The organism is Serratia ficaria (genome assembly GCF_900187015.1).
Lineage (GTDB): Bacteria > Pseudomonadota > Gammaproteobacteria > Enterobacterales > Enterobacteriaceae > Serratia > Serratia ficaria.
This window is the reverse complement of record NZ_LT906479.1, coordinates 1988965-2044085: the sequence shown is the minus strand read 5'-3', so window position 1 is coordinate 2044085 and position 55121 is coordinate 1988965. Positions and strand designations below refer to the sequence as shown.

General features: G+C 59.6%; 58 protein-coding genes, 4 tRNA genes and 1 pseudogene (2 of these 63 only partly in view). 28 read left to right on the top strand and 35 right to left on the bottom strand.

Annotation, left to right across the window (positions count from 1 at the left end; genetic code table 11):
• From CKW09_RS09635 to CKW09_RS09625, 3 genes are all read left to right on the top strand, one after another.
• Positions 1-182 carry the 3' portion of a response regulator transcription factor gene (locus tag CKW09_RS09635; protein ID WP_095096963.1) on the top strand. 445 nt of this gene lie to the left of the window's left edge, so only the last 182 of its 627 coding nucleotides appear in the window; its start codon lies off the left edge, out of view; the stop codon is at positions 180-182.
• A 122-nt stretch (positions 183-304) separates the two neighbouring features.
• Positions 305-421: a DUF2770 family protein gene (locus CKW09_RS09630; protein ID WP_073970319.1), complete on the top strand. Its 117-nt coding sequence runs from the start codon at positions 305-307 to the stop codon at positions 419-421.
• A gap of 2 nt (positions 422-423) precedes the next feature.
• A complete protein-coding gene (locus CKW09_RS09625) occupies positions 424-1425 on the top strand; it encodes a zinc-dependent alcohol dehydrogenase family protein (protein ID WP_095096961.1) in 1002 nt (333 codons plus the stop codon).
• Here CKW09_RS09625 and CKW09_RS09620 read toward each other — a convergent pair.
• Positions 1376-1498: pseudogene (locus CKW09_RS09620) on the bottom strand (pheromone autoinducer 2 transporter); the annotation flags it as partial. The gene CKW09_RS09625 and the pseudogene CKW09_RS09620 sit on opposite strands and share 50 nt — an antisense overlap.
• A gap of 453 nt (positions 1499-1951) precedes the next feature.
• Here CKW09_RS09620 and CKW09_RS09615 point away from each other — a divergent pair.
• Positions 1952-2506, top strand: coding sequence for a cytochrome b (locus CKW09_RS09615; RefSeq protein ID WP_061798319.1), 555 nt, complete (start codon positions 1952-1954; stop codon positions 2504-2506).
• 23 nt (positions 2507-2529) lie between these two features.
• A complete protein-coding gene (locus tag CKW09_RS09610) occupies positions 2530-3108 on the top strand; it encodes a YceI family protein (RefSeq protein WP_060426369.1) in 579 nt (192 codons plus the stop codon).
• 38 nt (positions 3109-3146) lie between these two features.
• Here the strand turns inward: CKW09_RS09610 and trhO are convergent, their stop codons facing one another.
• Positions 3147-4214 (bottom strand): oxygen-dependent tRNA uridine(34) hydroxylase TrhO, encoded by a 1068-nt coding sequence (gene trhO, locus CKW09_RS09605; RefSeq protein WP_061798317.1) that lies wholly within the window; start codon positions 4212-4214, stop codon positions 3147-3149.
• 211 nt (positions 4215-4425) lie between these two features.
• On the opposite strand from trhO, the gene CKW09_RS09600 reads away from it, so the two are divergent.
• Positions 4426-5523: an NADH:flavin oxidoreductase/NADH oxidase gene (locus tag CKW09_RS09600; RefSeq protein WP_061798316.1), complete on the top strand. Its 1098-nt coding sequence runs from the start codon at positions 4426-4428 to the stop codon at positions 5521-5523.
• 19 nt (positions 5524-5542) lie between these two features.
• On the opposite strand, the gene CKW09_RS09595 is transcribed toward CKW09_RS09600, so the two are convergent.
• On the bottom strand, positions 5543-5704 hold the full coding sequence (locus CKW09_RS09595) for a hypothetical protein (RefSeq protein ID WP_061798314.1): 162 nt from the start codon (positions 5702-5704) through the stop codon (positions 5543-5545).
• A 278-nt stretch (positions 5705-5982) separates the two neighbouring features.
• On the opposite strand from CKW09_RS09595, the gene CKW09_RS09590 reads away from it, so the two are divergent.
• The 5 genes from CKW09_RS09590 to CKW09_RS09570 all read left to right on the top strand — a co-directional run bounded on the left by CKW09_RS09590 (position 5983) and on the right by CKW09_RS09570 (position 11792).
• Positions 5983-6903, top strand: a complete 921-nt coding sequence (locus CKW09_RS09590; RefSeq protein ID WP_061798313.1) for a Kdo(2)-lipid IV(A) acyltransferase — start codon at positions 5983-5985, stop codon at positions 6901-6903.
• A gap of 101 nt (positions 6904-7004) precedes the next feature.
• On the top strand, positions 7005-7289 hold the full coding sequence (locus CKW09_RS09585) for a YciI family protein (protein WP_095096958.1): 285 nt from the start codon (positions 7005-7007) through the stop codon (positions 7287-7289).
• A 199-nt stretch (positions 7290-7488) separates the two neighbouring features.
• Positions 7489-8727 (top strand): multidrug efflux MFS transporter MdtG, encoded by a 1239-nt coding sequence (gene mdtG, locus CKW09_RS09580; RefSeq protein WP_061798311.1) that lies wholly within the window; start codon positions 7489-7491, stop codon positions 8725-8727.
• Between the two features lie 474 nt (positions 8728-9201).
• Positions 9202-10755, top strand: coding sequence for a peptide MFS transporter (locus tag CKW09_RS09575; RefSeq protein WP_095096956.1), 1554 nt, complete (start codon positions 9202-9204; stop codon positions 10753-10755).
• Positions 10756-11003: 248 nt separating this feature from the next.
• Complete coding sequence (locus CKW09_RS09570) at positions 11004-11792, top strand: AraC family transcriptional regulator (RefSeq protein ID WP_061798309.1); 789 nt, start codon at positions 11004-11006, stop codon at positions 11790-11792.
• On the opposite strand, the gene leuA is transcribed toward CKW09_RS09570, so the two are convergent.
• The gene (gene leuA, locus CKW09_RS09565) at positions 11755-13431 is read right to left on the bottom strand and encodes a 2-isopropylmalate synthase (protein ID WP_095096953.1); all 1677 of its coding nucleotides are present in this window, start codon (positions 13429-13431) and stop codon (positions 11755-11757) included. The genes CKW09_RS09570 and leuA overlap by 38 nt on opposite strands.
• A 196-nt stretch (positions 13432-13627) precedes the next feature.
• On the opposite strand from leuA, the gene CKW09_RS09560 reads away from it, so the two are divergent.
• Positions 13628-14005, top strand: a complete 378-nt coding sequence (locus tag CKW09_RS09560; protein WP_061798306.1) for a MysB family protein — start codon at positions 13628-13630, stop codon at positions 14003-14005.
• 186 nt (positions 14006-14191) lie between these two features.
• Here the strand turns inward: CKW09_RS09560 and CKW09_RS09550 are convergent, their stop codons facing one another.
• The 3 genes from CKW09_RS09550 to CKW09_RS09540 form a co-directional block, all read right to left on the bottom strand.
• Positions 14192-14389 (bottom strand): YceK/YidQ family lipoprotein, encoded by a 198-nt coding sequence (locus CKW09_RS09550; protein ID WP_061798381.1) that lies wholly within the window; start codon positions 14387-14389, stop codon positions 14192-14194.
• A 209-nt stretch (positions 14390-14598) separates the two neighbouring features.
• Positions 14599-17160 carry a glucans biosynthesis glucosyltransferase MdoH gene (gene mdoH / locus CKW09_RS09545; protein WP_061798303.1) on the bottom strand — a complete coding sequence of 854 codons (2562 nt, stop codon included), beginning with the start codon at positions 17158-17160 and terminating at the stop codon, positions 14599-14601.
• The gene (locus CKW09_RS09540; protein ID WP_174524363.1) at positions 17153-18721 is read right to left on the bottom strand and encodes a glucan biosynthesis protein G; all 1569 of its coding nucleotides are present in this window, start codon (positions 18719-18721) and stop codon (positions 17153-17155) included. Before CKW09_RS09540 ends, mdoH begins: the two co-directional genes overlap by 8 nt.
• A gap of 259 nt (positions 18722-18980) precedes the next feature.
• Between CKW09_RS09540 and mdoC the strand changes: the two genes are divergently transcribed.
• Both mdoC and CKW09_RS09530 read left to right on the top strand, forming a co-directional pair.
• Positions 18981-20111 carry a glucans biosynthesis protein MdoC gene (mdoC, locus tag CKW09_RS09535; protein WP_061798299.1) on the top strand — a complete coding sequence of 377 codons (1131 nt, stop codon included), beginning with the start codon at positions 18981-18983 and terminating at the stop codon, positions 20109-20111.
• A 299-nt stretch (positions 20112-20410) separates the two neighbouring features.
• Positions 20411-20635, top strand: a complete 225-nt coding sequence (locus CKW09_RS09530) for a hypothetical protein (protein ID WP_061798298.1) — start codon at positions 20411-20413, stop codon at positions 20633-20635.
• A gap of 21 nt (positions 20636-20656) precedes the next feature.
• Here CKW09_RS09530 and CKW09_RS09525 read toward each other — a convergent pair whose 3' ends face one another.
• The gene (locus CKW09_RS09525; RefSeq protein WP_145957249.1) at positions 20657-20884 is read right to left on the bottom strand and encodes a hypothetical protein; all 228 of its coding nucleotides are present in this window, start codon (positions 20882-20884) and stop codon (positions 20657-20659) included.
• 46 nt (positions 20885-20930) lie between these two features.
• On the opposite strand from CKW09_RS09525, the gene CKW09_RS09520 reads away from it, so the two are divergent.
• Positions 20931-22652 (top strand): potassium/proton antiporter, encoded by a 1722-nt coding sequence (locus CKW09_RS09520; RefSeq protein ID WP_061798296.1) that lies wholly within the window; start codon positions 20931-20933, stop codon positions 22650-22652.
• A gap of 291 nt (positions 22653-22943) precedes the next feature.
• On the top strand, positions 22944-23072 hold the full coding sequence (locus tag CKW09_RS24940; protein ID WP_255211567.1) for a hypothetical protein: 129 nt from the start codon (positions 22944-22946) through the stop codon (positions 23070-23072).
• A 220-nt stretch (positions 23073-23292) separates the two neighbouring features.
• Here the strand turns inward: CKW09_RS24940 and CKW09_RS24935 are convergent, their stop codons facing one another.
• The 5 genes from CKW09_RS24935 to cho form a co-directional block, all read right to left on the bottom strand.
• Positions 23293-23424 (bottom strand): hypothetical protein, encoded by a 132-nt coding sequence (locus CKW09_RS24935; RefSeq protein ID WP_255211566.1) that lies wholly within the window; start codon positions 23422-23424, stop codon positions 23293-23295.
• A 67-nt stretch (positions 23425-23491) separates the two neighbouring features.
• A complete protein-coding gene (locus CKW09_RS09515) occupies positions 23492-23995 on the bottom strand; it encodes a YlaC family protein (protein ID WP_061798294.1) in 504 nt (167 codons plus the stop codon).
• A 124-nt stretch (positions 23996-24119) separates the two neighbouring features.
• Entirely contained in the window at positions 24120-24419 is a 300-nt protein-coding gene (locus CKW09_RS09510; RefSeq protein WP_061798293.1) for a sigma-S stabilization anti-adapter protein IraP, read from the bottom strand.
• Between the two features lie 176 nt (positions 24420-24595).
• Positions 24596-24691, bottom strand: a tRNA-OTHER gene (locus tag CKW09_RS09505).
• Between the two features lie 109 nt (positions 24692-24800).
• Complete coding sequence (gene cho, locus CKW09_RS09500; protein WP_061798292.1) at positions 24801-25652, bottom strand: excinuclease Cho; 852 nt, start codon at positions 25650-25652, stop codon at positions 24801-24803.
• 243 nt (positions 25653-25895) lie between these two features.
• Between cho and etsA the strand changes: the two genes are divergently transcribed.
• The 4 genes from etsA (at position 25896) to proP (ending at position 32301) form a co-directional block, all read left to right on the top strand.
• Positions 25896-27077 (top strand): macrolide efflux RND transporter periplasmic adaptor subunit EtsA, encoded by a 1182-nt coding sequence (gene etsA, locus CKW09_RS09495; RefSeq protein WP_061798291.1) that lies wholly within the window; start codon positions 25896-25898, stop codon positions 27075-27077.
• Positions 27074-29011, top strand: a complete 1938-nt coding sequence (locus tag CKW09_RS09490) for a MacB family efflux pump subunit (protein WP_061798290.1) — start codon at positions 27074-27076, stop codon at positions 29009-29011. Before etsA ends, CKW09_RS09490 begins: the two co-directional genes overlap by 4 nt.
• A gap of 3 nt (positions 29012-29014) precedes the next feature.
• The gene (gene etsC, locus CKW09_RS09485) at positions 29015-30379 is read left to right on the top strand and encodes a macrolide efflux RND transporter outer membrane subunit EtsC (RefSeq protein WP_095096944.1); all 1365 of its coding nucleotides are present in this window, start codon (positions 29015-29017) and stop codon (positions 30377-30379) included.
• Between the two features lie 419 nt (positions 30380-30798).
• On the top strand, positions 30799-32301 hold the full coding sequence (proP, locus tag CKW09_RS09480) for a glycine betaine/L-proline transporter ProP (RefSeq protein ID WP_061798287.1): 1503 nt from the start codon (positions 30799-30801) through the stop codon (positions 32299-32301).
• A gap of 60 nt (positions 32302-32361) precedes the next feature.
• On the opposite strand, the gene CKW09_RS09475 is transcribed toward proP, so the two are convergent.
• Positions 32362-32769 carry a winged helix-turn-helix transcriptional regulator gene (locus CKW09_RS09475; protein ID WP_061798286.1) on the bottom strand — a complete coding sequence of 136 codons (408 nt, stop codon included), beginning with the start codon at positions 32767-32769 and terminating at the stop codon, positions 32362-32364.
• Between the two features lie 96 nt (positions 32770-32865).
• Between CKW09_RS09475 and CKW09_RS09470 the strand changes: the two genes are divergently transcribed.
• Complete coding sequence (locus CKW09_RS09470; RefSeq protein ID WP_061798378.1) at positions 32866-33474, top strand: FMN-dependent NADH-azoreductase; 609 nt, start codon at positions 32866-32868, stop codon at positions 33472-33474.
• A gap of 82 nt (positions 33475-33556) precedes the next feature.
• Positions 33557-34465 (top strand): pirin family protein, encoded by a 909-nt coding sequence (locus tag CKW09_RS09465; RefSeq protein ID WP_061798284.1) that lies wholly within the window; start codon positions 33557-33559, stop codon positions 34463-34465.
• 113 nt (positions 34466-34578) lie between these two features.
• Here CKW09_RS09465 and eptB read toward each other — a convergent pair whose 3' ends face one another.
• From eptB to CKW09_RS09440, 5 genes are all read right to left on the bottom strand, one after another.
• Entirely contained in the window at positions 34579-36231 is a 1653-nt protein-coding gene (eptB, locus tag CKW09_RS09460) for a kdo(2)-lipid A phosphoethanolamine 7''-transferase (RefSeq protein ID WP_061798283.1), read from the bottom strand.
• A gap of 219 nt (positions 36232-36450) precedes the next feature.
• Positions 36451-37812: a PTS cellobiose transporter subunit IIC gene (gene celB / locus CKW09_RS09455; protein ID WP_061798376.1), complete on the bottom strand. Its 1362-nt coding sequence runs from the start codon at positions 37810-37812 to the stop codon at positions 36451-36453.
• Positions 37813-37874: 62 nt separating this feature from the next.
• Complete coding sequence (locus CKW09_RS09450; RefSeq protein ID WP_095096941.1) at positions 37875-39176, bottom strand: 6-phospho-beta-glucosidase; 1302 nt, start codon at positions 39174-39176, stop codon at positions 37875-37877.
• Positions 39169-39492, bottom strand: coding sequence for a PTS lactose/cellobiose transporter subunit IIA (locus tag CKW09_RS09445; RefSeq protein ID WP_061798280.1), 324 nt, complete (start codon positions 39490-39492; stop codon positions 39169-39171). The genes CKW09_RS09450 and CKW09_RS09445 overlap by 8 nt, the downstream gene beginning before the upstream one ends.
• A gap of 115 nt (positions 39493-39607) precedes the next feature.
• Complete coding sequence (locus CKW09_RS09440) at positions 39608-39913, bottom strand: PTS sugar transporter subunit IIB (RefSeq protein WP_061798279.1); 306 nt, start codon at positions 39911-39913, stop codon at positions 39608-39610.
• 400 nt (positions 39914-40313) lie between these two features.
• Here CKW09_RS09440 and CKW09_RS09435 point away from each other — a divergent pair, with 400 nt between their 5' ends.
• Both CKW09_RS09435 and CKW09_RS09430 read left to right on the top strand, forming a co-directional pair.
• Positions 40314-41462 carry a MurR/RpiR family transcriptional regulator gene (locus CKW09_RS09435; protein WP_095096938.1) on the top strand — a complete coding sequence of 383 codons (1149 nt, stop codon included), beginning with the start codon at positions 40314-40316 and terminating at the stop codon, positions 41460-41462.
• Between the two features lie 81 nt (positions 41463-41543).
• On the top strand, positions 41544-41813 hold the full coding sequence (locus CKW09_RS09430; protein ID WP_061798277.1) for a hypothetical protein: 270 nt from the start codon (positions 41544-41546) through the stop codon (positions 41811-41813).
• Positions 41814-41885: 72 nt separating this feature from the next.
• Here the strand turns inward: CKW09_RS09430 and CKW09_RS09425 are convergent, their stop codons facing one another.
• From CKW09_RS09425 to uvrY, 8 genes are all read right to left on the bottom strand, one after another.
• Complete coding sequence (locus tag CKW09_RS09425) at positions 41886-42440, bottom strand: hypothetical protein (RefSeq protein ID WP_061798276.1); 555 nt, start codon at positions 42438-42440, stop codon at positions 41886-41888.
• Between the two features lie 42 nt (positions 42441-42482).
• Entirely contained in the window at positions 42483-42692 is a 210-nt protein-coding gene (locus CKW09_RS09420; protein ID WP_061798274.1) for a DUF2767 family protein, read from the bottom strand.
• Positions 42693-42927: 235 nt separating this feature from the next.
• Positions 42928-43013: transfer RNA gene (locus CKW09_RS09415), tRNA-Leu, on the bottom strand.
• A gap of 10 nt (positions 43014-43023) precedes the next feature.
• Positions 43024-43097: transfer RNA gene (locus CKW09_RS09410), tRNA-Cys, on the bottom strand.
• A 55-nt stretch (positions 43098-43152) separates the two neighbouring features.
• Positions 43153-43228, bottom strand: a tRNA-Gly gene (locus CKW09_RS09405).
• Positions 43229-43373: 145 nt separating this feature from the next.
• A complete protein-coding gene (gene pgsA / locus CKW09_RS09400) occupies positions 43374-43922 on the bottom strand; it encodes a CDP-diacylglycerol--glycerol-3-phosphate 3-phosphatidyltransferase (RefSeq protein ID WP_061798273.1) in 549 nt (182 codons plus the stop codon).
• 58 nt (positions 43923-43980) lie between these two features.
• Positions 43981-45813, bottom strand: coding sequence for an excinuclease ABC subunit UvrC (gene uvrC, locus CKW09_RS09395; RefSeq protein WP_095096935.1), 1833 nt, complete (start codon positions 45811-45813; stop codon positions 43981-43983).
• Positions 45806-46462, bottom strand: a complete 657-nt coding sequence (gene uvrY, locus CKW09_RS09390) for a UvrY/SirA/GacA family response regulator transcription factor (protein ID WP_061798271.1) — start codon at positions 46460-46462, stop codon at positions 45806-45808. The genes uvrC and uvrY overlap by 8 nt, the downstream gene beginning before the upstream one ends.
• A gap of 700 nt (positions 46463-47162) precedes the next feature.
• Between uvrY and CKW09_RS09385 the strand changes: the two genes are divergently transcribed.
• Entirely contained in the window at positions 47163-47387 is a 225-nt protein-coding gene (locus CKW09_RS09385) for a DUF2594 family protein (RefSeq protein WP_061798269.1), read from the top strand.
• 118 nt (positions 47388-47505) lie between these two features.
• Entirely contained in the window at positions 47506-47847 is a 342-nt protein-coding gene (locus CKW09_RS09380; protein WP_095096932.1) for a GlpM family protein, read from the top strand.
• 19 nt (positions 47848-47866) lie between these two features.
• Here the strand turns inward: CKW09_RS09380 and CKW09_RS09375 are convergent, their stop codons facing one another.
• The 3 genes from CKW09_RS09375 to CKW09_RS09365 form a co-directional block, all read right to left on the bottom strand.
• Positions 47867-48298, bottom strand: a complete 432-nt coding sequence (locus CKW09_RS09375; protein WP_061798267.1) for a hypothetical protein — start codon at positions 48296-48298, stop codon at positions 47867-47869.
• A gap of 180 nt (positions 48299-48478) precedes the next feature.
• Positions 48479-48793, bottom strand: coding sequence for a hypothetical protein (locus CKW09_RS09370; protein ID WP_083950374.1), 315 nt, complete (start codon positions 48791-48793; stop codon positions 48479-48481).
• 244 nt (positions 48794-49037) lie between these two features.
• The gene (locus CKW09_RS09365) at positions 49038-49736 is read right to left on the bottom strand and encodes an extensin-like domain-containing protein (RefSeq protein ID WP_061798265.1); all 699 of its coding nucleotides are present in this window, start codon (positions 49734-49736) and stop codon (positions 49038-49040) included.
• A gap of 175 nt (positions 49737-49911) precedes the next feature.
• Here CKW09_RS09365 and CKW09_RS09360 point away from each other — a divergent pair, with 175 nt between their 5' ends.
• Positions 49912-50271: a hypothetical protein gene (locus tag CKW09_RS09360; protein WP_061798263.1), complete on the top strand. Its 360-nt coding sequence runs from the start codon at positions 49912-49914 to the stop codon at positions 50269-50271.
• Positions 50272-50324: 53 nt separating this feature from the next.
• Here the strand turns inward: CKW09_RS09360 and CKW09_RS24705 are convergent, their stop codons facing one another.
• From CKW09_RS24705 to CKW09_RS09340, 5 genes are read right to left on the bottom strand one after another with little or no spacing between them, the layout of a single operon-like run.
• Positions 50325-50480, bottom strand: a complete 156-nt coding sequence (locus CKW09_RS24705) for a hypothetical protein (protein WP_165283108.1) — start codon at positions 50478-50480, stop codon at positions 50325-50327.
• A 45-nt stretch (positions 50481-50525) separates the two neighbouring features.
• Positions 50526-51791 carry an NAD(P)/FAD-dependent oxidoreductase gene (locus CKW09_RS09355; RefSeq protein ID WP_095096930.1) on the bottom strand — a complete coding sequence of 422 codons (1266 nt, stop codon included), beginning with the start codon at positions 51789-51791 and terminating at the stop codon, positions 50526-50528.
• Entirely contained in the window at positions 51784-52044 is a 261-nt protein-coding gene (locus CKW09_RS09350; protein ID WP_095096927.1) for a (2Fe-2S)-binding protein, read from the bottom strand. The genes CKW09_RS09355 and CKW09_RS09350 overlap by 8 nt, the downstream gene beginning before the upstream one ends.
• Complete coding sequence (locus CKW09_RS09345) at positions 52041-53165, bottom strand: NAD(P)/FAD-dependent oxidoreductase (RefSeq protein WP_061798260.1); 1125 nt, start codon at positions 53163-53165, stop codon at positions 52041-52043. Before CKW09_RS09345 ends, CKW09_RS09350 begins: the two co-directional genes overlap by 4 nt.
• Positions 53165-54112, bottom strand: coding sequence for a 4-hydroxyproline epimerase (locus CKW09_RS09340; protein ID WP_095096924.1), 948 nt, complete (start codon positions 54110-54112; stop codon positions 53165-53167). Before CKW09_RS09340 ends, CKW09_RS09345 begins: the two co-directional genes overlap by 1 nt.
• A 391-nt stretch (positions 54113-54503) precedes the next feature.
• Here CKW09_RS09340 and CKW09_RS09335 point away from each other — a divergent pair, with 391 nt between their 5' ends.
• Positions 54504-55121 carry the 5' portion of an AraC family transcriptional regulator gene (locus CKW09_RS09335; protein ID WP_061798257.1) on the top strand. 228 nt of this gene lie beyond the right edge of the window, so the window shows 618 of its 846 coding nt (coding positions 1-618); its start codon is at positions 54504-54506; its stop codon lies off the right edge, out of view.

The window sequence follows — 55121 nt, the reverse complement described above, 5'->3', positions numbered from 1 at the left end:
ACCGCATTGCGAAAAAGCTGCAAATCAGCTCGCATACGGTTTACGTGCATAAACGGCATATCACGGAAAAGATTAACGCCCGCAACCGCCTGGAGTTTTACTCGCTGTATAACGTACTGCGCTATTTCTACCCGCCCGCCACGCCGGCCAACTCGACGCCGCTGAGCCTGCTGGCGGTATAATATCGGGCCTGCCGCAGAGCAGGCTTTTTTCTGCCCGCTAGCCAGCCCCACGGCCTGCCAAGGTATTAAAGCCGGCGGCAAAAGGACTATAATCTGGGGACTTTATCCTCAGGCGGTTGGAAATGTTAAACAGAATACTGGCGGCTGTCGTCAACAACGTGCGCGAACATCTGGTGCTGTACCTTTGCCTGTGGCTGGTGCTGCTGGCGCTGGACCTCTATTTCTTCCTTATGCTGTAACCATGCCACCGCCCTATCCCCGCCTGAGCTTTCACCGCTTCGGTGAACCGGCGCAGGTGCTGGAACTTGAACATCGGGCCCTGCCCGGGCCGCGGCCCGATCGCGCCTTGCTGCAGATGCGCTATGCGCCGATCAACCCCTCCGATCTGATCCCGATCCACGGCCAATATGCGCATCGGATCGCCCTGCCGCAGGTGCCGGGTTACGAGGGCGTGGGCGAAACGCTCGACCCGTTGACCGGCCGGCCAAGCGGCAGACGCGCGCTGGCGATCATGGGCGATGGCAGTTGGCAAACCTTCGTTAGTCTGGATCGCCACAGAATAGTCTGGGTGCCGGACGATATCGACGACGCCAGCGCGGCGCAGATCTACATCAACCCGCTGACCTGCTGGGTGTTGTTGACCCAGTGGCTGCCGCTAAGCCCCGGCGAAGTGCTGCTGGTCAACGGCGGCGGCTCGGCCGTCAGCCTGCTGCTGGCGCAGCTGGCCGCACAGCGCGGCGTTCGGCTGGCGGTGGTGGCGCGTAATCCCGCTCACCGGCGAACGCTGCTGAATGCCGGCGCCTGGCGGGTGATAGAGGCTCCGCAGCTGCGCGGTATGGCCGGTTTTGGCGCCCGGGCCGCCATTGACTGCGTAGGTGGAGAGCAAGGCCTGCAGCTGGCGCGGGCGGTTCGCACCGGCGGCGACTTTGTCGCTCTCGGCCTGCTCGGCGGTAACCAGTTGGAGTGGCGGCGCATCGTGGATGAGCTGAAGCTGCGCGCCTCGCTGTTTCATCTGCGCAAATGGAATGCGCAAGCCGACGCCGTACAATGGCAAACGGCGTTTCATCAATTGTTCCAGCTATTGCGCCACGGCAGGCTGAGGCTGCGCCCGCCGGCCGCGATTTACCCGCTGCATCAATATGCCTCGGCGCTGCAACACGCCGCGCAGCCCGGCGTAAACGGCAAGATCTTTTTCACTCCGGCGGCAGCGCCGCCTTGTCCGGGCGGCCGTCACCCAGAATAACCGCCAGCCGGTGCCCGCTCTCGGCGGTCTCCAGCGCGATGCGGGCGATAATCGTCAGCGGCATGCCGACCGGTCACTTGCGTTTTGCCCATGACTTTTCCTTGGCATTCCATGGAGATATCCGCTCCGATGGCGCCGCAAGATACAGCCATGTTAGCAAACTCCCGCCAGGGTCCACTGGCAAATTAGCGTCGCTGGTCGGATAAACGTCGATTTTATTCTTCCGCCGCTGGAAATAATCGGCAAGCTTTGCTAGCGGCTTATCGCCGCTGCCGCCGCGACTATTTACGTAACATGACAAAAGCTGACAGTAATAAATAATAAGCCGATATTTCAACAACTAATGAAAATAGCTTTTTAGAAAAATAATATGCACTCCAACGATTTAATTGATTAACTCTTACCTTCTTCAGCAAAACCATTGATTAATATTTCAAAGTAGTAACATAGTTAAATTTATTATTGATTTTATGTTTCCTAAAGTTTAATCATTGCACTCGGAAATTGAGGAAAGTAAGGAAACGGCATGCTCTGGAAAAATACCCCCGACCGCTTCGGTCACATTTCCGTGTTGATCCACTGGCTGGTGGCGCTGACGGTGTACGGCATGTTCGCCCTCGGCCTGTGGATGGTGACGCTGGGTTATTACGACGTCTGGTATCACCAGGCGCCCGAGATCCATAAAAGCATCGGCGTCCTGCTGTTTATCGTCATGGTGGTGCGGGTGATTTGGCGCTTCGTGTCGCCGCCGCCCAAGCCGCTGGCGAGCTATGGCCGTTTTACCCGCGTCAGCGCTATTCTGGCCCATCTGGCGCTGTACGTAGTGCTGTTCAGCATTCTGATCAGCGGCTATCTGATTTCCACCGCCGACGGCCAGCCGATCGGCGTGTTCGGCTGGTTCGACATCCCCGCCACCGTCACCGGCATGGCGGAGCAGGCCGATACCGCCGGCGCCATTCACCTTTATCTGGCCTGGGCCGTGGTAGTGCTCTCGGTACTGCACGGGCTGGCCGCGCTTAAGCATCACTTCGTTGATCGTGATGTCACTTTGAAACGGATGCTGGGTAGCAGCGCCGATTAACCTTTGGATTTATGGAGATTGCTATGTTGAAAAAGACCGTACTGGGCCTGACCGCAGGCGCCCTGCTGCTGAGCGCCGGTTCCGCATTGGCCGCGAACTACAAAATCGACAAACAGGGGCAACACGCCTTTATCGAATTCCGCATCCAGCACCTGGGTTACAGCTGGCTGTACGGCAGCTTCAAAGATTTTGACGGCGGCTTCACCTTCGACGAAAAAGATCCGTCCAAGGACAAGGTCAACGTCACCATCAACACCGCCAGCGTCGACACCAACCACGCCGAGCGCGACAAGCACCTGCGCAGCGCGGAATTCCTCAACGTCGAGAAAAACAAGCAGGCCAAGTTTGAATCTACCGAAGTGAAGAAGAGCGGCGACGGCTATGCGGTGGTCGGCAACCTGACGCTGAACGGCGTTACCAAGCCGGTCACGCTCGACGCCAAGCTGATTGGCCAGGGCAATGACCCTTGGGGCGGCTACCGCGCCGGCTTTGAAGCCAACGGTAAAATCAAGCTGAAAGACTTCGGCATCACCACCGATCTGGGCCCGGCGTCGCAGGACGTGGAACTGATTATTTCCGTGGAAGGCGTGCGCGAGAAGTAATAAAAAAAGCGCGGCGATCGCCGCGCTTTTCATCAGGCTCAGCGAGCTGGGCCGTCTTCTTCCGGTGCCGGAATGTGCATCGTGGTCTGCAGCAGCCCTTTCGACTTATTGAAGATTTTAATGCCGTTTTCGCGGCCGGCGCGGCGGGCGCGCTGCTCTTCGCGCGGCAGCTTCAGCTCCTCGCGGCAGATCTCGCTGCAGCAGCCTTCAAACCTGGCGGCGCAGCTCGGGCACTGAATAAACAACAGGTGGCAACCGTCGTTCTTGCAGTTGGTGTGGGTATCGCAAGGCGCGCCGCACTGATGGCAATTGGCGATCACGTCCTCGGAGATCCGCTCGCCCATGCGCTCGTCGAACACAAAGTTTTTGCCGACGAACTTCAACGGCAGCCCCTGCTCTTTCGCCTTGCGCGCGTACTCGATAATCCCGCCTTCTACGTGATACACGTTTTTGAAGCCGTTATGCAGCATATAGGCGCTGGCTTTTTCACAACGAATGCCGCCGGTGCAGTACATGACGATATTCTTGTCTTTATTGTCCTGCAGCATTTCCACCGCCATCGGCAGCTGATCGCGGAAGGTGTCTGAAGGCACCTCAATGGCGTTCTCGAAATGGCCGACTTCATATTCGTAGTGGTTGCGCATATCGACAAACAGCGTGTTCGGATCGTCAATCATCTGATTGACGCGATCGGCCTGCAGATACTCGCCCACGTTCGCCGGGTTGAAGCTTTCATCATCGATGCCGTCGGCCACGATGCGGTCGCGCACTTTCAGACGCAGCACCCAGAAGGATTTGCCGTCGTCTTCCAGCGCGATATTCAGGCGCACCTGATCCAATGCCGGATGCGAAGCGAACAGCGCAGCCTTGAAGGCGTCGAAATTGTTTTGCGGCACGCTGATCTGCGCGTTGATGCCTTCTTTCGCCACGTAAATGCGGCCGAATACCTTCAGCTGGTCGAACTGAATATAGAGGCTGTCGCGAAACGCTTTCGGGTCGTCGATGGTGAAGTATTTATAAAAAGAAACTGTGGTGCGCGGCTCGGTTTCGGCCAGCATGCGCGCCTTCAGTTCCTCATTAGAAATTCGGTTATGTAACACTGGCATGGTGTACTTTCCTGTCTCTCGGGAGGTGACTGAGTTACCGCGCGCAGGCGCTTGGCCCGCGCGCGGCGCACATGATACCCGAAAATCCGACGCCGCGCAGCATTAGCCAGGCGTGCCCCCGCGTCGGCTGAAACTTGACGACGCTCACAAATCCCGATAAGCCTAATGATAGCTCGCTATCGATTTATTTATCACGGATCAGGAGAATGTCATGAGTCAGCTGTTTAGCCCGATCGCCCTGGGGCCGCTCACCTTGCCCAATCGCATCGCCATCGCGCCAATGTGCCAATATTCCGCCGATAACGGCCGGGCCACCGAGTGGCATACCATCCACCTCGGCCATCTGGCGCTGTCCGGCGCCGGCCTGCTGATTGTCGAGGCCAGCGCCGTTTCGCCTGAAGGGCGCATCACCCCCCAGGATCTCGGCCTGTGGGATGACGCGACCGAACAGGCGCTGGGCAAGGTGGTGCAGGCGGTGAAAAAGCACGCCACCCTGCCGCTGGGCATTCAGCTGGCCCACGCCGGGCGCAAAGCGTCCTGCGCCGTGCCCTGGGAAGGCGGCGCGCAAATTGGCGCGGCCAGCGGCGGCTGGCAAACGCTGTCCGCCTCTGCGCTGCCGTTCGCCGCGCATGACGAAACCCCGCAGGCGATGAGCCTGGAGCAAATCGCCGGGCTGAAGGCACAGTTTGTCGCGGCGGCCAGGCGCGCCGACCGTTTGGGGTTTGAGCTGATCGAACTGCACGGCGCGCACGGCTACCTGTTGCACCAATTCCTGTCGCCGCTGGCCAACCAGCGCAGCGACCAGTACGGCGGTTCCTTGCAGAACCGCATGCGTTTGCCGTTGGAGATTTTCAGCGAGGTGCGGGCGGCATTTTCACCCGGCAAGGCGGTTGGCGTGCGCATTTCCGCCAGCGATTGGGTCGAGGGCGGCTGGGATCTGGCGCAGTCTGTCGCGTTGAGCAAAGCGCTGAAAGAACTGGGCTGCGACTATATCCACGTCTCCAGCGGCGGGCTGTCGCCCCGGCAAAAAATTCCGGTCGGCCCCAATTACCAGGTGCCGTTCGCCGAAGCGATCAAACGGGAAACCGGCCTGCCGACCATCGCCGTCGGTTTGATTACCGAAGCGGAACAGGCGGAGGCGATAGTCGCCACCGGCCAGGCCGACATGGTGGCATTGGCGCGCGGTATTCTCTACGACCCGCGCTGGCCATGGCATGCCGCGGCCAAGTTAGGCGACAAGGTCAATGCCCCGCCGCAGTACTGGCGTTCCGAGCCCCACGTGCTGAAAGGGTTGTTCAACAACGTCTGAATCGGGTAACGGTGGGCGTTCAGCGCCCACTCTCGCACTCGGTAAAACCGGATGTCACCATCCCCGCCAGCAACATTACGCCGGCCACCGCCAGCAGCGGGTTGCATTGCAGATGCGCGCCAAGGCTGCCCAGCAATGCTCCCAGGACCAACAGGCCCGCACTTAACCATGACGCCGACATGACTCTCTCCAAAATAATTACTCTGCTATCATATTGATGTCGCAGAGTTCTGTCTTATTCTTTTTGTGGATTTACGCAACGGCGGCAATACCCAGGTGCAAAACCATCACTAAAAATTATGTTTTAATGCGCTGAATTTTCCCGTTGCGCGAGAAAAATGCCACAATAGCGGACAATAAACGGCAGAAAAAGACCTGCGCGGCTGGGCTCCTCCGATTTCCAGGCCGGGGTATGTCTCTGTTATTATCGTAAAATGACTGCTTTCAAGCTGAGAACACATGACTCAAGTTCCCTCTTTCAATCGCTCTTTGCTGCATCCGCGTTACTGGCTTACCTGGTTCGGTATCGGTTTTCTTTACCTGTTGGTGTTGCTGCCTTATCCGGTGATCTATCGGCTCGGCACCTCGCTCGGACGATTTTCGATGCGCTTTCTCAAGCGCCGGGTCGCCATCGCCCAACGTAACCTGGCGTTGTGTTTCCCGGAAATGCCGCAGGCCGAACGCGATGCGCTGGTGGTGAAAAACTTTGAGTCGGTCGGCATGGGGCTGTTCGAAACCGGCATGGCCTGGTTCTGGCCAAACTGGCGTATCGAGCGCTGGTTCCAGGTCAGCGGGCTGGAGCATATTCAAAAAGCGCGGGACAACCGCCAGGGCGTGCTGCTGATTGGCCTGCACTTTCTGACGCTGGAACTGGGCGCGCGCATCTTCGGCATCCATAACCCGGGCATCGGCGTTTACCGGCCGCACGACAACAAACTGATGGACTGGCTGCAAACCTGGGGCCGCATGCGCTCCAATAAATCGATGCTGGACCGCAAGGACGTGAAAGGCATGATCCGCGCCCTGAAACAGGGCGACATTATCTGGTATGCGCCTGACCATGATTACGGTCCGCGCAGCAGCGTGTTCGCCCCGCTGTTCGCGGTAGAAAAGGCGGCCACCACCACCGGCAGCTACGTGCTGGTGCGGATGGGCAAGCCGGCGATCATTCCTTTCACCCCGCGCCGCCTGCCGGAAGGCAAGGGTTATGAGCTGATTATGCAGCCGGCGGTAGAAAACTTCCCGTTGGATAATGAACTCGAGGCCGCCGCCTTTATGAACAAGGTGGTGGAGAAAGAGATCCTGATGGCGCCGGATCAGTACATGTGGCTGCACCGCCGCTTCAAGACCCGCCCGGAAGGCGAACCTTCGCTCTACTGACCCCAAACCCGCCGACCGGCGGGTTTTTTTGATCGGCGGGGCTTGAGAATCGGCGACAAGGGTGGGATGTTAAAACCCTCAGCGCTAACCCGGGAGCCGTTATGTACATTGTAAACCTGACCTATCACCGCCCTATCGGCGAAGTCGACAGCCATCTCGACGGGCACATCGCCTGGCTGAAGAAATACTTCCAGGACGGCACCTTCGTCGCCTCCGGCCGCAAGAACCCGCGCACCGGCGGCGTGATCCTGGCCAAAGGCATTGAGCGTGCGCGGCTGGACGCCATTCTGGCCGAGGATCCGTTTAACGCCGTCGCGCATTACGACGTGACGGACTTCAGCGCCACCACCACCGCCGCCGGGTTCGAAGCCCTGGCCGGATTATAAAAACCCATAAATTCCGCGCGTTAAGCGCGGAATACCGCTAATAACTTATTATTAAAACTTTATTTCATTTTCCTGCGAAATGCCGCCCTGCAATTGCCGTCCCCGCCGTTAAGGCGCATACTTATCAGGCTAACTTTCACGCTTTGCCCTCCTCTTCGCCCGCGAGCAAAGCGCGCCACCTTCTCAGCAGCGGTAATTTATGGCTCCGGCGTCAGAACCTGTTAACTGGAAACGTAACCTTTTCGTCACCTGGCTGGGGTGTTTCCTCACCGGTGCGGCCTTCAGCCTGATCATGCCGTTCCTGCCGCTGTACGTAGAGGCGCTGGGCGTTACCGGCCATCAGGCGCTGAACATGTGGTCCGGGCTGGTATTCAGCATCACCTTCCTGTTCTCGGCGATCGCCTCGCCCTTCTGGGGCGGCCTGGCGGATCGGCGCGGGCGCAAACTGATGCTGCTGCGTTCGGCGCTGGGCATGGCCATCGTGATGGCGCTGATGGGCATGGCGCAGAATATCTGGCAGTTTCTCGCCCTGCGCGCCGTATTGGGGCTGCTCGGCGGTTTTATCCCCAACGCCAACGCGCTGATCGCCACCCAGGTGCCGCGCAATCGCAGCGGTTGGGCGCTGGGTACCCTGTCCACCGGCGGCGTCAGCGGCGCGCTGATTGGCCCGCTGATCGGCGGGCTGTTGGCCGACCAGTACGGCCTGCGGCCGGTGTTCTATATCACCGCCGCCGTGTTGTTCGCCTGCTTTGTGCTGACGCTGCTGTGCGTTAAAGAGCAATTCACCCCGGTACAGAAAAAAGACATGCTGCACGCGCGGCAGGTCTTCGCGTCGCTGAAAAGCCCAAAGCTGATCCTCAGCCTGTTCGTCACCACCATGATTATCCAGGTCGCCACCGGTTCGATCGCGCCAATCCTGACGCTGTATGTGCGTGACCTGGCCGGCGACACCCACAATCTGGCGTTTATCAGCGGCCTGATCGCGTCGGTGCCCGGCGTCGCGGCGCTGATGAGCGCCCCCCGGTTGGGCAAATTGGGCGACCGCATCGGGCCCGAGCGGATCCTGGTGTTCATGCTGATCGTATCGGTGCTGCTGCTGATCCCGATGGCCTTTGTCCAGACCCCATGGCAGCTGGGCGTGCTGCGTTTCCTGCTGGGCGCCGCCGATGGCGCGTTGCTGCCGGCGGTGCAGACGCTGCTGATTTACAACTGCACCAATCAGGTGGCCGGGCGCATCTTCAGCTATAACCAGTCGTTCCGCGACGTGGGCAACGTCAGCGGCCCGTTGCTCGGCGCGGCGGTCTCCGCCAGCTACGGCTTCCGTGCGGTATTTTGCGTCACCGCGCTGGTGGTGTTGTTCAACGCCGTTTATTCGTGGTGGTGCCTGCAGCGCCGGCCGGCGCGGATGCGTGAAGACACCCTGCAGGAAGAGCGATAGGCCAATTTATCACCAGCTTCTTGCCTTGAACGGGCCAATGGCCCGTTTACCCTACTTTTAACAATGCCTCCCTCCGGACGGCGACTTTTCCTTCCATTAAGAAAAATCCCATCCCAACGTTTTGTTTATAAAAGGTTAATTGTCTTTCTGCGCATAAAACCCGCTGTCAATCATATTCCTGTCGCAACCAACGTAAAAACCAAGAAAGTAGATGTTTGTCGACTTTTCATCTAAAAAATGGGATACAGGGACTAGACAAAACCATCATCCAGTTATCAAATGGTTAAATAATATCACGCCAGATGTAAAACATCGGCTAAGTGAAAAAATGGCCGGCGCGCTTTCCACGGTTTACAGGCGCTGCGGCTGAGGTTTTGTCGGGTAATCCGCATTGGGCGGATCGCCTTGCTTAAATACACATACATACCACAGTATCCGCTGCCGCAATGCGGCGCACTTTATTGGGAAGACGTTATGCAATCCTCTGTTAACAAACAAGAAAGCCGGACCTTCTTCGGCCACCCCTATCCGCTTGGCTCGCTGTTTTTCACCGAAATGTGGGAGCGATTCTCGTTTTACGGCATTCGGCCGTTACTGATCCTGTTTATGGCGGCCACCGTCTATGACGGCGGCATGGGGCTGGCGCGCGAAAACGCCTCGGCGATCGTCGGCATCTTCGCCGGCAGCATGTACCTGGCCGCGCTGCCGGGCGGCTGGCTGGCGGATAACTGGCTCGGCCAGCGCAAGGCGGTGTGGTACGGTTCGATTCTGATCGCCCTCGGCCACCTGTCCATCGCCCTCTCCGCCGTGATGGGCAACAACCTGTTCTTTATCGGCCTGATGTTCATCGTGCTCGGCTCCGGCCTGTTCAAGACCTGCATCTCGGTGATGGTCGGCACCCTGTACAAAAAAGGCGATGCGCGCCGTGACGGCGGCTTCTCGCTGTTCTACATGGGCATCAACATGGGCTCGTTCATTGCGCCGTTGATTTCCGGCTGGCTGATTAAATCGCACGGCTGGCACTGGGGCTTCGGCATCGGCGGCATCGGAATGCTGGTGGCGCTGGTGATCTTCCGCGTATTCGCGGTGCCGGCGATGAAACGCTACGATCGCGAAGTGGGCCTGGACTCCACCTGGAACAGCCCGGTCGCCAAGAAAAACGGCGTTGGCGCCTGGCTGCTGGCGCTGGCGCTGGGCGTGGCGGTGATAATCACCCTGATCGCACAGGGCGTGATCGTCATCAACCCGGTCGAGGTCGCCAGCGCGCTGGTGTACGTGATCGCGGCGTCGGTCACCCTGTACTTCATCTACCTGTTCGTGTTCGCCGGCCTGAGCCGCAAGGAGCGCGCGCGTTTGCTGGTGTGCTTCATCCTGCTGGTTTCCGCCGCCTTCTTCTGGTCGGCGTTTGAGCAGAAACCGACCTCGTTCAACCTGTTTGCCAACGACTATACCAACCGCATGATCGGTGGCTTCGAGATCCCGGCGGTCTGGTTCCAGTCGATCAACGCCCTGTTCATCATCCTGCTGGCGCCGGTATTCAGCTGGGCATGGCCGGCGCTGGCGCGCAACAAGGTGCGCCTGAGTAGCATCACCAAATTCGTGATCGGCATTCTGTTCGCCGCCGCCGGCTTCGGCCTGATGATGCTGGCCGCGCAGAACGTGCTGAGCAACGGCGGCGCCGGCGTATCGCCGCTGTGGCTGGTCGGCAGCATTCTGATGCTGACGCTGGGTGAGCTCTGCCTGAGCCCGATAGGCCTGGCCACCATGACCCTGCTGGCGCCGGAAAGAATGCGCGGCCAGATGATGGGCCTGTGGTTCTGCGCCAGCGCGCTGGGCAACCTGGCGGCCGGCCTGATCGGCGGGCACGTCAAGGCCGACCAGTTGGACATGCTGCCGGACCTGTTCGCCCGCTGCTCAATTGCGCTGTTAATCTGCGCCGCCGTGCTGATCGTCCTGATCGTGCCGGTGCGCCGCATGCTGGCCAATACCCAGACCAAGAGCGAGCAGAAACCGCTCACCAGCGCCTGACGGAAGCCAGGCTGGTCCCCTGCAGCCGGCGCTTGATGCGCCGGCTTTTTTACTGCGGCCAGTCCTGGCGCTGCAACACCACGCGATAGCCGTCGACATCTTCGAAAGTGCGCCAACATATACCCTGTCCCCCTGCGGAAGCTGACTACCTGACAAGAAATGCGGCGCGCCTGCGCCACAGGCTGGTGCGGGGGCATGGCGCATGGCATGCTGTCGTTATTACCCCAGCCTGCGGAGGCCGCCCGACGATGTTGCTGTTTCACGATTTCCTGCCGGCCGACGAAACGATCAGGCCGCTGGCCAAGGACTACCTGCACGGTGATTTCGAACCCGACCACTATCACAACTGCGCGCAGCTGATCCACAGCCTCAGCGGCGTGGTGCAGGTCGATACCCGGCTGGGCAGCTGGGTGGTCCCGCCCGGGCGCGGCGTCTGGCTGCCGGCCCAAATGGTGCACAGCCTGCGCATCACCGGCAAGGTGGCGGCCAGAACGCTGTTTATCGATCCGCTGGCGCGCGCCGATCTGCCCGCGCAGTGTCAGGTGGTGCAAATCTCACCGCTGCTGCGCGAGCTGATTATCAGTGCGATGGACATTGCGCCGGGCTATCCGCCGGGCGGCCGCGATGAGCGGGTGATGGAACTGATCCTGGATGAGCTGCGGGTGTTGCCCATTCTGCCGCTGCATTTGCCGGAGCCGCGCGATGCGCCCCTGCTGGCGCTGTGCCGCCATATGCAGCAAACGCTGGCGCAGCCCTGGGAGCTGGAACAGGCGGCCGCTCATCTCAACGTTAGCGGTCGCACCCTGTCGCGCCGCTTTCAGCGCGAAACCGGCCTGCGTTTTGGCGACTGGGTGCGCCGCGCCCGCCTGCTGGCGGCGCTGAACGCGCTGGCGGCCGGGCATTCGGTGCTGGAAGTGGCGCTGGATCTCGGCTACGACAGCCCCAGCGCTTTCAGCGCCATGTTTCGCCGCATGCTGGGCGTAGCGCCCAGCGAATATTTCAGCAAGATGCCCCAAGATAGCGACCGGCGACGTTGAACAGCGCCTGCAGCGAGGCGCTGGCGGAGTCGACGTCGATGCCGACGCCATAGGCCGCCTCGCCGTGCGCCAGGGTGCAGCGAATATAGGCCACCGCACGGCTGCTGCTCTGATGCCCCAGCGTATGTTCATGATAGTCTTCTATCGCCAGGCTCAGGCCAAACCGCTGGCGCAGCGCATCCACCGCGCTGGAAAGCAGCCCGTTGCCGGCGCCCAACAGCCGCAATTGTTCCCCCTGCCACAACACCCGGGCGCTGAAGCTGTAAGCCTCGACGCCGTGGCTTTCCGTTTGATAGCTCAGCAGCTGCAGCCGCGGCAGGTCCACCAGGCCATAGCTGTCGCGAAACAGTCGCCATGCTTGCGCGGAGGTCATCTCTTTGCCGCTGCCGTCGGTGGCCTGTTGCACCCGCTTGCTGAAATCGATTTGCAGCCCGCGCGGCAACGACAACCCATGATTCTGCTCCAGCAACCAGGCGGCGCCGCTTTTGCCGGACTGGCTGTTGACCCGGATCACCGCCTCATAGCTGCAGCCGACGTCGGCGGGATCGAGCGGCAGATAAGGCACCTGCCACAGCCCGTCCTGCCGCTGTTGCTGCGCGATGAAGCCTTTCTTGATCGCATCCTGGTGAGAACCGGAGAACGCGGTGAATACCAGCTCACCGGCATAGGGATGCCGTGGATGCACCGGCAGCTGATTGCATTGCTCCACCACCTCCACCACCTGTTTTAAGCGGCTGAAATCCAGCCCCGGCGCCACGCCCTGGGTATACAGATTGAGCGCCAAGGTCACCAAATCGACGTTGCCGGTGCGCTCGCCGTTGCCGAACAGACAGCCTTCCACCCGGTCGGCGCCCGCCAGCAGCGCCAGCTCGGCGCAGGCCACCCCGGTGCCGCGGTCGTTATGCGGATGCACACTGATTGTCACCTGCGCGCGCTGGCTGAAATGACGGCAAAACCATTCAATCTGATCGGCGTAAACGTTGGGCGTGCTGACCTCCACCGTCGCCGGCAGGTTGATGATCATCGGCCGCTGCGGGCCGGGCTGCCAGACGTCGGCCACCGCTTCGCAAATTTCCAGCGCGAACTCCAGTTCGGTAAAACAGAAGGTTTCCGGCGAATATTCAAAGGTCCAGGCCGTTTCCGGCTGCTGTTCGCACAGGCGGCGAATGCGCCGCGCGCCGTTTACCGCCAGCGCCACGGTGGCGGCCTTGTCCTGGCGAAACACGATGTCGCGAAACATCGGGGCGGTGGCGTTATACAAATGCACGATGGCGCGCGGAACGCCCTGCAGCGCCTCAAAGGTGCGGTCGATCAGATCGTCCCGCGACTGGGTCAGCACCTGAATGCTGACGTCGTGCGGGATCAGCTGTTCGTCGATCAGCCCGCGCACAAAATCGAAATCCGTCTGCGACGCCGAGGGAAAAGCCACTTCAATCTCTTTAAAACCGCACTGCAGCAGCAGCCGATAAAACTGGCGTTTGCGGGCGTTATCCATCGGCTCCGCCAGCGCCTGATTGCCGTCGCGCAGATCGCTGGAACACCAGCGCGGCGCCTGCTGCAGGGTGCGCCCCGGCCATTGCCGATCGGCCAACGCCACCGGCGGGAAGGGACGATATTTGCCTGAAGGGTCGATTAACATAAAATTCTCCTGGGACTGGGCTGAACGTTAGGGCCATTATTTCCCGCCGCGCCTTTCCCTGCGCCCGCCTAACGGACAACCGTCGTCGCAAAACGGACAACAAAAAAATTTGCATCCTGCGCCAGTGAAGCAACAATTAATTCTGACGTTTGTCATGACGCTGGCCCCTACCCCCTCATCGTCAACGGAGGCGAACATGAGCCTGTATGCAACCCTGGAAGAAGCCATCGAAGCAGCGCGCGAAGACTTTATCGATACCGCCGAAGGCGGCAATGGCGACGAGCCGCCGGTGCCGCAACAGTTCAACCTGCAGAAATACGTGATGCTGGATGGCGACATCATGTGGCAGGCGGAATTCTTCGAAGAGGAAGGCGAGGCGGTCGAGTGCCTGACGCTGCGCAGCGGCGCGGCCGCTCAGGCGATTTTTGACGGCGATTACGACGAGGTGGAAATCACCGCCGAATGGATCGATGAAAACACCCTGTACGAATGGGAAGAAGGCGATTTCCTGCTCGAACCGCCGCCGGACACCGAAGAGGGTCAGGCGGCCGCCGACGAGTGGGATGAGCGCTGAGCGCCCGCTTGCCGCCGTCCTGGCGCGAACCCGCGCCGATTTTGACGTCGGGCGCTGTTTATCGACGACGATAACCCGCATTCGCCGGCGGCTCAGGTGCAGGGGCTGGGCATGACGGCGCTGGCGCCCTTCCGTTGCGGCCAGAAAGGCTATCGGCCGGCGGTATTCGCCACCCGCTGATGCGGATTATTCATACGGGCCATGCTGCGCGTCGAACGGCAGCATAAAGGTATCCACCACCATCGACAGCGGCACGTCTATCACCGTGATATAACGCCACGGCGTATCGCGCAGATCCCACTGTACGCCGGGATAATATTGATGGCCGTGCCCGGCGCCGGGCACGGTACGGCTGATGATGCTGCCGCAGCCGGACAAGGTCATCAGGCTGGCCGCCAACAGGGCCAGACGGAATAAAAAGGAGAGCTTCACCACATTGACTCTTCGCCATGGTTGTTCAGGAAGTAAACAACGCGTCGCGCAAATTCTACCATAGATTGACGCCGGCGATTTGTCAGTAATCCGTAAGCGACGGGCAAAAAAAACGGGGAACGCGCCAGGCGCATTCCCCGCAGGAACAGCGGATGCTGCGGTTAGCCTTGCCCTGCCGGATGCGCCAGCGGGTTATGCGGCAACTGCCGGTAGTGCTCGCGCCAGGCGGCGCCTTCCGGCTGCAGCCAGACGCGCTGGTGCAGACGCGACAGCGCCACCGGATCGCTCAGCAGCTCCAGGCGTTTGCCCTTCACCAGTTTTTCCGGCCCCAGTTCCAGCGCCTCGTTCACCCGCGCTTCGCGGTTGCGTTCGATCGCCGCGCGCAGATGGTGCCGCGCCGTCGCCAGCGCGGTGGACAGCGCATTGAAGGACGGGTTGACCACCGCATGCATAAAGCCGTTGGCCAAAGCGCGTTCGCGGTTGAGCTTCAGATACTCCTCCGTCGCCAGCAGTTCGCGCGGCGGCGAGTATTCTTCCGGGATCAGGAACAGCTTGGCGCGCTTGCTCTTCATGCCGAGGGTTGCACGGCTCGACAACACCGAGACGAACGGCGACAGGATCAGCGAGAACACGATCGGCGACAGCCACCACAGGAAGCGCAGGTCCAGCCAGGCCATGCCGCCGGCCCACACCAGCCCCAACAGCATCTGCGAACCGTGGCGTTTGAACGCTTCGCCCCACGGGGTGTCGTCGTCGTCACGCTGCGGTGAATTCCACACCACTTCCCAACCGAGGAAGGCGCTGACCACGAACACGGTATGGAACAGCATGCGCACCGGCGCCAGCAGCACCGAGAACAGCATTTCCATCAGCATGGAAATCAGCAGGCGGAAAGCGCCGCCGTACTCTTTCGCGCCCTTCGCCCAGATCAGCACGATGCTCAGCAGCTTCGGCAGGAACAGCAGCACCAGAGTGGTGGAGAACAGCGCTATCGCCAGCTCCGGCCGCCACTGCGGCCACACCGGGAACAGCTGGCGCGGCTGCAGGAAGTACTGCGGCTCCATCAGGGTATGCACCACCTGCAGCGCGGTGGACAGCGCCAGGAACATGAACCACAGCGGCGCGGACAGATACGACATCACGCCGGTCAGGAACACCGCACGGTGCACCGGGTGCATGCCTTTCACCAGGAACAGGCGGAAGTTCATCAGGTTGCCGTGGCACCAGCGGCGGTCGCGCTTCAGCTCGTCCAGCAGGTTAGGCGGCAGTTCTTCGTAGCTGCCCGGCAGGTCGTAGGCGATCCAGACGCCCCAACCGGCGCGGCGCATCAGCGCGGCCTCGACGAAGTCATGCGACAGAATCGAGCCGGCGAAGGAGCCCTCGCCCGGCAGCGGCGCCAGCGCACAGTGTTCGATAAACGGCTTCACGCGGATGATCGCGTTGTGGCCCCAGTAGTGCGATTCGCCCAACTGCCAGAAATGCAGGCCGGCGGTGAACAGCGGCCCATAGACCCGGGTGGCGAACTGCTGCACGCGAGCGTACAGGGTATCCATGCCGGACGCCTTCGGCGCGGACTGGATAATCCCGGCGTTCGGGTTGGCTTCCATCAGGCGCACCAGCCCGGTGAGGCACTCGCCGCTCATCACGCTGTCGGCGTCCAGGATCACCATGTAGCTGTACTCTCCGCCCCAACGACGGCAGAAGTCGTCGATGTTGCCGCTTTTGCGTTTCACGCGGCGGCGGCGGCGGCGATAGAAGATGCGGCCGTGGCCGTCAACGTCGCGGCACAGCTCCATCCAGGCCTTTTGCTCCGCCACGCAGATATCCGGATCGTAGCTGTCGCTCAGCACGTAGATATCGAAGTGTTCCAGCTGACCGGTGGCGGCGACGGACTCATAGGTCGCGCGCAGGCCGGCGAACACCCGCTCGACGTCTTCGTTGCAGATGGGCATGATCAGCGCGGTGCGGTGCGCCGGGTTGATCGGCTCATCGCCCTTGATGGTGGAGGAGATGCTGTATTTGTCCTTGCCGATCAGCAACTGCAGGAAGCCCATCAGCGCGGTCCAGAATCCGGCGGACACCCAACAGAACAGAATGGCGAACAGGATCAGGATGCCGGTCTGCAATACGTAAGGCAGCAGCTGCAGCACCGATTGCATCAGATCCTGATCCAGCATGGCGAGCGGGTCGATCAGCGCCCATCCCTGATACGGCAGGATGGTTTTCATGTACCAGGTGGCGATGCCGGTCTGCACCAGCATCAACACCAGCAGCACATAGCGGCGCATGGAGCCGACGGCGCGCCAGCGGTTCTCCGCCGCCGCTTCCTCTTTGGACGCGTGGCGATTATGCGGCGTGCGGCCCAGCAGCGAGTCCCAGAAGCGCGCCACCGGGTTGGTGCGCCAGGCTTCGGGGAACATGCTGGTGCGCTTGATCGGCGGCGTCGCCTTGAGGATCGTCCGCCCTTCCGGGTCGGTATCGAAGTCGTCGTCGCTGACCGCATCCGGCCAGGCGCTTTCAATACGCGTCTTGACCGAGGCCAGCGCCACGTCATCCGCCGGCAGGCTGTCGACGTTGGCGTCGGCGGCGCCCATCTGACGATGCAGCGCCTCCAGCGCCAGGGCGTCATCCGCCGCCGGCTGTGGTTTGAGCGCCTCTGACCGCGCGGCGGTCAGAGGCATTGCCGCAAGATAATCCTGGGCAGATTGAGTAGGCTTATTCATTGGCAGGTAGCTGATAGCTCCAGGTTTCCGACAGGGTCTTATCACCATTGACCAGCGCAGCGCGCATTTCTACCGGCTTCTTGTCGTCTTTCACTTTCAGACGCACCGTCAGACGCCAGCCTTTGGTCACTGGATTATAGCGGACATTGTTTTCCACCAACTCACCGTTGTCGCCGATGCTGACCTGAGAGGCGATCGGCGTGTTGGCGTCCAGGTCTTTCAGCACCGGGCCGACGAAGTCAACCAGGAACGCCACGCTGCCGTCAGGCTCGCGGATCAGGTTCGACTGCTTCACGTCGCCGGTGGAACGCATGGTCTGGCTGACATAGGCGATATCCTGCGAATGCAGCTTGTCTTCATCGCGGGTGAAGTGCAGGCGGTAGCTCAGCGCCAGCGGCGTTTTAGCGTCCGGCAGCACGTCCGGGGTCCAGAAAGCGACGATGTTGTCGTTGGTTTCATCCGCGGTCGGGATCTCCACCAGCTCAACCTTGCCCTTGCCCCAGTCGCCGCGCGGTTCGATCCAGGCGCTTGGGCGCAGATCGTAACGATCGTCCAGATCTTCGTAATCCTTGAAGTTGCGGCCGCGCTGCAGCAGACCGAAGCCTTTCGGATTTTCGACGGTATAGGTGCTGACGGACAGGTGCTTCGGATTATTCAGCGGACGCCAGATCCATTCCCCGTTGCCGGCGTGGATCGACAGGCCGTTGGAGTCATGCAGCGCCGGGCGGTAGTTCAGCGTCGGCGAAGGCTGGCTCGGCCCGAACAGGAACATGCTGGTCAACGGCGCCATGCCCAATTTGCCGACCTTGTCGCGCAGGAACACTTTGGACTGGACGTCCACGGTGCTGTCGCGGCCCGGATAGACCACAAAGCGATAAGCGCCGGTGGCGCGCGGAGAATCCAGCAGCGCGTAGATAACCAGGTGCTTGTCGCCCTGCTTCGGACGCTCGACCCAGAACTCGCGGAAACGCGGGAACTCTTCGCCGGACGGCAACGCGGTGTCAATCGCCAGGCCGCGGGCGGAAAGCCCGTATACCTGGCCTTTACCCACCACGCGGAAGTAGCTCGCGCCCAGCAGGCTCATAATCTCGTCGTTCTTGTCTGCGCTGTTGATCGGATACAGCACCTTGAAACCGGCGAAACCGAGGTTCTTCACCGATTCAGGATCGTGCTTCACCGAACCGAAATTGAAGTAGTCCGGGTTGTACTTGATCTCTTTGACGCTGGTGGCGGTCACTTCGTTGATCTTCACCGGCGTGTCGAAGTACATCCCCTGATGATAGAACTCAAGCTTGAAAGGGGTTTTCAGCTTGTTCCAATAGGCTTTATCGTGATTGAACTGAATCTGCTGATAGTCCGCGAATTTCATCTCGCGGAACTGAGAAGGAAGGTTGCTCTTCGGCGCCTCAAAGCCTTTTCCTGCCAGATCCTGCGCCTGCTTGGCCACATCATCGATGGAAAAAGCCCATGCCGGCGACGTAAACAGCGTGAACAATACGGTAGCACCTAACCAACGTACGCTCGCGGCGCGTGGTTGTCCGGATAATATATTAACTAGCACATCCCCCCCTATTCGTGTGCTCAAAACATTTAAATCCATATTAATGGATTATTCAGCTTTCCGACAACATGATAAATGGATGGTTCATGTTTGTGGCTCATAGTTTAAGCAGCTGACGAAACACCAGCGTAGCAAGCCGCGCTACAAGACGCTATGGAAAAATGAGAATCGGTATAGTAGGGTTCCGGATAACGATTTAACCCTTGACGACTTATTAAGCGTGTTAATGATCATCCGATTAAATCACCAGCGGTAACCTATGACTGACGGCAGCAAGCAACGCGAGTACTTTCTTGATTCGATCCGGGCTTATTTGATGCTGCTCGGCGTTCCGTTCCATCTTTCTCTGATCTATTCCGGCCACGCCTGGGCGGTGAACAGCACCACGCCGTCCTTTTCCCTGACGGTGCTGAACGATTTCATCCACGCCTTTCGCATGCAGGTGTTCTTCGTGATCTCCGGCTACTTCTCCTACATGCTGTACCAGCGCTATGAGCGCCGCCAGTGGCTGAAGGTCAGGCTGGAGCGGGTGGCGATCCCGCTGCTGAGCTCTATCCCCCTAATCACCCTGCCGCAGTTTTTTTTGCTGAAAAACTTCACCGATAAATTAAACGGCTGGGACGCGTTCTCTCTCTATCAGAAAATAAATGTAACAGTTTGGGAGCTGGTTTCTCACCTGTGGTTTTTATTAACCCTCTCGCTGCTGACCTGCGTCTGTTTTTACCTGTTCCGAAAAATTAAGGCGCAAAAGAAAGATCGCGTTCCGGCGCTAATAAATAAAATGACCGGATTAGGAAACATCTCACTGCTCTTTCTTATTTATGCTTTATTCTATTCGGCCGCGCACCGCATTATTTTAATTCTTGCGCCGCAGTTATTGTCCAACGGCCTGTTCAACTTCGTGGTGATGGAAACCCTGTTCTACCTGCCGTTCTTCATCCTCGGCGCTTACGCCTTCAAGTACGTGTGGCTTAAGGAAGTTTTCCTGCGCCGCTCCCCGCTGGCGCTGCTCGGCTCGCTGCTGTTGTTCATCGCCTACATGCTGAATCAGAAGCTGTTGGCCGACAGCAGCTACATGTTTGAGCTGGAAGTGGTGATCAAAACCCTATTGGGCATCCTGACGACGAACCTGGTGTTCTCTTTCGGGCACCACTGGCTGAACGCCCATTCGGCGCGCATCACTTACCTGGTAAACGCCTCGCTGTTTATATATCTGGTGCACCATCCGCTCACCTTAATATATGGCGCTTTCATCACGCCTTATATCAGCAGCAACCTGCTGGGATTCCTGTTGGGCCTGCTGTTTGTCTTCTCCCTGGCCTTCGCATTATATGAACTGCACAAGCGCATTCCCCTGCTGCGTTTCCTGTTCTCCGGCAAGCCACAATAACCTTTAACCCTGCAAACATTAATGATTTGCAGGGTTTCCTCTGTCATCCCCCGGAAAGTTAAAGCGCGTATCATTCATTTTGCATACGCAGCACACATTGCTCAGCCGCCGATCGGAAGTTAGTGCAAAGTTATGCTGGAGCATATTGCAGCGAGTTGTTATAACTGCAATGCATAAGTGGAAATCCACATCCCTGCCTTACGGTAGCGATTGGGCTCAATGAACCCTGAGGGAATGCGCGACAGCTTAAATGAACGCGTTTGCCGTATCTCCCTTCCGCACGACAGAGAGGATTTTTGATGACCGACAAAGACACCACGGCGCCGGAAGCCGTGCCGGAAAACGCCACGCTGCTGAAGATCCTCGGCAGACTGCTCTCCGCGCTGGACGCCTCCATCAGCGGCAAAGATCGCAGCATCCTGGTAACCGAACTTTCCAACCTCAATCTTGACGGCGTGTCAGAGGCGGAAAGGAAGCTGGCCGCCGAGCTGATCAAGCGCGCCTTGCAATCCCTCGACCATTAATCACCCCCCGTCAGCAAACCATTAAGCCTCCTGGCGGGGGCTTAATGGTTTTTCCCCACGGCGCCGCAAACCGGGATTATTGCCAAAGTAAAAATACAGTAGCCTGATAACTATAGATAAAAGCAAGAACTCCACCTGTTCCCCGCCGTTGATCATCGCTTCCTGACCAAACGAGAATAAATGCCAGATTGTTTTATCAATCAGCCTTGGCGTTTTACCCACTAAACACGTTATCATCATCGGGCTCATTGCGCTTACGCGCCGCCGCCCAGCCCAACCTCAGGAGAACGTTATTTTGGATGCCAGCACCATTAACAGTCTGTTCGTCATCGGTGCCGTGCTGGTGGGGGCAAGTATTCTGCTAAGCTCGTTTTCTTCGCGCCTCGGCATCCCGATCCTGGTGATATTCCTGGCGATCGGCATGCTGGCCGGCGTCGACGGCCCGGGCGGCATCGTTTTCAGCAATTATCCGGTCGCCTACCTGGTCAGTAACCTGGCGCTGGCGGTGATCCTGCTCGACGGCGGCATGCGCACCCGCGTCAGCTCCTTCCGCGTCGCTTTGTGGCCGGCGCTGTCCCTCGCCACCGTCGGCGTGGTGATCACCGCCGGGCTTACCGGCATGGCGGCCGCCTGGCTGTTCGATCTCGATCTGCTGCAGGGCCTGCTGATTGGCGCCATCATCGGCTCCACCGACGCCGCCGCGGTGTTTTCGCTGCTGGGCGGCAAAGGGCTGAACGAACGCGTCAGCGCCACGCTGGAAATCGAATCCGGCAGCAACGATCCGATGGCGGTCTTCCTCACCATCACCCTGATCGCGATGATCGCCGCCGGCGAAACCACCGTCAGCTGGATGTTCCCGCTGCACCTGATGCAGCAATTCGGCATGGGCATCGTATTTGGCCTCGGCGGCGGCTGGCTGCTGCTGACGCTGATCAACCACATCAAGCTGGCCGAGGGCCTGTATCCGCTGTTGGCGGTAAGCGGCGGCATACTCATCTTTGCCCTGACCACCGCGCTGGACGGCAGCGGCATTCTGGCGGTGTATCTGTGCGGCCTGCTGCTGGGCAACCGGCCAATCCGCAACCGCCACGGCATCGTACAGACCTTCGACGGGCTGGCGTGGCTGAGCCAAATCGGCATGTTCCTGGTGCTGGGTCTGCTGCTCAACCCGCACGAGCTGCTGCCGATCGCTATCCCCGCCCTGCTGCTGTCGCTGTGGATGATCCTGTTCGCCCGCCCGCTGTCGGTGTTTATCGGTCTGCTGCCGTTTCGCAGTTTTACCCTGCGCGAGCGCGGCTTTATCTCCTGGGTCGGCCTGCGCGGCGCCGTGCCGGTGATCCTGGCGGTGTTCCCGATGATGGCCGGATTGCCGAATGCGCAGCTGTTCTTCAACGTCGCCTTCTTCGTGGTGCTGGTGTCTCTGTTGCTGCAGGGCACCACGCTGTCCTTCGCCGCCAGAAAAGCCAAGGTGATCGTGCCGCCGGCGCTGACGCCGATTTCGCGCGTCGGGCTGGACGTGCATCCGGAAAACCAGTGGGAGCAATTCGTCTACCAGCTCTCGGCCGAGAACTGGTGCGTCGGCGCGGCGCTGCGCGAGCTGAAAATGCCGCCCAACACGCGCATCGCCGCCCTGTTCCGCGGTAAAGAGCTGTTGCACCCCAGCGGCAGCACCCGGCTGCGTGAAAACGATATTCTGTGCGTCATCGGTCACGAGCATGATTTGCCGATCCTCGGCAAACTGTTCAGCCAGGCGCCGACCGTCACCCTCGACGAGCGCTTCTTCGGCGACTTTATTCTGCAGTCTGACGCCCGCCTGAGCGATATCTCGCAGCTGTACGGTCTTAATTTGCAAGAGGACATGGACGATCAGCAGACCCTCGGCCAGTTCGTCATTCAGCTGATTGGCGGCGAACCGGTGATCGGCGATCAGGTGGAGTGGGACGGCCTGACCTGGACCATCGCCGAAATGGAAGGCAATCAGGTCAGCAAAATCGGCGTAAAAATAGTGACCGACTGAGGCTCAGCCCTCCCCGCTGCGCGGCCAATGCCCGCAGCGGCTTCTCTCGCCTGGGGAACTTATCGCGGCCCGCAGGCTCTTAATCTCTGTGATTATTTATAGAACCGTATTCCAGGCCGGTCATATCCCATTGATAAATTTACCATTAATGAAATATTGACCGTCAACCGCAGCGGTAATAAAGGCGGGATATGAACAACAAAACTCGATTTCTTTCGGTAATGGCGATCATGGTGCTGGCAGTGGTAGCGCTGGATTTGGGCATCGCCGATTTGGTCCATAGACTTTTAATTGGATAAGCTTAACGTGACACAGCAGGAACAAGATAAGGACATTCTGGGAAAAATACTGGTGACGGTATCGGCGCTCTGCCTGATTATCGTGGCCGGGCTGTTGATCTGGGGATTCGTTCTGGATTAACCGGCCGCGACGCACACTGGCCATCACGCTCATTTTGTTACAATGTTGCTGCTTCTCATGCCGCAGGTTGAGCGTATGCTAAACAAACATGGAATAAATAAACAACAAACCCTCATACTACTTAAAGTGTTGGCCCGCCTGAAACGGGCTTTTTTTTTGCTCCGCGCTTTACTCCAGGCATAAAAAAACCGCCGTAGCGGTTTTTCAACTGCGCAGGCGATCAGATCTTGCAACCTTCGCAGTCCGCCTCGTCCTCGAGGATCTCAGGGACTTCTTTTACTTTTTCCGCCGCTTTTTCTTCCGCTTTGGCTAATTCGGCATCGATATCGAAATCGAAAATATCATCACTCATCGCTAGGTCCTCTGGCTTACCTCGGTTCAGCACCGAGTATAATCGACAAGCGCGCGGGCGGAAACCCTCAGTTGAGCGCCGCGACCTGCGGCTGGGCATCCTGCGGCTTTTTTGAATACGCCAGGTCATAGACGTCATAGAAGTCGATTTCGCCCTTGTTGGCGATGATTTCCCGCATCCGCGTCTTCAACGCCGGGCCGATCGACGGTTCATCCAACAGCTGCTGAACCGCCTGCGGCGACAGTTCGCGGGTGAAGTACCACTCGCCGTTGTAGCAGACGCGCAGGTCCAACACGCCGATGTCTTCGAAGCGGTACACCGGCCTGATCTCAATCAGCAGCATGGCGAACATGAACAGCACGAACGCGGTAAAGGCCAGGAAAGCATAGAACCCCATATAAGGCACCGGGTACATCACGCCGATCACGGCGAAGTAGCCGGCGAACATGGCGAGACACAGATAACGGTGGGTGCGGGCGAATTCGCCATTGAATCGCGGCTTGCCGTCGCGCCCTTCGCGCCGGTTAATCTGTTCTATTTCTTTAACCAAGATGCTTTTAATCGCGTCCATCGTTACAACCTTATGCTGAAAGCATTATTGCCATCAAAAATCATCCCTCAAACTACCATAGGTACAGTTTGGCCAGGTAGATCAGTTAAACAATTAAAAACCGGGAACTGTTATAGTCGAGCGCTCAGCGAGGTTGGGAGGTTTTGCCCTGAGCGAACATAAACATGCGCTGAGCAACGTCGTCAGCCCGTTTGATTTTTTGTTTCTGCGGTTCATTGCTGCGCTGGATAGCGCGGGCGTAGGCAATCTCGTGCGCCTGGTCGATCATCGCAATAATCCGGTCGCGATCGGTCTTGTCCAGATTGCCGAGCATGGTGGTGATAATCGCCTGATAGGCGTTGGAAGCGGCGGTCAGCGCTTGCTCTCTGGCCTCGAGCGCCGCGACGCGTTGCAATAGCTCCTGCAGTTGATCGGGCTGAGACATATCGACCTCCTGTTGCCGGGCAGCAAGCCTGCCTGTTTACAGTTTAGCAAAGGATCGACGTCGGCAGGGCCGGGAAGCGGCGGTTAGGGTAAAGCGCACCCGAAAATCCCAACGAGGAGCCGATAGTGCAAATCAACCCGGGTGCGCTTTAGCCTAACGGCGGATAAAAAGGAAGCTGGCGCGCTATGCAGGACTCGAACCCGCGTCTATCAATTTCTAGCCAAAACAAGCCATTATAAAACCAATCACTCTGCCAACTGAGTTAATAGCGCGTTCCTTCGCTTCGGGTCGCCATTATCCATATTAATGCTGTGGGTTCAAGCCGCTAAAGCAGGATCGCCTGATTTTGCAGATAAATCTCACTCGCACACCAGCGTTATCCTAGCTGGACAGTTCAATAATCCGGTAGTCGCCGCCCATCAGCGGCTTGCACAGGATCTTGTAACCGTCGCTGTCGAAATGGCTGGCGGCGCGCTGCAGGGTATCGACCCGCTCCAGGCTGTCGACCGAGCCCAGATAAAACCAGTTGTGGATCACGTGATACTGGCGCAGGCCGTTCCCCTGCTCCTCCAGCGCCACCCGGCCCGCATAGGGCCAGCAGGCGATGCGGGTTTGTTCCAGCGCGGCGGCCAGCCGCTGCCGATGCTGCAGTTCAGACTCCGCACCGCAGCAGGCACCGGCGCATTTGCGCAGGCTGAAGCGAAAACAGGCCCTGCCCGCCGGCAGTTTGTCGATGCCCAGCCGGCCATAACACAGCCGGTGCTGGTCGGCGATGGCGCGCAGCTTTTCCTGCGCGGCGCCGCGGTTGGCGAACAGCCCGTACAAATCGGGCGTAGCGGCAAAATCGATGTCTTTGGCCTGTACGATCTCTACCCGCGTCTCGCTCAAACGCAGCGAACACAGCTGCTTCGAACGCCGCAGCCGTTTGTTGAACAGCGGCTGCCGCCGCTTGATCAGCTGCGCCTCCAGCAGCAGCGCCCCCAGCTCTCCCGCCGTGGCGATGCAGCTGATGCGCTGCGTCTGACGCAGCAGTTTGGCTTCATCCCGGGCGCGGAAATGCGCCATCACCCGGCTGCGAACGTTGACGCTTTTGCCGATGTACAGCGGCATGCTGTCGCTCTGGCCGTGAAACAGGTAGACGCCCGGCGCCCTGGGCAGCTGCTCCAGGCTGGCGCGCAGGTGTTCCGGATACTGATAAATGTCGAGCTCCGGTTCGAGGCGATTTGGCATCATGATGGCTTTAGACGGTGGCTGGATTGCGATACATGGGTTTTTATCCAGTATAACGCCAATGTGCGCAAAATGCATGCAGCGGATTACTCATGACGCGCCGTGATATTTAGCAAAAAAATCATTACTATCGTTTCACGGCGGAAAACGCCGGGCGTTTATCGCCAGTTAAGGCTGACGCTGCCATTATGGCGGTCGACTGGAACTGCAGCTTTTATCGTTATGGAAAACCTGGGCCTACTGCTAATGAAACTCACCTCTCGCCGCCTGGCGCTTATCGCCGCCGCCTTGCTGATTATTTTCGTCGCCGCGCTGGCGTTCTTTCTGCAGCGTTCGCCGCTGCCGGCCTATGTCACCGCTCCGGCGCGCCTGGGCGATATCGAAAATGCCGTACTGGCCACCGGCCGGCTCGACGCGATAGAGCGCGTCAACGTCGGGGCGCAGGTTTCCGGCCAGGTAAAATCGCTGAAGGTGAAGCTGGGCGACCGCGTCGCCAAAGGGCAGCCGATCGCCGATATCGACGACCTGCCGCAGCGCAACGACCTGCGTACCGCCGAAGCGGCGCTCAACCTGGTTAAAGCCGACCTGCAGGCCAAACGGGCGCTGCTGAAGCAGGCCGAGTCGCGCTTCAAGCGCCAGCGCCGGATGCTCGACGATGAAGCCAGCTCGCGCGAGGACTATGAGTCCGCCGAGGCCAACCTCGCCACCGCCCGCGCCGAGCTGTTGTCCCTCAACGCCAAGCTGGTGCAGGCGCAGATCGAAGTCGACAAGAAAAAGGTCGACCTGAGCTATACCCGCGTCCTGGCGCCGATGGACGGCATCGTCATCGCCGTCGTCACCCAGCAGGGGCAAACGGTCAACTCCAGCCAGAGCGCGCCGACCATCATCAAGCTGGCTCGGCTGGACGTGATGACCATCAAGGCCCAGATCTCCGAGGCCGACATCACCCGCATTACCGCCGGGCAAAAAGCCTACTTCACCATCTTCTCGGAACCGGACCGGCGCTACGACGCCACGCTGCGCACCATCGAACTGGCGCCGGAATCGGTGATGAAGGACGATTCGCTGGCCGGCAGCAGCTCGGCCTCCGGCTCCGGCACCTCGAACGCCTCGGTGTATTACAATGCGCTGCTGGATGTGCCGAATCCGGAAAACCGGCTGCGCATCGCCATGACCGCGCAGGTCTCGCTGCTGCTCGGAGAAGCCAAAAACGCCCTGCTGGTGCCGATCCAGGCGGTGCATGCCGGCGAAGGGAAAAAGCAGCAGGTTCAGGTGCTGACCCCGAATGGCCAATTGGAAACCCGCACGGTAAAAACCGGCATCACCGACAACGTCGATATCCAGATCCTCGCCGGGCTGAAGGCCGGCGAAACCGTGGTGCTGTCGCAGCCGAGCGCCCAACCGGCTGAAGGCGGCTTCTTCCTGTGAACAACATCATCGAACTGACCGGCATCGGCCGCACCTACACCAACGGCGGCCAGGCGTTGACGGTGCTGAAGGACATCAACCTGACCATCGCCGCCGGCGAACTGGTGGCGATCATCGGCGCCTCCGGCTCCGGCAAGTCTACCCTGATGAACATCATGGGCTGCCTCGACGTGCCGGACTGCGGCGCCTACTGCATCGGCGGCCAGAACGCCGCCCAGCTGCCGCCTGATGAGCTGGCCAGGCTGCGCCGGGAACACATCGGCTTTATCTTCCAGCGCTATCACCTGATGCCCGACCTCAGCGCGCTGGGCAACGTCGAGATCCCGGCGATCTACGCCAACCGCCGGCGCGACCAGCGTCGCCGCCGCGCGGCGGAGCTGCTTGCCCGCCTGGGGCTGGAAGGCCGCGAGCACCACAAACCCGGCGAGCTTTCCGGCGGCCAGCAGCAGCGCGTCAGCATCGCCCGATCGCTGATCAACGGCGGCGAGATCATTCTGGCGGACGAGCCGACCGGCGCGCTGGATTCCCAGTCCGGGCAAGAGGTGCTGGCGATCCTCAACGAGCTTAACCAGCGCGGCCACACGGTGGTGATCGTCACCCACGACATGCAGGTGGCGCAGCATGCGCAGCGCATCATCGAGCTGCGGGACGGCGAAATCGTCGCCGACAGCGGCGGCCGCCCCACCGGCGTCGAATCGCTGCCGCCGCCAAACCGCAGCAGGCAGAGCGGCTGGCAAAGCCTGCTCGACCGCACCCGCGAATCGCTGCAGATGGCGCTGAAAGCGATGAACGCCCACCGTCTGCGCACCGCGCTGACCATGACCGGCATTATCTTCGGCATCGCCGCGGTGGTCACCGTGGTGGCGCTGGGCGAAGGCGCCAAACGGCGCACGCTGGAAAACATCAAAGGGCTGGGCACCAACGTGGTCAGCATTTACCCCGGACGCGATTTTTTCGACGACGCCATCGACAGCATCCGCACCCTGGTGCCGGCCGACGCCGAGGCGCTGGCGAAGCAAAGCTTTGTCGACAGCGTCAGCCCCGAGGTGAACGCCTCCGACAACATTCGCTTTCGCGGCAAATCGGCCAGCGCCTCGATCAGCGGCGTCGGCCGCGACTATTTCCGCGTCAACGGCATGACGCTGCTGCAGGGCACCACCTTCCGCGACGACCGCAATGCGCTGCAGGAGGCGATCATCGACGACAATGCCCGCCGCGCGTTGTTCGGCGATCAGGGGGGAGAGCCGCTCGGCCAAGTCGTGTTCCTCGGTGCCGTGCCGGCGCGGGTGATTGGCGTCGTCAAAAGCAAGCAGGACTACGCGCCGAACCGCATCAACGTTTGGATGCCCTACAGCACGGTGATGTATCGCATGGTCGGCAAGCCGACGCTGAGCAGCATCAGCGTACGGTTGAAGGACGACGTCGACAACGCGGCGGCCGTCAGCGCCATCACCCAGTTGCTGACCCAGCGCCACGGCGTGAAAGATTTCATGCTGTTCAACCGCGATCAGTACCGCAAGTCAATTGAGCAAACCTCGATGACCCTCAGCCTGCTGATCCTGATGGTGGCGTCGATCTCGCTGGTGATCGGCAGCCTGGGGGTGATGAATATCATGCTGGTCTCGGTCACCGAACGCACCCATGAGATCGGCGTGCGCATGGCGGTTGGCGCGCGGCGCGGCGACATCATGCAGCAGTTTATGATTGAGGCGGTGCTGGTCTGCCTGATCGGCGGCGCGCTGGGCATTGCGCTGTCGTTTGCCGCCGGCTCGCTGTTCACCGCGCTGGCGGGCGGCATGCTCACCGCCATCTATTCCTGGCAGGCCGCCGCCGCCGCGTTCTTCTGCTCCACCCTAATCGGCATGATCTTCGGTTATCTCCCCGCCCGCAAGGCGGCACGGATGGATCCGGTCATCTCTTTGGCCAGCGAGTAACCCATGAAAATTTTATCTCCCCTGGCTTTATGCCTCGCCGCCCTGCTCAGCGCCGGCTGCGGCAACGCGCTGAAAAGCGATTATCAAACGCCGCAGGTCGCGTATCCGGCCCAGTGGCAACATGCCGATGCCGGCGACGTTCCGCCGCCGTTTGACTGGCGCGATTTTCGCGATCCGCAGCTCGACCGGTGGCTGCGGCAGGTAATGGCCGGCAACAATGACCTGGCCGCCGCGGTGCTGCGGCTCTACCGCGCCCGGCTGAATGCTGAACGGGTCGACGTCAGCAACGCCCCCAGCCTCAGCGCCACGCTGAACGCCGGCAGCGGCAGGCCGTTGTCCGAATCCTCGCCCTGGACCAAGAGCAGCAGCGCCAGCCTCAGCACCGGCTATGAGCTCGACCTGTGGGGCAAGATTGCCCGCCAGCGCGACGCCGCCGAGTGGGCCAGCCAGGCCAGCGAGCAGGATTTGCAGGCATTCCGCCTGACGTTGCTGAGCGACGCCAGCAACAACTACTGGCGCCTCGGCTACATCAACCAGCAGATCGCCGTCAGCCGACAGAGCATCGCCTATGCCAGAGACACGCTGCGGCTGGCCAACGCCCGCTTTCACGCCGGCAGCATCTCGGCGCTCGACGTGGTGAATGCCGAACGCAGCCTGCTGACTCAGGAAAACCACCTGCTGGCGCTGCGGCATCAACGCCAGCAGGCGCTGAATGTGCAAACGGTGTTGCTGGGCGCGCCGCCGGGTCATGCCGTAGTGGAACCCGCTCATCTGCCGACGCAGCCGCTGCCGCAGGTCAACGGCGGTATTCCGGCCAGCGTGCTGGGCAACCGGCCGGACATTCGCGCCAAAGAGCTGCAGCTGCGCGCCGCACTGGCCAACGTCGACATCAAACGCGCCGAGTATTACCCGACCTTTAATCTGACCGGCTCTCTGGGCACCAGCAGCACCGCGCTGCTGGAGTTTCTGCGCAATCCGATCGGTACCGTCGGCGCCAGCCTGACGCTGCCGTTTCTCCAATGGCGGCAAATGGGCCTGGACGTCAAAATCGCCCGCAACGACTATGAGCAGCGGGTACTGGCGTTCAAGCAGTCGTTGTACAAAGCGATGGCCGACGTGGACGACGCGCTGTCGCTGCGGGCGCAGCTGATGGCGCAGGAGACGCATCAACGGGCGGTGCTGGCGCTGGCGCGCAAATCAGAACGGCTGAATGAGCTGCGCTACCGACAGGGCGCGGTCGCCATCACCGACTGGCTGGATGCGCAGGAACAGCGCCGACAGGCGGAACTGGCGCTGGATGAAAACCGATTCAGCCAATATCAAAACCTGGCGAAAATTTATCTGGAATTCGGCGGTTCGCCGCCATGATTCACCGGCCTGGCCCTGGCGTCAGGCCGTTCCTTTTCTTCGCGCGAAAACGCATTAATTTTGCCCGCATTCGCCGCGCCGGCTCCTATACTTCAATCACGGTCAATCAGACAAAAAACCGCCGATTTGCACAATTATCATTCTAAAATAGCACTATTTCGGTGCAAACATATAAGATAAACTGCTAAATTTGATCGCCACGGGATATAACGTTAAGCTATAGATGCAAAATAATTAGTCACCTAAATGACATAATATCGGTAAAAACCACTTTGTTTTGTGATCCATATCTCATGAAGATCATGGAGGCTCACCACCTGAAACAACAATATGATTAGCCAAACTGATGGCTCGCGACAGAAAAGTGAACGGGGATTACGAATTCACGAACAACTAAAAATTCATTAAGGGATGATTATATGAAGTTAAGAAAAAAACGTCATAAACCGATGCACATTAATGACATCACCATCATCGACGACAGCAAGCTGAAGAAGGCGATCACCGCGGCCGCATTGGGCAACGCGATGGAGTGGTTCGACTTCGGCGTTTACGGCTTCGTAGCCTACGCCCTTGGGCAAGTCTTCTTTCCCGGCGCCTCTCCCGGCGTCCAGATGATCGCCGCGCTGGCGACCTTCTCGGTGCCTTTCCTGGTACGTCCGCTAGGCGGCCTGTTCTTTGGCGCCATGGGTGACAAATTCGGTCGCCAAAAAGTCCTGTCCATCACCATCATCATCATGGCGGTGAGCACCTTCTGTATCGGCCTGATCCCGTCCTACGCCTCGATCGGCATCTGGGCGCCGATCCTGCTGCTGCTGGCCAAGCTGGCGCAGGGTTTCTCCGTCGGCGGCGAATACTCCGGCGCGGCTATCTTCGTGGCCGAATACTCGCCGGACCGCAAGCGCGGCTTTATGGGCAGCTGGCTTGATTTCGGCTCCATCGCCGGCTTCGTGCTGGGCGCAGGGGTGGTGGTACTGATCTCGAGCATCGTCGGCGAAGCCAACTTCCTCGACTGGGGCTGGCGTATTCCGTTCTTCATCGCCGCGCCGCTGGGCCTGATCGGTTTGTACCTGCGCCACGCGCTGGAAGAAACCCCGGCGTTCCAGCAGCACGTGGACAAGATGGAGAAAGACGATCGCAACGCCATCGAAAACCCGCCGAAGACCTCGTTCAAAGAGATCGCCTCCAAACACTGGAAAAGCCTGTTGGTATGCGTCGGCATCGTGATCTCCACCAACGTGACCTACTACATGTTGCTGACCTACATGCCGAGCTACCTGTCGCATAATCTGCACTATTCGGAAGATCACGGCGTACTGATCATCATCGCCATCATGATCGGCATGCTGTTCGTGCAGCCGGTGATCGGCCTGACCAGCGACCGCGTCGGCCGCAAGCCGTTCATCATCGGCGGCAGCATCGGCCTGATGGCGCTGGCGGTGCCCTGCTTCATTCTGATCAACAGCAACGTGATCGGCCTGATCTTCCTCGGCCTGCTGGTGCTGGCGGTGCTGCTGAACTGCTTCACCGGCGTGATGGCCTCCATCCTGCCGGCGATGTTCCCGACGCACATCCGCTACAGCGCCCTGGCGATTTCGTTCAACATCTCGGTGCTGGTCGCCGGCGCCACCCCAACGGCCGCCGCCTGGCTGGTGGAATCTACCGGCAACCTGTACATGCCGGCCTACTACCTGATGGTGGTCGCGGTGATCGGCCTGATTACCGGGCTGTACATGAAAGAAACCGCCAATAAACCGCTGCGCGGCGCCACGCCGGCCGCTTCGGACCGTGCCGAGGCCAAGGAGCTGCTGCAGGAAACCTACGACAACATCGAACAGAAGGTCGAGGATATCAACGCGCAGATCGCCGAGCTGGAAAAGAAAAAGCAGACGCTGATCGACCAGCATCCCAAGCTGGACTAAGGACGTCTGATGTCAAAAAGCCACCCGCGGGTGGCTTTTTCATTGGTGGCGCGGCGTGAATTATTTGAATTGAGACGGAATATTGCTTTGGCTCGCTTGCTGCGCGTCAAATGCCTCTCTGGCGGCATCGATATCTGCAATATGATCATTTGCCCAGGTTCCAAGCGCGATAACAGGCTCCGTGAGCGAGCGTCCAAGCGGCGTCAATTCATATTCCACATGCGGCGGCATCACCGCATAAACCGTTCTTTTGATAAGCCCGTCCCGCTCAAGCCCACGGAGGCACAGCGTCAACATTCTTTGCGATATTCCATTGATAGCCCGCTTGATTTCCGTAAACCTGCGCGGGCCGCTGGCCAGAAGCATAATAATGAGGATGCTCCATTTTTCCCCGACGCGGGCCAATACCTGGCTGATCTTTTGACAGTCGGAATTTCGAAGATCATGGGGTTGGCCGGTTACATTCATGATACTGAGTTCTCTTAATGTGCCGTATTGCACGCGGTTAATGGGGTAGTTACATTGCTAGTCCAGGTTACAATTTTATACCAGAGGACCGAGCAAATGACACTTCTTCATATCGACGCCAGCATTCTGAACGAACAATCAGTGAGCCGCCAGCTCACGGCCGCCATCGTCAAGCGGTTGAGCGAAACCGCTTCTGACATCGAGATCGTCCGCAGCGACCTTGCCGCAGAACCGATCGGCCACCTCTCAACGCCTGAGTTCCTGGCCTTCCAGGGAATCGAGCCAGAGGACGCCGCCGCCAGGCAGGCAGTCAGCCGCAACGCCAAGCTATTGAACGACTTCCTCGCCGCCGACACCGTCGTCGTGGGCGCCCCCATGTACAACTTCTCGCTGCCCTCGCAGCTCAAGGCCTGGCTCGACCGGATCGCCGTGGCCGGCAAAACCTTCCGTTACAGCGCCAGCGGTGTTGAGGGACTGGCCGGCGGCAAGCGGGTCATAGTGGCGTCCACCCGCGGCGGACAGTACAGCGAAGGAGCCCCGGCGGCCTTCCTCGATCATCAGGAAACCTACCTGCGCGGCTTCTTCGGCTTTCTGGGCATCACCGACGTGACCTTCGTACGCGCCGAGGGGCTGGGTTTGGGCGACGACGCCCGCAAGGCGGCCATCGACGCGGCGGTGGCCGACGTCGAGAAACTTAGCGCCTGAGACGCAAAACGACCATTCGAGAAAGGCCGCCATGAGCGCTTCACTGGCGCCAGGCGTGCCGACACCCGACAGGAGAAAGCTTATGAACACCGTTTTTGCCCGTAACGCCGAGCCCCCAATGCGGCGCATCGCGCATCGCACGCGGGGCCAGGGCCACGGGCCTATCACCCGGCTGATGAGTCCTTCCGATCTGGGCCAGGTAGTCAAGCCCTTCGTGTTTCTCGACCTGTTCGATGCGGACCAGCACACCATGCAGGCGATGAGCGCGATGCCACTGCATCCGCACTCGGGCATCGCCACTGTGACCGTGCCGGTCGAAGGCGCTTTCCGCTACGCAGATCCCGCCAGCGGCACCTCCAGCACGCTGACCTACGGTGGCGTGGAATGGTCACATGCCGGGGGCGGCATGTGGCATGGCAAGGAATTGTCCGCCGCCGACGTACCGCGCATTCAGGGTTTTCAGCTTTGGCTGGCCTTGCCCGCGGAACTCGAGGGCAGCGAGTCGATAAGCTGCTACATCGAAGCCCAAAACATGCATCAGGACGGGCCGGCGCACGTCATCGTCGGCAAGCACCAGGGGGCGCAAAGCCCGGTGCCCGCACCGGCAGGCATCAACTACCTGCTGGTGACGCTGCCGGCCGGTGAACGCTGGTCTTACCGCCCGCCTTCCGGCCATACCGTCGGCTGGTTGGCAATGGCGAAGGGCAGCCTCGATGCCGGTGCCGGCGCTTCGGTCAGCGCGGGAGAAATGGTGGTGTTCGAGCCGGGCGAAATGCCCATTGAGCTTGAAGCAACCGGCAAGAAAGATGCCGTATTCGTCCTTGGTTCGGCCGTACCGCATCCCTACCCGCTGCATCTTGGCTCTTACTCGGTGCATACCTCCGCGCAGGCGCTGGAAGCCGGCGAGCGCCGCATCGCTGAACTGGGCAGGAAGTTGAAGGAAGCCGGAGATCGTCGTACGGCATCGGGGACGATCCCGGTATTCCGCTGAGCGCCATAGGCCACCGACGCCCCCATGGCCGCTATCCGGACCGTTTCGCTGCCGAGTCAGCGTTGAATAAAAAAACCGCCGTCCGGCGGTTTTTCTTATTCAACGGCGGCGGATCAGTTAACCTGGCACCAGTTGCGCTGTTTGACGATGCCGCCGTCCGGCGAAGTGTAGCCAATGCAGCCCAATATGCTGTCGAACAACTTCTCATGGAACACCGGCGTCTTGGCCTGCTGCAGCGCCTTCAGCTGGTTGAACGCCGCCTGATGATCGGGCTGGCTGAGAAACTTGTCCGACGCCCAGACCATGATCGGAATGGTGCGCTGCTCTTTGGGCGCGTGGTCGCGCGGCGTGCCGTGGAAATGCAGGTTCTCGGAGATCGATTCACCGTGATCCGAAGCGTAAAACACGATGGCGTTGCGGCTGCGCAACTGGTTGAACACCTGCTCCAGGAAGGCGTCGGTGTACAACAGGCTGTTGTCATAGGAATTGATCATCTCCTCGGTGGAGCAGGCGTCGTCGATGCCCTGGCATTCCGGCTTATAGCGGGCGAAGGCGCGCGGGTAGCGTTCGGTATACATATAATGCGAGCCTTTGGTGTGCAGAATCACCAGGTGCTTGCCCTGCGGATGGCGGCCCAGAGAGTCCTGCAGCTCGTTAATCAGCGCCATGTCGTCGACGGGTTTGCCGGCGTTGCGTTTTTCCGCCTGAATGGTTTCCCGCAGCGCATAGTCATCCGCCTGAGTCTTGTTATAGAACCAGGCCTCGCTCTGCATCGAGAACAGCTCCGAAGAAAAGCCCTGCTTTTTCAGCACCGAGAAAACGTTCATTTCCTTCAGCGTGCGCTGCGGCGCCTCCGAGGCGCCGCCCTCGCGCACGAACATGCAGCGCAGGGAGAGCTTGGTCGAAGTATCGCAGGAGTAGCCCTGCAACACCGCCAGATTCGCCTCTTTGTCCAGGTTGGGCGTATTGTCGCGCCGGTAGCCGTAAACCCCCATATGGTCACGCCGCGCACTTTCGCCGATCACGAACACCACATAAAGGTCATCGACGTCCTTCGGCGGCTGATAGGTAAAATGCGCCGCCGGGTCGAACAGATTGCGGCTGTCCTCCGCCTGGGTGTAGGCGCTGTAGGTGAATAGGCCCAGCGCGGACAACCAGTTGGAAGGCGAATAGCTGCCGGCCACCACGCCGCCGTAGCTGGCCATCATCTGGTTATTCTCTTTGTCGTGCTGGTCCTGCACCTGCCCCATCAGCTTCAGCGGCAGCCAGCAGCACAGCCCGGCGGCCAGCATGATCCCGCTCTTTTTCAGCAGCGTACGGCGGTTGCCGGCGCGCAGCGAGGCCTCCGCCATCGGCGCCAGCCAGATCAACAGCAGCGGCAGCAGGCTGACCAACACCATCCACACCACGAAATGCCAGCCCACCGATTCTTTGGACAGGTCGACGTCGGTAGTCATCACCGCGGCCAGAATGCCGTAGCCGATATCGACATGGAACAGCACCATATAATAGCTGGCGGCCACCGAGCTCAGCACCAGCAACGTAGCCAGCATGCGGAACAGACGCCGCCCCAAATGGGAAATCAGCAGCATGATGAAGCACACCAGGCTGAAGGCGGCGAACGCTTCAATGCTGATGGACAACACATTGTCATAGCGCAGCTGCTGATAGCGACGATAGAAAATGGGGATATTGAGTAATACGCCAAGATAAAACGCAATGAAGAAGCAGACCTGCAACTGGGTCCAACGTCGGAATTTCTGCATTATTTGATACCGTTCCCGCCAAAAAAAGTAGCTTGTTAGCCGATTGCTGACACAGCTTGTTGAGAGCCATGCCCTCACCTGCTGTTTAATTAATGGATGTCAGACAGACAATATGGCCGGGCGTTGCCGAAAAGGAATGGTTTAGCGTTGTTATAGTGTAACAAGTCATGTGCAACGCGGCGGCGGCGCTGCAGGAACGCCGCCGCCGCGAGGTTGCCGTTAGGACGATACCGGGCTTTCTGCGTTGACGGCAGGCTCCGCCGCCTGCGCCGCCTGATGCTCTTCGCGGTATTTCAGCCGGTCCCAGGCGCGGAAGAACGGATAGTAGATTGCCATCGAGATCAGCAAGTTAACCACCTGAATCACCGTGCCGGAAATATGGCCGCCGGTCGCCAGATAGCCGCTGATGAAAATGGGCGTGGTGAACGGCAGCGCAATCCCTACCGGCGGCGTCACCAGCCCGGTGGCCATCGCGCTGTAGGTGACGATCACCAGCACCACCGGCGTTAAAATAAACGGCAGGAAGAAATACGGGTTCATCACCAGCGGAATGCCGAACACCATCGGCTCGCTGATATTGAACAGGCAGCCCGGCGCGGCGATTTTGCCCAGCTGCTTCATTTGCGCGCTGCGGCTGCGGATCAGCATAAAGATCACCAGCCCCAGCAAGGCGCCGGTGCCGCCGGGCGCGATCCATAAATCATAAAACTGTTGGGTAATGATGTGCGGGATCGGCTGGTTATTCTGGAACGCCACCAGGTTTTCCGACATGTTGGCCAGCCACACCGGCTGGATAAACACCAGCACGATGGCGTCGCCGTGCAGCCCCAGCGTCCACAGCAGCCCGATCAGGATCACCGAGAAAATCATCCCCGGCAGGGTGCCGCCGACGTGATGCATCGGGATGCCGATCAGCGTGGCGATCATGGTGTTGATGTCGCCAAACGGCGTCGCCTCGACGATCAGGCGCAGTATCAGGATCACCGCCAGCACGCAAAAACCGGGGATCAGCGCCAGGAACGATTTGGCCACCGCCGGCGGCACCCCTTCGGGCATGTTGATCACCAGATTGCGGTTGTGGACGAAACGGTAGATCTCCGTCGACAGCAGCGCCACCACGATCGCCACGAACAGCCCCTGGCTGCCGATAAAGTTCATCGGCAGCACCCCTTTGACAATCTGTTCCGCCGCGCCCTTCACCGGGGCGAACAGCGTATGCTGAGGAATGGTCATGATAAACGCCACCAGCGACACCGCGCCGGTGCTGAGCGGATCCATGCCGCGGTACTTCTCCGCCAGCCGGTAGGCGATGCCGAAACTGGAAATGATCGCCATGATGTCGTAGGTCGCCTTGACCGGGTACAGCAGCTTGTCGCGCCAGGCCGCGCCGAACACCTCGCTCATCAGCCCGGCGTAGCTGGGGATCGGCAGGTAGGCGAAAATCAAAAAGAACGAACCGATCAACATGAACGGCATATTCAAAATAATGCCGTCGCGCACCGACAGAATATGTTTTTGCCCGGCAATCTTCAGCGCCGTCGGCAATACGTAACGTTCCAGAATGCTATTGAGTCCCGCCATCATTCCCCCCGTCCGGCCGCGCCGGCTATCATCATGTGCGATTGTTATTATGGCGCCGCAGCTCAGTTGAACTGCGGCAAGTAATCCCGATTCAGGCTCAACACCTCGTCCAGCAACGGCTCGGCGATGCCGGCGCCGCCGATCAGCGGGTTCACCACCAGCGCCAACAGCGCGCTTTGCCGATCGCCGTGCACCGCCGCCTCGATGGTCAGCCGCTCGAAGTCTTTCACCTGCTGCGTCAGGCCGTTCATCGCCAGCGGCAATCGCCCGAAGCTCAGCGGATGCGCCCCCTGCGCGTCGATCACGCAGTTGGTTTCGATCACCGCATCATCCGGCAACCCCTGAATGGCGCCGTTGTTGCGGGTGTTGACCACCATAACTTTACCGCTGTTGTTGTGAATGGCGCGGAGCAGCTCCACCGCCACCTCGGAATAAAAGGCGCCGCCGCGCAAGCTCAGCTGCTCCGGCTTTTTATCCAGCGCCGGATCGGCATAAAGTTCGAACAGCTCCGCCTCCACCTTCATCACCTGTTCGGCGCGGGTGCCCTGCGCGGCGGCGGCTTCCAGCTCCTCTTCCAGCATGTCGGCAGTCTGATAGAAATAGCGGTGATAAGGGCAAGGAATGGCGCCCAGCGCCTGCAGGAACGCCGGCGGCCAGGGCAAATCCTTGATGTTGTTCATCGACAGCGTTTCGCCGCTGCTCAGCATCTCCAGCACCGCGGCGGTCACGTCGACGCCGTTTTGCGTCACCTGATGGACCCACACCATATGGTTCAGCCCGGCGAAGCGCAGGTCCACCCGATCGAAGGGCGCCTTCAGCATATTGGCTATCATATGGTGCATGGTGATCGGCACGTTGCACAGGCCGATAATCTTCGCCTTGCTGTAACGGGATACCGCCTCGGTGACAATGCCCGCCGGGTTGGTGAAGTTGATGATCCAGGCGTCCGGCGCCACCGCCTCCACCACCCGCGCCACCTCCAGCATCACCGGAATGGTGCGCAGCGCCTTGGCGAACCCGCCAACGCCGGTGGTCTCCTGCCCCAGCCGCCGGTATTTCAGCCCCAGCCGTTCATCGGCGGCGCGCGCCGCCAGCTGCCCGACCCGCAGCTGCGTCAATACGAACTGCGCGCCGCGGATCGCCGGCTCCAGCGAAAAATGCACCGACACTTTCACCTGATCCAGCCCGCTGCGTTTCAGCATTCTTTCGGTCAGTTCGGCGATGGTCGTCACCTTCTCCCGACCGGCCTCAACGTCCACCAGCGCCAGCTCGCTCAGAGGCACCTCCCGGTAGTGGGCGATCAGCCCTTCGACCAGTTCCGGCGTATAGCTGCTGCCGCCGCCGATTACCGCTATCTTAGTCATGGTTCGCTCCCGATGTTGAACGGCGATAAAGTTCGATCATGTCGGTGGCCAGGTCCTGAATCAGCATGGCGTTCATCAAATGATCCTGCGCATGCACCACGATCAGGCTGAGCGGTATTTTTCCCGCGCCCTGGTCGATGCCAATCAGCGCGGTCTGCATGCCGTGCGCTCTGCCTATCGCCGCCCGCGCTTCGGCCAACGACGCCTCTGCGGCGTTAAAGTCGCCGCCGCGCGCCTGCTGCAGGCCCGCAAGCAATGCGCTGCGCGCGCTGCCGGCCTGCACCAACAGCTCCATAACGCTGGTTTCCAAATCCATTCGCTCCTCCCCGCCGGCTTATTCAAGGCAAAACGATGCCGCGGCGAATTAATCAAATAACCCGCCAGCCGAACGATAAATTGTATTATTCGGCGGGAAGTCCGCCGATGACGGTTTAAGCCAGCAGGCCCAGCGCCTTATCCAGCACCTTGTCTCCGCGCAGGGTGCCGTAATCCAGCATATCGATCACCTCCACGGTCTTGCCCAGGGGTGCGGCCAGCGCCGACAGCCGCGCATGTTCGTATTTCACCTGCGGCCCCAGCAGTACGATATCCGCTTCCCCGACCACGCGTTCAAAATCCGCCACCGGCACCGCTTCAATCTCGATCTCCAGCGCGCGCTTTTGCGCTTCGGTTTTCATTTTTTGCACCAGCATGCTGGTAGACATGCCTGCGGCGCAGCATAAGACGATTCGTTGCATGTTTTATTCTCCCTGTGGTGAGCCACGTCGGCTGCACAAACATAAAACAACCCTGCAACACGCTTGTAAATACCTTGATTCCATACGATTTAATTATGATTTTCACTTAAATCATATAAAACAATCGGTTAAAGAAAACGTTTCGTGAAAATTTTTTTCAACACTGTGATCCATGATCGGATTATCTTTATGCCGGTGGCTACGGTTAACTATTTATCCTTTAAAAACATAGAAATACTTTGGATCCGAAAAAGATTGCGAGAAGGTCGCGGTTTTTGGCTCCGGCTGATTGAAAATTATTTTCATTAATTTATTCTGTCGGTTATGACTTTATGCCGCACGAAAAACAGGCTAGTTTGGCTAAGATCGCCGGTTGGCGTAACCAAGGGACACCGCTGTCATGGATCTCGTTTACCACATCCAGTTTCGACAAAATCCGTTCAGCCGGCAGGAAGCGAAAGTAGCCCGCACGCTGCTGGATAACCCGGGTTTTGCCGCCATCGCCACCATCGAACAGCTGGCGGCGCGCGCCGGCGTCAGCACCGAGATCGTCGGCCACTTCGCCAAATCGCTCGGTTGCCAGGATCTCAACGATTTTATCGGCCTGATGCGCGCCCAGCCGGCGGCGCAGGCGGCCGACGGCACCGCCGTGCCCCAGCCGGTACTGGGCGGCATGGACGTCGCCTTCGCCACCGCCGCCGACATCGGCAAGCTGCCGGGCGTCAACCCGGATACCCTCAGCCGCTTCGCACGATCCATCGGCTGTGAAGACATCGCCGACATCGTCTACCAAATTCGCGCCCGGCAAAATCAGTTGAGCCAACAGGAAGCCAAGGTGGCGCAAACCATCCTGGACGATATCGCCTTCGCCTCCTCCGCCACGATCGAACAGCTGGCGGCCCAAGCCGCCGTCAGCCCGGCCACCATCACCCGCTTCGCCAAAACCCTGGGCTGCGACGACATCCGCGATCTGCGCATGAAGCTGGCGCAGGCCAGCGTGGCGGGGTCCCGTTATCTGAACGGCGCGCCGCCCGCCGACGACAGCGGGCCGCGCCTGTGGCGGCAGCGGCTCGGCGATGTGGAAAGCACCCTGCATCAGCAGATGCAATCGCTGGATCACGCCGCGCTGATCGCTGTCTGCCAGCGCCTGAGCCAGTCGAAAAGCGTCCATATTTTTGGCGTCGGCAGCATGACGCTGTATGTCAACGACCTGCAGCAGCGCCTGGTGGGCATGGGCTGCCCGGCCTTCGCCTGCCTGGATCCGGCGCTGATGCGCATGACCGCCTCCACCCTCGGCGCGCTGCAAAGCGTGATCTTGCTGTCGGGCGGCGGCGAAAACGGCGACCTGCTCAATGCCGCCCGGCTGACCGCCGCTACCGGCGCCTACAGCGTCGCCCTTGCGCCCGCCGGCAGCACGCTGGCCGGATTGACGGACAGCCTGTTGCCGATCGGCACCGGCAGCGCGGCGCGCTATGGGCTGATGCTGACCCTCGATCTGCTGCTGGCGCAGCTGTTGCCGGAGAGCCTGAACGCGCAGGCGGCGGATTGATCGCCGGCGCGGCGCTCTGTGGCGCAGAGTCATCTACACTTACTGGCAGCGCAGCCAGATGCCGTGCATAAGGATGATAAAATGACCGACTACGTATTCTGCAATCAGATTTTAACCCGGCTCGCCGCCAACCACCCCGGCACGCTGGACGCCAAAACCTACGAGTATTGGAAGCAGGACGCCACCAGTCCCCACGCCTTCGCCGACCCCTTCGCCTATCTGCAGGCCAAGGGACTGATACAGGCCTACGTGATGAGCGACATCGACGAAAATAATTACGATATCGACCCGCACCAGACCAAAATAACCGCCGCCGGGCTCGATTTCATTCGCGACGGCGGCTTTAAATAACCTTATCGCCCCTCGAATTTCAGGCATAAAAAAACCGCCGAACGGCGGTTTTTTATTCGCTGGCCGCTGTTTTCAGCCAACCGGGAAGGGGCGGTAAAAGATCCGCAACACTTCAGTATCGCCCGGGCGCACAAATCCGCCATCCGGCTGCCAGCGCAAATCGCGCGCCAGGTTAAGATTCTCCCAACCGACCGCGCCGCCAACGCCGATACAGGCATTCTTGTTACCGGCCGCGAATCCCGCTCCGGTGCCGATCATCGCATGCAGAAGCCGCGGTGCGGCGGCATCCCGCATCGAGAAAAAACCAATGAAACACCCCTGCGGCGCACGCAGCATATCAGCCATGGTGCTTATTTCCGTGTCGTCCGGGCTCACGAAATGCTTATATTGCTTATCGAACACCTTATACCACAGCTGATTATATTTGGCCTGACTGATGGCCCCGGATTTATGGGCGCAGAGCACTACCGCATCCCAACAGATCTCTCCGCTCAGCGACATGAATTCTGCCGAGCCGAACTGCGACTGGTCCGCATAATGTCGCGCATATTCGGCCGCATTCAAATGTGGGGGCACGGTCTGCCTGGCGGCGCCGCCGGTGTTGCGCTTGAAATTAAACCATTGCATGGGGGTTCCTCTCCCTTGTAATTGATGATAACCCCTGCGGGATCATTGTATCAGACGGGCCATCAGGTCCAGGGCGTCGTCAGCGGCCGCAACCGCGCTCTCGGTCACTCCCGGGCGCTCCACCGCCACTTCGATGGCGTCCATCACCGCAGGCGCGCTGGTTTCCCCGCCCAGCTTCACCACCTCCAGGACCGCTCTGCCGATGACCAGGCAAATCTCTTCGTCAAACTCAATGGGTTTATTCGGATGCATAGCCACCTCAGTCAATTTTTTACCGATAAATACTAGACCAGAATGCGCTATTTCGCCTGGGATCGGTTGACGGCTGTCACAACAAGGATGAAAAAATGGCTCTGGAATCAAACAAATCGCGGAACGGCGTAAAATAGCACCGGAGGAACGGAACGAAATTGCGGGCACAAAAAAACCGCCTCTCGGCGGTCACGACATTACTGCTTATTGCTTTGATTATTCGGTATTTATTCCCTGGTACCCGGGGCGGGACTTGAACCCGCACAGCCATAAGCCGAGGGATTTTAAATCCCTTGTGTCTACCGATTTCACCACCCGGGCTCGGGAAAATTGGAGGCGCGTTCCGGAGTCGAACCGGACTAGACGGATTTGCAATCCGCTACATAACCGCTTTGTTAACGCGCCTTAATTCTGTTTGCCTTTTCAGGCTAAAGCCGGAAAACACCAGCTTCATTAAATTTGGAGCGGGAAACGAGACTCGAACTCGCGACCCCGACCTTGGCAAGGTCGTGCTCTACCAACTGAGCTATTCCCGCGTTAATCAGAACTTACTGATTTTTTTGCTATCTTTCGGCGATTCGTCGCTGCCGTCTGATGCGATGCATTCTACTTACCTGACGTAATGAGTCAATAAAATTGTTGGCTCATTACGTTCGTTTGCCGATTTTTGCAGCGCTTTGATCAGGGTTCAAGCAGATCGTTTCGCGCAGCGTTCAAATATTGGAACATCGACCAGAAAGTCAGCACCGCCGCGATGTACAGCAGGCCAAACGACACGTACTCGACGGAGCGATCGGGGCGCCACAACAGCCCGACCAGCGACATCATCTGCGCCATGGTCTTCACTTTGCCGATCCACGATACCGCCACGCTGCTGCGCTTGCCGATCTCCGCCATCCACTCGCGCAGCGACGAGATGATAATTTCGCGGGCGATCATGGTCGCCGCCGGCAGCGTGATCCACCAGCTGTGGTAGTGCTCGGCCACCAGCACCAGCGCCACGGCAACCATCACTTTGTCCGCAACCGGGTCGAGGAACGCCCCAAAGCGGGTGGTTTGCTTCCAGCGACGGGCTAAAAAGCCGTCAAACCAGTCGGTTACTGCAGCAAACACAAAGATGATGGCGCAAACCATCGGAGCCCAGGTGAACGGCAGATAAAATGCCAGCACAAAGAATGGGATCAGAACTACGCGAAACAGGGTAAGCCACGTCGGTATATTCAATTGCATAATGCTACGGTAACTATCTGGCTGGAGTGGGAATTAAGAGTATGTTGCTACATTGCCCTCAGTGTTTCAATGCATTGTAGATCTTTTCTGCCAATGCTTGTGAAATACCCGGCACTTTTGCAATTTCCTCAACGCTGGCGTTCAATAATGGTTGAAGTCCACCCATATACTTCAACAGCACCTGTCGCCGTTTTGGTCCAACGCCATCGATCAGCTCCAATGCGCTGGTATTTCTTACTTTTGCCCTTCTCTGGCGGTGCCCGGTGATCGCATGGTTGTGCGAATCATCGCGGATATGCTGGATCACGTGCAGCGCCGGCGAATCCGGCGGCAGCGAAATCCCCTCGCCTTCCGGCACGAAGAACAGCGTCTCGAGCCCGGCCTTGCGATCGGCGCCTTTCGCGATGCCGATCAGCAGCGGCTTGTTTTTATCCCAGTTGACGTTCAGCGCGTTGAACACCTCGATCGCCATGCCTAGCTGCCCTTTGCCGCCGTCGATAAAAATCACGTCCGGAATTTTTTTCTCTTCCAGTGCCTTACCATAGCGGCGTTTCAACACCTGCGCCATCGCCGCGTAATCATCGCCCGGGGTAATGCCGGTAATGTTGTAGCGCCGATACTCTGAACGCAGCGGCCCGTTGCCGTCGAACACCACGCAGGAAGCGACCGTTTGCTCGCCCATCGTATGGCTGATGTCGAAACATTCCATGCGGTTGATCTCGGAAAGGTTCAATACCTTGGCCAACTCCGCCAGCCGTTGATGAATGGTCGACTGCTGCGAAAGCTTGGTGGTCAGCGCGGTCGCCGCGTTGGTGCGCGCCAGCTTCAGGTAGCGGGCGCGGTCGCCGCGCGGCTTGCTCTGAATTTGAATCTTGCGCCCCGCCAGCTCGGAGAGCGACTCCGCCAGCAGGTCTTTTTCCGGCAGATTGAAATCCAACAGGATCTCCGCCGGCAGCGTGCGCGCCTGGCTGCCCTGCAGGTAGAATTGGCCGACGAAGGTCTGCACCACCTCGCCCATATCCGTGCCGCCCGGCACCTTCGGGAAGTAGCTGCGGCTGCCCAGCACCTTGCCCTGACGGATGAACAGTACGTGCAAGCAGGCCATGCCGGCCTCAAACGCCACGCCGATCACGTCCAGATCGTCGCTGTTGCCGGAAACAAACTGCCGTTCGGTCACCCGCCGTACCGCCTGGATCTGATCGCGAATGCGCGCCGCCTCTTCGAAATTCAGCAGCTTGCTGGCGTTTTCCATTCGCTCGATCAGCTGATGCAGCACCTGCTGATCTTTGCCGGACAGGAACAGGCGCACGTAGTCCACCTGTTGCCGGTACTCCTCTTCGCTCACCAGCCCAGCTACGCAGGGCCCCAGGCAGCGGCCAATCTGATATTGCAGACACGGGCGCGAGCGATTGCGGTATACGCTGTTCTCGCACTGGCGGATCGGGAACAGTTTCTGCAGCAGCGCCAGCGTCTCGCGCACGGCATAGGAATTGGGGAAAGGACCGAAATACTCGCCCTTGGCGTGTTTGGCGCCGCGGTGTACCGCCAGCCGCGGATGGCTATCCGCACTGAGGAAGATCAGCGGATAAGATTTATCGTCACGTAAAAGAACATTATATCGCGGCTGGTACAACTTAATGTAGTTATGTTCCAGCAACAGCGCTTCTGTTTCGGTATGCGTAACAGTTACGTCTATTTGCGCAATATTTTTGACCAACGTCTCGGTTTTGCGGCTGCCGACCTGCTGGCGGAAGTAGCTGGCGAGACGTTTTTTCAGGTCTTTGGCTTTACCGACGTAGATAACCGTGCCAGTGGCGTCATACATACGGTAGACGCCGGGCTGGCTGGTTACGGTGCTGAGAAAAGCTTTGGCATCAAAACGGTCACTCACTGCTTAACAACGTCTCCGCATTGAACAATCCGTGTCGGATAGCCAGATGGGTCAGCTCAACATCGCCGCTGATATTCAGCTTGCTGAACATCCGGTAGCGATAACTGTTCACCGTTTTCGGGCTGAGACTCAGCTGCTCCGAGATCTCATTAACCTTTTTGCCCTTGGTGATCATCAACATGATCTGCAACTCCCGCTCGGACAGGCAGCTGAACGGCGTTTCGGTCTGCGGCTCCAGCTGGCTCAACGCCATCTGCTGGGCGATATCAGACGCGATGTAACGCTGCCCAGCATGCACCGAACGCAAAGCGTTGATCACTTCTTGCGGCGCGGCCCCTTTGCTCAGGTAACCGGCGGCGCCTGCCTGCATCACTTTGGCAGGCAGTGGATTTTCTGTGTGTATAGTCAACATGATGACCTTGACATCCGGCGCGTAACGCACAATTTTGCGCGTGGCTTCCAGCCCGCCAATGCCCGGCATATTCATATCCATCAAAACGATGTCAACGGCGTTGCCACGGCACCATTTTACGGCGTCTTCACCGCACTGGGCCTCTCCGACAACTTTTATACCTTTGATATCTTCAAGAATGCGTCGTATCCCTGCGCGCACCAGTTCGTGGTCATCAACAAGAAGAACGCTAATCAAGGAAAAATCTCCAAAAAAAGGGAGTAACGCAATCAGCCTCTGTTTTCGCCAGAGATATTACTTGTTTTTCAGCCAAGAATGAATACAGATTAATACATATTCCCGATTAACTTTGCGGAGCAGAGCTGATTTTTCAATTTTAGCCGTCTATGCCGCCGATAAACCGTCCCTATAGCGAGAATCAGACGATAAAAATAACCGCGCCCCGCGACCGACAACATATGATACTGCAGCAATCGCGCAACGGAGGGGAAATCAGTGTAAGCAAGCGCAACAGGAATAATATTAGCATGCGCGCCCGGCTTTTGTAATCCTTTGAAATTCAACAATACCGCGAGGGTCCCTGCCAACAGACCGGTATAGTGCCGCACCAAAAAACAATTATTCAGCGAAAACTCCGGAAAAAGCGGAGAAAATGCCGCTATGCCAATTAAAATAACCGGGGATGTTTAACAATGCCGCCTCGGGTAAATACTTATTACCGCGATCAAAATAACTCGGCCATTATTGCGCCCGCCATACCGGCCCCTTCCCACCGGCATGGCGGGCAGTGCGCTCGGTACAAATGAGCGCCGCATGCTATGCTATACTCCGCGCCCAGTTAAATGCGCCTCCGCGCGTCCGGCCGTTCTGCCGCGCCGCGGAGGCGCACCGAAATGCATTGTGCTTCAGGCTTCGGCCTCAAAAATCAGGAGAGAAAATGAGCAACGTTGACTTCACTACGTCTGCAAACCCGGAAATCTTGGCGACCGAAGTCGCCTGCCTTAAAGCCACGCTGACGCTGATCCTTAAATCGATCGGCCAGGCTGACGCCGGGAAAGTCATTATCAACATGGAACGCTTTATCGCTCAGCTCGAGGACCCGACCCAGGCTGAAATCTTCAAAAACAGCATCCAGCAGATTAAACACGCCTACCGTCAATAATCCGCCGCAGTGCAGGTCTGCTCGCCCCGCAGACCTGCTTTTTCTGCCGGCCTCTCGCCAAGGATTGATCTTGCCCGCGCTTTCGGGCAGTGTATTTTCTTTTACTTCAGAGGGGCTTATGGGCATCCTTTTCAAAGCGCTGATCGGCGCTCTGGTGGTGGTGTTAATCGGTGTGCTGGCCAAAACCCGCAATTATTACATCGCCGGCCTGGTGCCGTTATTCCCCACTTTTGCGCTAATCGCCCATTATATCGTCGGCAACGAACGCTCGATCGCCGCGCTGAAAACCACGCTGATTTTTGGCATGTGGGCGGTTTTACCCTACCTGGTGTATTTGATATCGCTGTATTTTTTGCTCAACAGCCTGCGCTTGTCACTGGCGTTGGCCGCGGCGGTACTGTGCTGGATTGCGGCGGCATGGCTGCTGATCACGCTGTGGGGATGGTGGCAAGGGCGCTGAATGCCCCTTGCCGAGCATATCAAGGCTGGCTGGCCTGCAGGACGAACCCGCGCTGCATATCGCCAGCTACGCGGAAGTAACGGCTCTCCCCGGCGCGCAGCGTCATCGGCAATGCGCCGCGGGTGTCGCGCCAGATGCACAGGCTGTTTTCGATCATATCCTGTCCGATGCTCACCTCGTTATTGCCCACCGGTACCCGGAACGTCGCTTTTTCCTTGGCGGCCAAAGAGGCGGCGAACTCGCCGTTAATATAAACGCCGGTACGGCAGCTGCCCGCCAGCATGCCGCTATCACGCACCACCACAATGCTGGCGTAGGGGGTTTGCGGCGTGTTCTGGTACAGCAACAAACGGCTGGGCGGCGGCGACTCGGCCTGCTGAGGCGGAACGGCCTGTGTGGCGCACCCCGTCAACAAAGCAGAAGTAAGAAATAACGCGGCGTAATGCTTCATCCTGAGCTCCTGAGGAAAACCAACGTTTATAGTAGCAATAGAATACCCCGCGCCTGTAGCACTCATCCGCCAGAGAGAGAAAAATAGGATAACTTCCCACTCTCGGCCGGGCTGCCCGGCATGAGGATAAGAAGATTCTGTGTTTAGCGCCTTGAAATAAATAGTATTTTTATGTTTACCTCATAGTTTTACCATGCCGTTTTTGATGTCAGCCTCAAAGAGATTGACGACATAGTTAAATCCATCTCGCGTCACGTACACCCGCGAATATCCGGTATCCAACAGCGCCGTGACCATATATCCCGCACTGATCATCTCTGTAGACGGGGCATTCATCGGCGTCAGAAATCCACGCCCGCGGCACCATTGATAAAAACGGGTACGCCCATACCCCAGGGCGACCCCTACCTCGGAAAGCGGCTTCATTTGATCATAATCGTCTGATAGTGAAGATAAAGCGTCACTACCTTCAGGTGTTTTCTTTTTCCCCTGCAAAATAAAACTCCCTTTATCATTTTGGCATCATCATGACCGCTATCGTTCTGCGCTGAATCTAAAAAAACCGCTATTAAAATGCAAACTCATTACCTCAATACGATATGCAATTATCGAGAAATAAAAAATAAAATTTTGCCCGATTAAAATAGAAAAATGGAGAAATGACGCATAAATCCAGATAAAAATATTGCCGATAGGTAAATATCCTAATTATGAATTTCACTTTTCAGCTAAAAAAAACTCAGCGACAGACGCCATAGCCGCGCATGCCCAGATGAAAATGATTGGCGTGCGCGGCGTTATATTCCGGCCCCAGGGCACTGCCGAAAAACCCGCATCCTTCCTGAAACAATGTCCGCAAATAGCGACCTGACGCGTCCGACGACGCCCAGTCGTTCAACACCCGAAGCCGACGACCGTTGGCCAGACGAAAGCCGGCGATGTCCAGCGCCTCCGCCGTGGCATGCTCGCTGCGCCGGCCTACCGGCCGGTGATACACATTGCGGCAGGCATAACTGCCGAGATGGTCAATGCGCGCCAACCCAACGCCAAACTGCTGCTGCGCCTGCGGCGCGGCGACCTGCGCCACCCACATGGCGCTGCTCAGCGCCAGCGGGCAACTGGCCAGGAAACTTGAGCTGAGGCGCACCGCGCCGAAATTTCTCACCCGCACCGGCGCAACCAGCGGGCATTCGCCGCGGCTGTCGCCCGGCAGGCTGAAGGCGATCATCCCGGCTTCGCGCGCCTGGTTTATGATTCGCATGCAGGCCGCGGGATCTCCGGCCAGCAGTCTGAGCTTAATGCGGGTTATCAAGGTAGGCGGATCGTTCAGCTTTAACGCGGCAAAAGGCCGATAACCGGGAGGAAAATAACGGCTTAGCCAAAAAAACAGCGCCAACAGCGCCAGCAATACCGCGCCAGCTCGGATAATTCGCCCCATCTCCCCTCCTGACATGCTCGGCGAAACGCGCGGCCATGACCTCAATCGCAGTTAAACAAGAACTATTATCATTTCCAATTCACCCCTCAGTTTATTACACTCTTTCGGGCCATTGACTAGGAATATTCCTAGCAAGAGCCGTTTTATAATGGATAGAGGAATCGTTAGGGACACCATGAAGAACTGCCGTTTTTTGATCGTATTATCGATATTGACGCTGACCGCCTGCACGCAATGGGAAAGACCCGGCGCGGTGAACAGCACCCGCGATGCTGAATATGCCGAATGCCGAAGCCGGGGCTATGAGCGTTTTCCGCCCGATATGGTGAGAGACGTTGAGTTCGGCTATGAAGACGAATATGTGCGCTGTGAAAAAAATAAGAAAGACTGCCCGGCAGGTTATCGCTATGAAAAGCAACCGTCGTTTAAAACGGTGCAAAACGATCGCAACGCCGCCGCCCGAGACGCCACCATCGAGGCCTGCATGTACGGCAAAGGCTGGCGCGAGAAAACCTACTACTGGCCACAGTGGTAATGCAGCCCGAAGGCGGAGCCAGGCCCGGCTCCGCCTTCGGGCTTTCCGGCCCGCTATTGATCGTCGCCATGCGGCATGCCGGTTTTAGGCTTGCCTTTGTCCCCCTGCGGTTTTCTATACTTCGCCGAGGCCAGCGCCCGGCCAACCAGCCACAGCAGCAACGGTATCAACAGCAGGCATAGCCCCAGCGTAATCAGTGCGTTAGTCATCCATCAACCGCCTAAATCATCCAATCATTATCTCTGAGTGTAGCATTATTGGCCGTCGCGCTCTCCTCGCCCCAGGCTAACCAAGGTTTCAGTCCGCACCGGCGTTAACGGCGCCCTCGGCGTCGGCAGCGGCCAACCGAACAGCTGGCGCGTGGCGGCAGCGCAAATTTTACCCTGGCAGGCGCCCATGCCACAGCGGCTGGTCAGCTTCGCCGCCCCCCAGTCCGGTTGCCCGGCAACCTGCGATATCGCCACGTCTTCACAGCGACACAGCAGGGTTTCGGGCGTAGCCAGCGAGTTCAGCTGCGGATCGAGCCTGAAGGTTCGCGCCACCGCGCCGGCGAAACGCCGCCATTTATCGCGTTGCGCCATCAGCGCCTCGGCCCGTAGCTCTTCGCCGGCCGCGGCATAGCCGGCGATTGCGCCCTCGACCAGCGACAGCTCGCTGCCGCCAACGCCGGTGCATTCTCCGGCGGCATAGACCTGCGGCAGGCTGGTGCGCTGCCAACCATCGACAGCCACGGCGTCATCAACAATGCGGCATCCCAGCAGCATCGCCGGCTCGATATTGGCCACCAGCCCGAAACCGCAGGCCAGACGATCGCAAGCGATGGTCCTGACGCCGCTCCCCTGCCTGACGCGCACCGCTTCCAGCCGCCGTGAACCCAACGCTTCCAGCACGTGGCTGCCGCTGCGGTATCGGCGATTGAACAGCGAGCAAGCCTGCCGCAGCTTCGTCGGCCAGCGCCACAGGCCGGCGGCGAAGGCCGCCAGGCGCGCCGCGGATGCCTGCTCCGCCAGCAACACCACCTCGCCGCCGCCGCGCACCACGCTGTCCGTCACCGCCAGCAGCAAAGGGCCGCTGCCGGCAATCGCCACCCGTTCGCCCGCGATCGGTACCCCCTGCTTGATCTGCGCCTGCAGCCCGCCGGCGCCGGTCACGCCCGGCAGCGTCCACCCCGGAAAGGGCAACAGCAGCTCCCGCGCGCCGCAGCACAGCACCAGCCGCCGATAGCCGATGACGCCGCAGCCGGCGGCATCCTCATAGACCAATTGCCCTGGGCCGCGCTGCGCCACCAGCCGGCAACCGCGATGCAGCGTCACGTTGGGCAGTTCTTCAACGGCGCGCCGATACTCGCGCGCCAGCGCCGGCAGCCGCACCTGCGGGCCGTCGCGCCAAATTTGCCCGCCCGGGTGCGGATTATCATCCAGCAACCGCACCGCCTGGCCGCTTTCCGCCGCCGCGCGCGCCGCCGCCAGCCCCGCCGGCCCTGCGCCGATAATCAGCACCTCACAGTGAATCTCATTCATCGCCGATCCTCTCGATACGCATCTCGGGCTGACACAGGGTCTGGCACGCCAGGCGTCGCAGCCCGTTGATCGTCACCCGGCATTCCTGGCAAATGCCCATGCCGCAAAAGGGCGCGCGCTGTTTTTGGTTGACCGACAGCCGACAGCGGTCCTGGCCGCTGAGGTTAAGCGCCGCCGCCACGCTTATGCCCGCCGGCACGCGGCGGCGTTCACCGTCGATTGTCAGCGTCAATAGTTTGCGATTTTCGCTCATGCCGTCGCCTCCCCGGCGGTCAGCATGCGCGCCGCAAGATAGGGAGTATCATCAATCTCCGGCCGCCGTCGCCGGATCTGCGCCGCAATCAGGGCGGCGCTGCCCAGGGCGGTTGTCACTCCCAGCCCTTCATGCCCCAACGCCAACCACAGCCAGGGATGCCGCGGATGCGGCCCCAGCAGCGGCAGCCCATCGGCGGAAGCGGCGCGCAGGCCGGTCCAGCAACGGATAATGTTCATCTGCGCCAGAGAGGGTAAAAAATGTTGCGCGCGCGCCAGCATCGCCGCCAGCAGCGGCGGGTCCAGCGAGGCGTCGGGAGCGTCGAACTGCCGGGAGGAGCCGATCAGCAGCTGGCCGGTGGGCCGGGCCTGCACGTTAAAGGCCACCGAAGTGCCGTCGCTGGCGTGCGCGCTGGCGCCATAGCCCAATTCAACCAGCTGATGCCGAACCCGCGGCGGATAACGATCGGTGATCGCCAGGTGCCCCTTCTTGGCCTTCAGCAGCGGCCGCTCCAGCAAACTGTCCGCCCGCAGCCCGCAGGCCAGCACCACCACCGGCGCCGCCAGGCGTTCGCCATCGGCCAGCCGCACCGCCCCCTGCTCCAGCGCAACCGCTTCGCCGCCGGTCACGGTTAGCGCGGCGCCGCCGTCCGCCAGCAGCCAACGCGCCACGTTAGGCGCATACAGGATGCCGTCGCCCGCCACCCGCAACCCTCCGGCCAAACCGGCGCGCAGCATCGGTTCCCGTTCGGCAATCTGGCCGGCGCTCAGCATTTCCGCCGCCACGCCCTGTTCCTCCAGGCGCGCGCGTTTCAGTTCGGCAATGGCCATTTCGTCCGGCCGCTCCGCCAGCCACAGCGTGCCGCAGCCGCGCCAGGCGCAATGCGCCGGCATGCGCGCCACCACGTCGCGCCACAGCCGCAGCGAATAGGCGCTCAGCGCCAGCTCGGCGGGGTTGTCGTCCATGCAAACCAGGTGCCCCATGCCGGCGGCGGTCGCCCCGGCACGCCGATCGTCCACCACCCGCACGCGGTATCCTTCCTGCGCCAGCCGCCAGGCGCAGGCGGCGCCGATGATGCCGGCCCCCACCACAATCGCATCCGCCGATTGGCCGCCGGGCATCAGCGGATCCCCCAGACAAAGGGATCCCGCTCATCCAGCAGCAGCCGGCTGTCGGCGCACACATAGGCTTGCCCGCGGATAAAAGGCGTCACCCGGTCGCCGCTGCGGCGGTAGTGGGCGCTAAACTCGCTGCCGATCACGCTGGCCTGCCGCCAGATCTCGTCCGGTTGCAGCTTGCCGTCCGCCGCCAGGCAGGCCAGCTTGGCGCTGGTGCCGGTGCCGCACGGCGAGCGATCGTAAGCCTTGCCGGGACACAGCACGAAATTGCGGCTGTCGGCCCGCTCATCGTCGGCGAAAAGTTCGATATGGTCGATCGCGCCGCCGTCTTCGCCGCAAATCCCCGCCTGTTCCAGCGCCTGTCTGACCGCCCAGCAGAAGGCGGTCAGGGCGTCCAGATTTTGCGTAGTGATAGCCAACGGCGTCTCGCCAATCAGGAAAAACCAGTTGCCGCCCCAGGCGATATCGCCCACCACCGGGCCATAACCGCTGACCTGAACCTGAACCTGCCGGCGGTAACGGTATGCCGCCACGTTTTCCACCGTGACGCTGCCGTCGTCATGCAGCGTGGCGCTCACCGTGCCGACCGGGGTTTCAATCAGGTGCAGCCCGGCGCCGATGCGGCCCAGATACGCCAGCGAAGCCACCAGCCCGATGGTGCCGTGGCCGCACATGCCCAGATAGCCGGCGTTATTGAAGAAAATCACCCCGGCGGTGGCCTGCGGTGAACAAGGACGGCACAACAGCGCCCCCACCAGCACGTCGTTGCCGCGCGGCTCGAGGATCGCCGCGCTGCGCCAGCGGTCGTAATGCTGCGCAAACCGCGCTTTTCGCTCGGCCATGCTGCCGGCGCCGAGATCGGGAAACCCGTCAATAATCAGGCGGGTGGGTTCCCCGCCGGTATGGGAATCAATCGCCCGCAAGGCGGTCATCTGCGAAGGAAGAGCCATCGGAATCTCCTGAGTTAACGAAATGTTACCAATGACGTTAGCCTGAACGAATACGCCCGCGGCGGCTTGATGCATTTCGGCGCGGTGAATGAAGAAATCAGCACAGTGCTCACCGCAGGATCCCCCGGGCGCATGCCCCAACGCCGTCGAGGGGCCATAAGAAGAGGTTATTTATCATGGCATTACTTATGTGCTACACCGGATAATTGCGTGATGTGCCGCCGTTTGCCGCAGGTTATTCCAGGGCCGTTCGGCAAAAGTATGCGGCAAACCGCATATTTGGCAGCGGCCGGGAAATAGCGCTTGATAAGTTACATAAAAGTTAATATTGATGCGAAAGCGCCAACCTGAACCTCAGACTCTGCGGCATAACGCCGAAAAAGGTATTGCCATGCGATTAACCCCAGACCATCAGGTTTCCTCCCCGCCGCCACCGGTGATTGGGCCGGCGGAAGATAACGATTTCGCCGTTGAGCACCTTTCACGCCTGTGCGACGGGCTGGCGCAGCAGCGCCCCGGCAGCCTGCGCGACCTGCTGAATTCCCTGGCGTTGATCGCTCCGCTGCTCAACGCCATTCCCAACGTGGTGTTTTTTATCAAGGATGAGCGGGCCCGCTACCTGTTGGCCAACCTGACGCTGGCCAGGCGCTGCGGCTTCAAGACCGTCGCGCCGCTGCTGGGCAAGACCTCGGCCGACGTTTTTCCGGCGCAGCTCGGCTCCGGCTATACCGAGCAGGATCTGCGCGTGTTGCGCCACGGCGTGGTGATTCAGGATCAGTTGGAAATGCACCTGTACAACGGCCGGGAAACCGGCTGGTGCCTGACGCAAAAGCTGGCGCTGTACGACGCGCAGGACAAAATAATCGGCATGGCGGGCATTTCGCACGATCTGCAGGAGGCCAAGGCCAACCACCCGGCCTATCAGCGGCTGGCGGCGATCGATGTGTATATCCGCCGCCATTATGCCCGCGCGATCGCCCTTGAAGAACTGACCGCGCTCACCGGGCTG

Bases quoted from the DNA above. Each gene is read 5' to 3' on its own strand.
- CKW09_RS09630 (WP_073970319.1), top strand. From the start codon at position 305: ATGTTAAACAGAATACTGGCGGCTGTCGTCAACAACGTGCGCGAACAT.
- CKW09_RS09625 (WP_095096961.1), top strand. From the start codon at position 424: ATGCCACCGCCCTATCCCCGCCTGAGCTTTCACCGCTTCGGTGAACCG.
- CKW09_RS09615 (WP_061798319.1), top strand. From the start codon at position 1,952: ATGCTCTGGAAAAATACCCCCGACCGCTTCGGTCACATTTCCGTGTTG.
- CKW09_RS09610 (WP_060426369.1), top strand. From the start codon at position 2,530: ATGTTGAAAAAGACCGTACTGGGCCTGACCGCAGGCGCCCTGCTGCTG.
- trhO (WP_061798317.1), bottom strand. From the start codon at position 4,214: ATGCCAGTGTTACATAACCGAATTTCTAATGAGGAACTGAAGGCGCGC.
- CKW09_RS09600 (WP_061798316.1), top strand. From the start codon at position 4,426: ATGAGTCAGCTGTTTAGCCCGATCGCCCTGGGGCCGCTCACCTTGCCC.
- CKW09_RS09595 (WP_061798314.1), bottom strand. From the start codon at position 5,704: ATGTCGGCGTCATGGTTAAGTGCGGGCCTGTTGGTCCTGGGAGCATTG.
- CKW09_RS09590 (WP_061798313.1), top strand. From the start codon at position 5,983: ATGACTCAAGTTCCCTCTTTCAATCGCTCTTTGCTGCATCCGCGTTAC.
- CKW09_RS09585 (WP_095096958.1), top strand. From the start codon at position 7,005: ATGTACATTGTAAACCTGACCTATCACCGCCCTATCGGCGAAGTCGAC.
- mdtG (WP_061798311.1), top strand. From the start codon at position 7,489: ATGGCTCCGGCGTCAGAACCTGTTAACTGGAAACGTAACCTTTTCGTC.
- CKW09_RS09575 (WP_095096956.1), top strand. From the start codon at position 9,202: ATGCAATCCTCTGTTAACAAACAAGAAAGCCGGACCTTCTTCGGCCAC.
- CKW09_RS09570 (WP_061798309.1), top strand. From the start codon at position 11,004: ATGTTGCTGTTTCACGATTTCCTGCCGGCCGACGAAACGATCAGGCCG.
- leuA (WP_095096953.1), bottom strand. From the start codon at position 13,431: ATGTTAATCGACCCTTCAGGCAAATATCGTCCCTTCCCGCCGGTGGCG.
- CKW09_RS09560 (WP_061798306.1), top strand. From the start codon at position 13,628: ATGAGCCTGTATGCAACCCTGGAAGAAGCCATCGAAGCAGCGCGCGAA.
- CKW09_RS09550 (WP_061798381.1), bottom strand. From the start codon at position 14,389: ATGACCTTGTCCGGCTGCGGCAGCATCATCAGCCGTACCGTGCCCGGC.
- mdoH (WP_061798303.1), bottom strand. From the start codon at position 17,160: ATGAATAAGCCTACTCAATCTGCCCAGGATTATCTTGCGGCAATGCCT.
- mdoC (WP_061798299.1), top strand. From the start codon at position 18,981: ATGACTGACGGCAGCAAGCAACGCGAGTACTTTCTTGATTCGATCCGG.
- CKW09_RS09530 (WP_061798298.1), top strand. From the start codon at position 20,411: ATGACCGACAAAGACACCACGGCGCCGGAAGCCGTGCCGGAAAACGCC.
- CKW09_RS09525 (WP_145957249.1), bottom strand. From the start codon at position 20,884: ATGAGCCCGATGATGATAACGTGTTTAGTGGGTAAAACGCCAAGGCTG.
- CKW09_RS24935 (WP_255211566.1), bottom strand. From the start codon at position 23,424: ATGAGTGATGATATTTTCGATTTCGATATCGATGCCGAATTAGCCAAA.
- CKW09_RS09515 (WP_061798294.1), bottom strand. From the start codon at position 23,995: ATGGACGCGATTAAAAGCATCTTGGTTAAAGAAATAGAACAGATTAAC.
- CKW09_RS09510 (WP_061798293.1), bottom strand. From the start codon at position 24,419: ATGTCTCAGCCCGATCAACTGCAGGAGCTATTGCAACGCGTCGCGGCG.
- cho (WP_061798292.1), bottom strand. From the start codon at position 25,652: ATGATGCCAAATCGCCTCGAACCGGAGCTCGACATTTATCAGTATCCG.
- etsA (WP_061798291.1), top strand. From the start codon at position 25,896: ATGAAACTCACCTCTCGCCGCCTGGCGCTTATCGCCGCCGCCTTGCTG.
- etsC (WP_095096944.1), top strand. From the start codon at position 29,015: ATGAAAATTTTATCTCCCCTGGCTTTATGCCTCGCCGCCCTGCTCAGC.
- proP (WP_061798287.1), top strand. From the start codon at position 30,799: ATGAAGTTAAGAAAAAAACGTCATAAACCGATGCACATTAATGACATC.
- CKW09_RS09475 (WP_061798286.1), bottom strand. From the start codon at position 32,769: ATGAATGTAACCGGCCAACCCCATGATCTTCGAAATTCCGACTGTCAA.
- CKW09_RS09470 (WP_061798378.1), top strand. From the start codon at position 32,866: ATGACACTTCTTCATATCGACGCCAGCATTCTGAACGAACAATCAGTG.
- CKW09_RS09465 (WP_061798284.1), top strand. From the start codon at position 33,557: ATGAACACCGTTTTTGCCCGTAACGCCGAGCCCCCAATGCGGCGCATC.
- eptB (WP_061798283.1), bottom strand. From the start codon at position 36,231: ATGCAGAAATTCCGACGTTGGACCCAGTTGCAGGTCTGCTTCTTCATT.
- celB (WP_061798376.1), bottom strand. From the start codon at position 37,812: ATGGCGGGACTCAATAGCATTCTGGAACGTTACGTATTGCCGACGGCG.
- CKW09_RS09450 (WP_095096941.1), bottom strand. From the start codon at position 39,176: ATGACTAAGATAGCGGTAATCGGCGGCGGCAGCAGCTATACGCCGGAA.
- CKW09_RS09445 (WP_061798280.1), bottom strand. From the start codon at position 39,492: ATGGATTTGGAAACCAGCGTTATGGAGCTGTTGGTGCAGGCCGGCAGC.
- CKW09_RS09440 (WP_061798279.1), bottom strand. From the start codon at position 39,913: ATGCAACGAATCGTCTTATGCTGCGCCGCAGGCATGTCTACCAGCATG.
- CKW09_RS09435 (WP_095096938.1), top strand. From the start codon at position 40,314: ATGGATCTCGTTTACCACATCCAGTTTCGACAAAATCCGTTCAGCCGG.
- CKW09_RS09430 (WP_061798277.1), top strand. From the start codon at position 41,544: ATGACCGACTACGTATTCTGCAATCAGATTTTAACCCGGCTCGCCGCC.
- CKW09_RS09425 (WP_061798276.1), bottom strand. From the start codon at position 42,440: ATGCAATGGTTTAATTTCAAGCGCAACACCGGCGGCGCCGCCAGGCAG.
- CKW09_RS09420 (WP_061798274.1), bottom strand. From the start codon at position 42,692: ATGCATCCGAATAAACCCATTGAGTTTGACGAAGAGATTTGCCTGGTC.
- pgsA (WP_061798273.1), bottom strand. From the start codon at position 43,922: ATGCAATTGAATATACCGACGTGGCTTACCCTGTTTCGCGTAGTTCTG.
- CKW09_RS09385 (WP_061798269.1), top strand. From the start codon at position 47,163: ATGAGCAACGTTGACTTCACTACGTCTGCAAACCCGGAAATCTTGGCG.
- CKW09_RS09380 (WP_095096932.1), top strand. From the start codon at position 47,506: ATGGGCATCCTTTTCAAAGCGCTGATCGGCGCTCTGGTGGTGGTGTTA.
- CKW09_RS09375 (WP_061798267.1), bottom strand. From the start codon at position 48,298: ATGAAGCATTACGCCGCGTTATTTCTTACTTCTGCTTTGTTGACGGGG.
- CKW09_RS09365 (WP_061798265.1), bottom strand. From the start codon at position 49,736: ATGGGGCGAATTATCCGAGCTGGCGCGGTATTGCTGGCGCTGTTGGCG.
- CKW09_RS09360 (WP_061798263.1), top strand. From the start codon at position 49,912: ATGAAGAACTGCCGTTTTTTGATCGTATTATCGATATTGACGCTGACC.
- CKW09_RS24705 (WP_165283108.1), bottom strand. From the start codon at position 50,480: ATGACTAACGCACTGATTACGCTGGGGCTATGCCTGCTGTTGATACCG.
- CKW09_RS09355 (WP_095096930.1), bottom strand. From the start codon at position 51,791: ATGAATGAGATTCACTGTGAGGTGCTGATTATCGGCGCAGGGCCGGCG.
- CKW09_RS09350 (WP_095096927.1), bottom strand. From the start codon at position 52,044: ATGAGCGAAAATCGCAAACTATTGACGCTGACAATCGACGGTGAACGC.
- CKW09_RS09345 (WP_061798260.1), bottom strand. From the start codon at position 53,165: ATGCCCGGCGGCCAATCGGCGGATGCGATTGTGGTGGGGGCCGGCATC.
- CKW09_RS09340 (WP_095096924.1), bottom strand. From the start codon at position 54,112: ATGGCTCTTCCTTCGCAGATGACCGCCTTGCGGGCGATTGATTCCCAT.